The organism is Pseudomonas nitroreducens NBRC 12694 (genome assembly GCF_002091755.1).
GTDB classification, from domain to species: domain Bacteria; phylum Pseudomonadota; class Gammaproteobacteria; order Pseudomonadales; family Pseudomonadaceae; genus Pseudomonas; species Pseudomonas nitroreducens.
This window is the reverse complement of record NZ_BDAI01000008.1, coordinates 56,648-114,318: the sequence shown is the minus strand read 5'-3', so window position 1 is coordinate 114,318 and position 57,671 is coordinate 56,648. Positions and strand designations below refer to the sequence as shown.

Genomic DNA, 57,671 nt, shown 5'->3' with positions numbered 1-57,671 from the left:
GATGTCCATCATGTTCAGGGGAGCCTGTTCAGAAAAGGGAAACGCCAAAAATGCGTGGATCACGCATCTGATGGAGCGTCTCCGCTTGGGGTCACGGCGGCCAGGCGCTTTTCCAGCTGCTGCAGACGACGGGCCATGTCATCCAGCTGACGAATGCGCGCGGCACTCTTCTTCCATTCAGCCGCAGGCTGCATGGCGGTACCGGAGGAATAGGAGCCCGGCTCGGTGATCGAGCGGGTCACCATGGTCATGCCGGTGACGAAGACGTTGTCGCAGATCTCGATGTGGCCGACCAGGCCGACACCACCGGCGAGCATGCAGTGCTTGCCGATCTTGGCGCTGCCGGAAATCCCGCAGCAGCCGGCCATGGCGGTGTGGTCACCGATCTGCACGTTGTGGGCGATCATGATCTGGTTATCCAGCTTTACGCCATTGCCCACGATGGTATCGGACAGCGCACCACGGTCGATGGTGGTGTTGGCACCGATCTCGACGTCATCACCCAGGGTGACGCCGCCGATCTGCGCGATCTTCTGCCAGACACCCTGGTGGTTGGCGAAGCCGAAGCCCTCGCCACCCAGCACGGCACCCGACTGGATCACCACGCGCTTGCCGATGCGCACGTCGTGGTAGAGCGTTACGCGGGGCGCCAACCAGCCGCCCTCGCCGATCACGCTACGCGCGCCGACAAAGCAGTGCGCACCAATGGTCACGTTGGCGCCGATCTGCGCGCCTGCTTCGACCACGGCATACGGACCGACACTGGCGGAGGCGTCGACCTGCGCACCTTCATCGACCACGGCAGTGGGATGAATGCCAACCGCTGCCTTGGGCTTGCGGTCGAACTGGTGGGACAGGCCGGCATAGGCCAGGTAGGGATTGGCAACGACCAGTGCATTACCGCTGAAGCCTTCGGCATCGGCAGCAGTCAGCAGGACGGCACCGGCCTGGCTGTCGGGAAGGAACTTGCGGTACTGCGGATTGGCCAGGAAGCTGAGTTGATCAGCCCCTGCCTCTTGCAAGGTAGCCAACCCGCGAATAACCAAGGCGGGATCGCCGCGCAACTCGGCATCGAGCTGCGCGGCCAGTTCGGCGAGGGTAAAGGACAGCTCGGTCATCATCAGCGCAGTTGGTTCATGCGCTCGATGACTTGGCGGGTGATGTCGTACTGCGGCTTCACGTCGACCACGGCACCACGCTCGACCACGAGGTCAAAACCACCCTTCTTGATGGTTTCCTCCACAGCCTGGTCCAGCTTCGGCTTCAGCTTCTTCAGCATGTCGCGGTCGGCGACGGCCTTGGCTTCGTTCAGCTCCTTGGACTGGAACTGGAAGTCGCGGGCCTTCTGCTTGAAGTCGCCTTCGGCCTTTTCACGCTCGGCGTTGGACATCTTGCTGCCACCATTGACCAGCTTGTCCTGCAAGGCCTTGGCATCGGTTTCCAGGGCCTTGAGCTTGGTCAGTTGGGGGCCGAACTTCTTCTCGGCGTCCACGGCGTACTGCTTGGCCGCATCCGACTCGAGGAGTGCCATCTGATAGTTGAGCACCGCGATCTTCATGTCGGCGAACGCGGGGCTCGCTGCCAGGGCGGCGGTGATCAGGACGAACTGGGTCAACTTACGCACAATGCACTCCTGCACAAAGCATGGTTGTCATTACAACGATACGGCCAATTAGAAGGTCTGTCCCAGGGAGAACTGGAAGATCTGGGTTTCGGCGTTGTCCGGCTTCTTGATCGGGGTCGCCAGGCTGAAGCTGAGCGGGCCCAGTGCGGTAATCCAGGTCAGGCCCACACCCGCGGACATGGCCATGTCCTGGAACTTGACACCGTCACAACCCTGGGTAGTCGAGATCGGACAGTCGGTATCGAACACGTTACCGATGTCGTAGAACAGCACGGTACGCAGTTGGCGCTGATCCTTCACGAAGGGCAGCGGGAACAGCAGTTCGGCACCGCCGGTGATCATGATGTTACCACCGAAGGCTTGCGGATCCTGATCCGGGTCGGTGTAGCGGCCCTGGTCATCCGGCCCATCACCGTTATTACGAGCTTTACTGGGCGTACTGCGCGGACCGAGGGAGCTGTCCTTGAAGCCACGCACCGAGTTGAAGCCGCCGGCGTAGTAGTTCTCGTAGAACGGCAGACGATCGGTGTCGCCGTATGCGCCGCCGTAACCGAGCTCGGTGTGGAAGCGCATCGTGTAGTTTTCGGTCAGCGGCGCGAAGATCTGGCCACGGTAATCAAGCTTGTAGAACGACAGGTCGCTGCCTGGAATGGTGGTTTCCAGCACCAGGCTCTGCGAGTGACCACGGTTGGCCAGCACCCCCTTGTTCAGGGTCGATTCGGACCAGCCGATGGACGCCTTGAAGTTGGTGAAGCTGTCGCCTTCCTTCTCGATGAAGTCGAAGATCTCGTCGACGGTATAGGCGCCGGTATCGATGTCGTCGCGCTGCACGGTCAGGCCGTAGGTCAGACGCGAGGTCTCGCTGATCGGGTAGCCGATGCTGACGCCGGCACCCAGGCTGTTCACCGAGTAGCTGGAGACGTCTACGTCGAGCTGATCGTAATCGGTCTTGCGGTAGAAGGCGTTGTAGCCCAGGCTCACGCCGTCGACAGTCCAGTAGGGGTCGACGAAGCCGAAGTTGTAGCGGGTCTGGTAGTCGGACTTGGTCAAGCCGATGCTGACCTTGTTACCGGTACCCAGGAAGTTGTTCTGGCTGATCGAGCCGCCAAGGATCAGGCCGGCGCTCTGGGCGAAGCCCACGCTGGCGGTGATCGAGCCGGACGGCTGCTCTTCCACGCTGTAGTTGACGTCGACCTGGTCGTCGGTACCCGGTACGGCCGGAGTCTCGACGTTGACTTCCTTGAAGTAGCCCAGGCGCTCCAGGCGCTGCTTGGACTGGTCGATCAGGTAAGTCGACGCCCAGCCGCCTTCCATCTGGCGCATTTCGCGACGGAGTACTTCGTCCTCGGTCTTGGTATTGCCACGGAAGTTGATACGGTTGACGTAGGCGCGCTTGCCCGGATCGACCACGTAGGTGATCGAAACGGTCTTGTTCTCGTCGTTCGGCTCGGGTACGCCGTTGACGTTGGCGAAGGTGTAGCCCTCGTTACCCAGGCGGCGAGTGATCAGGTCGGAGGTAGTGGTCATCACCTTGCGGGAGAACACCTGGCCTTTCTTCACCAGCAGCAGCTTCTTCACTTCCTCTTCCGGCACCTTCAGGTCGCCGGAGAGCTTCACGTCGCTGACGGTGTACTTCTCGCCTTCGTTGACGTTGACGGTGATGTAGACGTGCTTCTTGTCCGGGGTGATGGAGACCTGGGTGGAGGCGATATCCATGTGGATGTAGCCACGGTCCAGGTAGTAGGAGCGCAGACGTTCCAGGTCGCCGGAAAGCTTCTCGCGGGAGTACTTGTCGTCGTTCTTGAAGAAGGACAGCCAGTTGGTGGTCTTGAGCTCGAACAGATCGGTCAGGTCTTCTTCGGAGAAGACGGTGTTGCCCACCACGTTGACATGGGCGATGGCCGCCACGGTGCCTTCGTTGATGTTGATCTTCAGCGCCACACGGTTGCGCGGCTGCGGCACCACTTCGGTCTCGATCTCGGCGGAGTAGCGGCCCTGGGCCACATACTGGCGCTGCAACTCGTTACGCACGCCTTCGAGGGTGGCGCGCTGGAAGATTTCGCCTTCGGAGAGGCCGGATTGCTTCAGCCCCTTCATCAGGTCTTCAGTGGTGATGGCCTTGTTGCCCTCGATCTCGATGCTGGAGATGGACGGGCGCTCCACCACGTTGACGATCAGCACATTGCCATCACGGCTGAGCTGGATGTCCTGGAAGAAACCGGTCTTGAACAGCGAGCGGGTCGCTTCGACCAGGCGGCGATCATCGATCTGCTCGCCGACGTTCAACGGCAATGCGGCGAACACGCTGCCGGCAGACACGCGCTGGAGGCCGTTGACCCGGATATCGGAAACAGTGAAGGACTCGGCGTGAACCTGGGCGATCATCAGCGCGGAAAGGGCCGCGGGAAGCAGAAAGCGTTTCATGGAGTCCTTTTATTCCAACTGACAAATAGAGAATCTGCCGCAAAAGGCGGCAGATCCGAAAATCCAATGGCGGTTACAGTCGACTCAGATCGTTGACCAGGGCCAACAACATGACCCCGACTACCAGGCTGATGCCAATCTGCATCCCCCAAGCCTGGACCCGCTCCGACAATGGGCGACCTCGCACCCACTCGACCATGTAGAACAGCAGATGCCCGCCATCGAGAACAGGAATCGGCAACAGGTTGAGAACCCCCAAGCTGATGCTCAGATAGGCGAGGAAATGCAGAAAATCCCCTACGCCGGACTGGGCTGAAGCGCCCGCCACTTTAGCAATGGTTATCGGCCCGCTCAAGTTTTTTACCGAGAGCTGCCCGAGCACCATTTTCTTTAGAGAATCCAGAGTTAGCAGGCTCATGGACCAGGTTCGGGAGAGCGCCTGCCCCACCGCGGCCACCGGTCCATAGCTCACTTCACGGAGCATTTCGGGCGGCCATTGACCACCGGCGACACCCGCGCCCAGGTAGCCGGTGCGGGCCTTGCCCTCGCCTTTGGCCGCCAGGGTCAAGGCAAGCTCCTGGTTCCGGCCGGCGCGCTCGACCTCCAGGATCACCTTGCCCTCTGGCATGGCGCGTACACGCGAGACCACTTCTTGCCAATCCGTGACCTGCCGACCGTCAAGAGTGACGATCCGATCACCGATCTGCAGGCCGGCAGCCTTGGCAGGGCCCTTTTCGTCCAGCTCGGCAATCAGCGGTGCGACAGAGGGTCGCCAGGGCTGGATCCCCAGCCCACCGATGGGATCGGGATTGTCTTCGTTCTTCAGCCAGGAACTGATTCGTACCTGGTGCACCGCGGGAACGCTCGAACCCTTCTCCAGCACCGTGACGCTCAGCTCGCCCGTTTCACCGAGGCGGCGTACCAGTTGCAGGTTTACGCTGCTCCAGCCATCGACGGCTTCGCCGTCCACGGCAACGACTTCCTGGCCGGACGCCAACCCAGCGATGGCCGCCGGGCTATCCGCCACCACAGAGCCGATGACCGGCTTGATCTGCTGGCTGCCAAGCATGGCCAGCACCCAGAAGAACAGGATGGCGAGCAGGAAGTTGGCCACCGGACCGGCCGCCACGATAGCGATGCGCTGGAACACGGTCTTGCGATTGAAGGCACGGTCGAGCAGTTCGGCAGGGACATCACCCTCACGCTCGTCCAGCATCTTCACGTAGCCGCCCAAGGGAATGGCGGCTACGACGAACTCGGTGCCATGGCGGTCATGCCAGCGCACCAGCGGCGTGCCGAAGCCCACGGAGAAACGCAGGACTTTGACCCCGCAGCGGCGGGCAACCCAGAAGTGTCCGAACTCGTGGAAGGTGACCAGTACGCCCAGGGCGACAATCAGTCCCACCACCATATAAAGGGCGCTCATCGCTACCTCCTCGGGCTCAATGCCCGCGCTCCTGCAACCACGCCTGCGCTGCACCGCGCGCACGTCGGTCAGCCATCAGCACCGCATCGAGCGATTCGACCGGCGTGCGCACCTCGCGGTTCAGCACTTCATCGATGATAACCGGGATATCCGTGAAGCGGATGCGCCGCTCGAGGAAAGCGGCAACGGCCACTTCGTTTGCCGCATTGAGCATCGCCGGCACACTGCCGCCAGCCTCAGCAGCCTGACGCGCCAGGCGCAGACAGGGAAAACGCTGTTCGTCGGGCGCACTGAAGTCCAGGCGAGCAATGGAGAACAGATCCAGCGGCGAAACCCCGGAATCGATCCGCTGCGGCCAGGCCAGAGCATGGGCGATGGGGGTGCGCATGTCCGGGTTGCCTAGCTGGGCCAGCACCGAGCCGTCAACATAGTCCACCAGCGAATGAATCACGCTCTGCGGATGGATCACCACCTCGACCTTCGATGGCGCAGCGTCGAACAGCCAGCAGGCCTCGATCAGCTCCAGGCCCTTGTTCATCATGCTGGCCGAGTCGACGGAAATCTTCCGCCCCATCGACCAATTGGGGTGGGCGCAAGCCTGCTCAGGGGAAACCTCGAGCAATTGCTTCAGCGGCGTCTCGCGGAAGGGCCCACCCGAGGCGGTCAGCAGGATACGCCGAACGCCGACCTGTCCCAGTCCGCGAGCATAATCCGCCGGCATGCACTGGAAGATCGCGTTGTGTTCGCTGTCGATGGGCAGCAGCACCGCACCACTGGCGCGCACGGCGTCCATGAACAGGGCGCCGGACATCACCAACGCCTCTTTGTTGGCCAGCAATACCCGCTTGCCCGCCTCGACGGCGGCCAGAGTGGGCTTGAGGCCGGCAGCACCGACGATGGCGGCCATCACCGCATCCACTTCAGGATGCGCGGAAACCTCGCAAAGCCCGGCCTCCCCCACCAGCACGCGAGCCTGCAAGCCAGCGGAATTCAGGCGATTCTGAAGGGCCTGCGCCTGCTCCTTCTCCGGCACCACGACAAAGCGCGGACGATGGCACACACACAGCGCTTCGAGCTCTGCCAGACGGGAAAAGCCGCTGAGGGCGAAGACGCGGTAACGATCAGGATGACGTCCGATGACGTCGAGGGTGCTGAGACCGATCGAGCCCGTCGCCCCCAGCACGGTAATCCACAGAGGATGACTCACGGAGCACCCCAGCCCACGGCCCACAACAGCGCGGTGAACACCGGAATCGCAGCGGTCAGGCTGTCGATGCGGTCCAGCACGCCGCCATGGCCAGGCAGCAGGTTGCTACTGTCCTTGAGGCCTGACTGGCGCTTGAACATGCTCTCGGTTAGATCGCCGATGACCGACAGGGCTACCACGATGGCCGCGCACGGCAGCGCCAGCAGCAGCTCACGGACGGTCCAATCGCGGTAGATGGCGACGACGACGGTGATTACCAGGCAAAGCGCCATGCCACCGAAGAAACCTTCCCAGCTCTTCCCCGGGCTGACGCGCGGAGCGAGCTTGCGCTTGCCGAAAGCCTTGCCGGAGAAGTAAGCACCGATGTCGGCGGCCCAGACCAGCACCATCACCGCAACGATCAGCCAGTTGGACAGCGGCCACTGCTTGAGCAGCACCAGGCCCTGCCAGGCCGGCAGCAGGATCAGCAGGCCGATCAGCAGGCGGCGCCAGCGGCCGCCCCAACTCGAGGCGCTGTCCGGGTAAGTCAGCACCATCACGATCGCCAGCGCCCACCACAGCAGCGCCAGAACCAGTACGGCGCCCGCCAGCTGCGGCAGCCAGGCCAGCACGAGCATCAACCCGGCAACCACCGCGGCATAGCCGACGCGGGCGGACTGCTCGTTGTAACCCGCCAGGCGCGCCCATTCCCAGGCTCCCAGGCTGACCACCAGACCAATGAACAGCGAGAACGCCGCACCGTCGAGCAGGAAGAAACCACCCAGCGCGATCGGCAACAGGACCAGCGCCGTGATGATTCGTTGTTTCAACATGAGGGAGGTGCCTCGGCCTCGACCTGCTCACTGGTCTTGCCGAAGCGGCGCTGACGAGAGGCGAAGTCCTGCAACGCAGCCTGCATGGCTTCGTGCTTGAAGTCGGGCCAGTAGAGATCGGAGAAATACAGCTCGGCGTAAGCCAGCTGCCAGAGAAGGAAGTTGCTGATGCGGTGCTCGCCACCCGTACGGATGCACAGGTCGGGCAACGGCTGGTCGCCGGTGGTCAGGCAACCCTGGATCAATTCCGGGGAAATATCGTCCGGCGCCAGATGACCCGCCTGCACTTCGCGAGCGAGGCGTTGGGCGGCCTGGGTGATGTCCCACTGGCCACCATAGTTGGCCGCCACCTGCAGCAACATGCTGGCGCCATTGGCCGTCAGCGCCTCGGCTTCGCGCATCGCCGCCTGCAATTCAGGGGCGAAGCGGCTGCGATCGCCAATGATGCGCAGGCGGATGCCATTGGCGCTGAGCTTGCGAACCTCGCGGCGGAGGGCCATGAGGAACAGCTCCATCAGCGCGCCGACCTCTTCGGCCGGGCGCTGCCAGTTCTCGCTGGAGAAGGCGAACAGCGTCAACACCTCAACGCCGGCCTCGGCGCAGGTCTTGATCACCGCACGGACGGCATCCACCCCAGCCTTGTGCCCGGCCACGCCAGGCATCAGGCGTTTCTTCGCCCAGCGGTTGTTGCCGTCCATGATGATCGCCACGTGCCGGGGCACGGGCGTCACCTGCTTGGTCTTTTCCATGACGAGAGCCCGGCCGTCAGACGGCCATCAGATCCGCTTCCTTGGCCTCGAGGGCCTTTTCGATCTCGGCGACGAACTTGTCGGTGATCTTCTGCACGTCGTCGCCGGCGCGGCGCTCTTCGTCCTCGCTGATTTCCTTCTCTTTCTGCAGGTCCTTGAGCTGTGCCAGCGCATCACGACGGATGTTGCGTACGGAAACACGGGCCTGCTCCGCCTCGGCGCGAGCCTGCTTGGTGAAGCCTTTGCGGGTCTCCTCGGTCAGGGCCGGCATCGGGACGCGAATGGTGGTGCCGGCGGTGGCCGGATTCAGGCCCAGGTCGGAGGTCATGATGGCCTTCTCGACCGCCTGGATCATGGTCTTGTCAAAGACGCTGAGGGCCAGGGTGCGGGAATCTTCCACGGTGACGTTGGCCACCTGGCGCAGCGGAGTGTCGGAACCGTAGTAGGACACCATCACGCTATCCAGGATGCTCGGGTGCGCACGGCCGGTACGAATCTTGGCGAAGGCATGTCCCAGGGCTTCCAGGGTCTTGCCCATACGATCCTGTGCTTCCTTCTTGATCTCGTTGATCATCTCAATCCTCCTCGATCAGGGTGCCTTCAGCACCACCTACAACAATATTCAGCAGCGCGCCGGGCTTGTTCATGTTGAACACGCGCAGCGGCATTTTCTGGTCCCGGCACAGGCAGATGGCAGTGAGGTCCATCACACCCAGCTTGCGATCGAGCACTTCATCGTACGTCAGACGCTCGAACTTCTCGGCATTCGGGTCCTTGAACGGATCGGCAGTGTACACGCCGTCCACCTTGGTCGCCTTGAGTACTACGTCAGCATCTATTTCGATGGCGCGCAGGCAGGCGGCGGAGTCAGTGGTAAAGAACGGGTTGCCGGTACCGGCAGAGAAAATCACCACTTCGCCGCTCTTCAGGTGGCGCATGGCCTTGCGGCGGTCGTAGTGGTCGGTCACGCCGACCATGGAAATGGCGGACATGACGATGGCGGTGATATTGGAACGCTCCAGGGCGTCGCGCATGGCCAGGCCGTTCATCACGGTGGCGAGCATGCCCATATGGTCGCCGGTGACGCGATCCATGCCCGCTGCGGACAGCGCCGCGCCGCGGAAGAGGTTGCCGCCACCGATCACCAGGCCGACCTGCACGCCGATACCGACGAGCTGGCCGATCTCCAGCGCCATGCGGTCCAGCACCTTGGGATCGATGCCGAACTCCTCCGAGCCCATCAGGGCTTCGCCGCTCAATTTTAGAAGAATGCGTTTATAGCGAGGTTGACGAGCGCTCAGCTGCTGAGCCATGACCTTTTTCTCCTGCGGCGATTGAATGCTGTGCGCCTTGTGGGCGCCTTGCGGAAAGCTTGGACCAGCCAGCCTTACGGCGCCTTTGAGCCCGCCTGGCGGGCCTGCGCCGTGGAAGCCAGCCCTTTTGGCTTCCCCAGTTTGGCAAAGAGGCCGCGCGCGTTAGCGGGCAGCCTCTTGCGGGGCGACAGTCGTGAGACTGTCTATTACTGCTTGGAAGCGGCTACTTGAGCAGCAACCTCGGCAGCAAAGTCGGCTTCGACCTTCTCGATGCCCTCGCCTACTTCGAAGCGAACGAAGGAAACGATTTCAGCGCCGGCTTTCTTGGCCAGGTCACCGACCTTGACTTCCGGGTCCTTGACGAACGCCTGCTCGACCAGGCTGGCTTCGGCCAGGAACTTCGAGATACGGCCCTTGACCATGTTCTCGACGATGTTTTCCGGCTTGCCGGCGATCTTGTCGGCGTTCAGAGCGAGGAAGATTTCCTTCTCTTTGGCAACGGCTTCTTCGGAAACCTGCGACGGATCCAGGAACTGCGGGTTGCTGGCAGCGATGTGCATGGCGATGTCGCGAGCCAGTTCAGCGTTGCCGCCCTTCAGGGTGACCAGAACGCCGATGCGGTGGCCGTGCAGGTAGGCGCCAACCACGTCACCTTCGGCGCGAGCCAGACGACGGATGTTGACGTTCTCGCCGCACTTGGCAACCAGGGCTTCACGAGCGGACTCTTGCTCGGCGATCAGCGGAGCAGCGTCGGTCAGCTTCTGAGCAACGGCCTTGTCCAGGCTGGCAGCCACGAAGTTCTTGAAGTCGTCCTGCAGGGCCAGGAAGTCGGTCTGCGAGTTGACTTCGATGATGGTAGCGGACTTGGCATCATCAGCCACTTTGGCGGCGATGGCGCCTTCGGCGGCGATGTTGCCAGCCTTCTTGGCAGCCTTGATGGCGCCGGAAGCACGCATGTCGTCGATGGCTTTTTCGATATCGCCTTCGGCGGCGACCAGTGCCTTCTTGCACTCCATCATGCCCTGGCCGGTACGCTCACGCAGTTCCTTGACCAGTGCTGCAGTAATTTCTGCCATTTCGAAATCCTCTTGAGTTGCTCTCAAAACCAGATCGCCCGGCTGCCCGGGCGGAATTTACAGGGTGGCAAAAAGGGGGCCTAGCCCCCTTTCCGCGCACCGCAGGACGTCTGGACGTCCTGGAATCAGCCTTCGGCGGATTCGGCCGGCGCTTCTTCTACGAACTCGTCAGCAGTCACGCCACCGGCGCTCTTGCCACGCAGTACGGCTTCGGCCATGGAGCCCAGGTACAGCTGTACGGCGCGAATGGCGTCGTCGTTACCCGGGATAACATAGTCAACGCCTTCCGGGCTGCTGTTGGTATCGACGACGCCAATGACCGGGATACCCAGCTTGTTGGCTTCGGTGATAGCAATGCGCTCATGGTCAACGTCGATCACGAACAGAGCGTCCGGCAGGCCGCCCATGTCCTTGATGCCGCCCAGGCTGCGATCCAGTTTTTCCAGATCACGGCTGCGCATCAGGGCTTCTTTCTTGGTCAGCTTGGCGAAAGTACCGTCCTGGGACTGAACTTCCAGCTCGCGCAGACGCTTGATCGACTGACGGATGGTCTTGTAGTTGGTGAGCATGCCGCCCAGCCAACGATGGTCGACGTACGGCATGCCGCAACGGGCAGCTTCTTCGCGAACGATCTTGCCAGCGGAACGCTTGGTGCCGACGAACAGGATCTTGTTCTTGCCCTGGGCCAGGCGCTCAACGAAGGTCAGGGCCTCGTTGAACATCGGCAGGGTTTTTTCGAGGTTGATGATGTGGATCTTGTTGCGCGCACCGAAAATGAACTTGCCCATTTTCGGGTTCCAGTAACGGGTCTGGTGGCCGAAGTGCACACCGGCCTTCAGCATATCGCGCATATTGACTTGGGACATGATAGTTCCTCGATAAGTCGGGTTAGGCCTCCATGCATCCCAACGGCCAACCCTTCGACTGTGTCGCAGGGCACCCAGGCCATCGTGTCGATGCATGTGTGGGTTAATGCCCCGGAATGGCCGTAGCCTCCGGAGCGGGGCGCTTTATACCACAACCTCGGCCAGAACAAAACCCGGAGGGACGCCCGGCATCTCCCCACCGCCTCGTCCGAACAGCCCGGTCGGCCGCCCGCCCCTAATAGAAAGGCACCGAATCTGATAGACTTGCGTATTCCTCTTATTTACCCGCGCGTACGCAGCGCCTGATAGAGAAGTCGCATGACCGTCACCATCAAGACGCCCGAAGACATCGAGAAAATGCGCGTCGCCGGCCGCCTGGCCGCCGAAGTGCTGGAAATGATCGGCGAACACGTCAAGCCCGGCGTCACCACCGATGAGCTGGACCGTCTCTGCCACGACTACATCGTCAACGTGCAGAAGGCCATTCCCGCGCCGCTGAACTACAAGGGCTTTCCCAAGTCGATCTGCACCTCGATCAACCACGTGGTGTGCCACGGCATTCCCAACGAGAAGCCGCTCAAGGAAGGCGACATCGTCAACATCGATGTCACCGTCATCAAGGACGGCTACCACGGCGACACCAGCAAGATGTTCTCGGTGGGCAAGACCCCGGAATGGGCTGACCGCCTCTGCCAGATCACCCAGGAATGCCTGTACAAGGGCATTGCGCTGGTCAAACCGGGCGCACGCCTGGGCGACATCGGCGAAGTGATCCAGAAATACGCCGAGAAGAACGGCTTCTCCGTGGTACGCGAGTATTGCGGCCACGGCATCGGCAAGGTGTTCCACGAAGAGCCGCAAGTGCTGCACTACGGCCGCGCCGGCACCGGCCTGGAACTCAAGGAAGGCATGATCTTCACCATCGAGCCGATGATCAACCAGGGCCGCGCGGAAACCCGCCTGCTCGGCGACGGCTGGACCGCCATCACCAAGGACCGCAAGCTGTCCGCGCAGTGGGAGCACACCGTGCTGGTCACCGCCGACGGCTACGAGATCCTGACCCTGCGCAACGACGAAAGCTTCCCGCGCACGCCGGCCTGACCGGAAGCGGTTTGCAATCTCGCCGACGGCTGGGTAGAACATAGAAATCCCGGCCCGGCACAGCTGCCGGGCCTGGCGCCAAGCGCCCAGGCCCGACCGCCCTCTTGCCCCTGCCCTCCCCTAAGCCATTGATCAGGAAGGCCGCCATGCCGCAGGTGGATCCCGAGTTGTTCGACCGCGGGCAGTTCCAGGCGGAACTGGCCCTCAAATCCAGCCCCATCGCCGCCTTCAAGAAGGCCATTCGTCAGGCCAACGAAGTGCTGGATAGCCGCTTCAACGGCGGCCGCGATATCCGTCGGCTGATCGAGGACCGCGCCTGGTTCGTCGACCAGATCCTGCAGCAGGCCTGGAATCGCTTTGACTGGGGCGACGACGCCGACATCGCGCTGGTCGCCGTGGGCGGCTATGGCCGCGGCGAATTGCACCCGCACTCGGACATCGACCTGCTGATCCTGCTGGACAGCGAAGACCAGGAAATCTTCCGCGAGCCCATCGAAGGCTTCCTCACCCTGCTCTGGGACATCGGCCTGGAAGTCGGCCAGAGCGTACGCTCGGTGGCCGAGTGCGCCGAGGAAGCGCGCGCGGACCTCACCGTGGTCACCAACCTGATGGAGTGCCGGACCATTTCCGGCCCGGACAGCCTGCGCCAGCGCATGCTCGAAGCCACCAGCGCCAAGCAGATGTGGCCCAGCGGCCAGTTCTACCTGGCCAAGCGCAAGGAGCAGATTCACCGCCACACCAAATACAACGACACCGAATACAACCTCGAACCCAACGTGAAGGGCTCGCCCGGCGGCCTGCGCGACATCCAGACGCTACTCTGGGTCGCCCGCCGGCATTTCGGCAGCCTCAACCTGCACGCCCTGGTGCGCGAGGGGTTCCTGGTCGAGAGCGAGTGCGCGGTGCTGGCCTCCAGCCAGGAATTCCTCTGGAAGGTCCGCTACGCCCTGCACATGCTCGCCGGCCGCGCCGAGGACCGGCTGCTGTTCGACCATCAGCGGCGCATTGCCGGGATGCTCGGTTATGAAGGCAACGACGCCAAGCTGGCCGTCGAGCGCTTCATGCAGAAGTACTACCGCGTGGTGATGGCGGTGTCCGAGCTGAACGACCTGATCATGCAGCACTTCGAGGAAGTGATACTGCGGGCCGGCGAGAACGGCCAGATCCTGCCGCTCAACAGTCGCTTCCAGCTGCGCGACGGCTACCTGGAAGTCACCCACGCCAACGTTTTCAAGCGCACCCCGTTCGCCCTGCTGGAAATCTTCGTGCTGCTCGCCCAGCACCCCGAGATCAAGGGCGTGCGCGCCGATACGATCCGTCTGCTGCGCGACAGCCGCCACCTGATCGACGACGACTTCCGCCACGACATTCGCAACACCAGCCTGTTCATCGAGCTGTTCAAGTGCAAGGAAGGCATCCACCGCAACCTGCGGCGGATGAACCGCTACGGCATCCTCGGCCGCTACCTGCCGGAGTTCGGCCTGATCGTCGGGCAGATGCAGCACGACCTGTTCCACATCTATACGGTGGATGCGCACACCCTCAACCTGATCAAGCACCTGCGCAAGCTGCGCCGCCCGGACATGGCGGAGAAGTACCCGCTGGCCAGCAAGATCATGGAGCGCCTGCCCAAGCCCGAGCTGATCTACATCGCCGGCCTCTACCATGACATCGCCAAGGGCCGCGGCGGCGACCACTCGGAACTGGGCGCGGTGGACGCCGAGCACTTCTGCCAGCGCCATCAGTTGCCGCCGTGGGACACCAACCTGGTGTCCTGGCTGGTGCAGAACCATCTGATCATGTCCACCACCGCCCAGCGCAAGGACCTGTCCGACCCGCAGGTGATCTACGACTTCGCCCAGCTGATGGGCAACCAGACCTACCTGGACTACCTCTACGTACTCACCGTGGCCGACATCAACGCCACCAACCCGACCTTGTGGAACTCCTGGCGCGCCAGCCTGCTGCGCCAGCTCTACACCGAGACCAAGCGCGCCCTGCGACGCGGCCTGGAGAACCCGGTCGACCGCGAGGAGCAGATTCGCCAGACACAGAGCGCAGCCATCGACATCCTGGTGCGCGGCGGTATCGACCAGGACGACGCCGAGCAGCTCTGGAGCCAACTGGGCGACGACTATTTCCTGCGCCACAGCGCAGCCGACGTGGCCTGGCACACCGAAGCCATCCTCCAGCATCCGGACGACGGCACCCCGCTGGTGCTGATCAAGGAAACCGCCCAGCGCGAATTCGAGGGTGGCACGCAGATCTTCATCTATGCCGGCGACCAGCATGACTTCTTCGCCGTGACCGTGGCCGCGATGGACCAGCTCAACCTGAACATTCAGGACGCGCGGATCATCACCTCCACCAGCCTGTTCACCCTCGATACCTACATAGTGCTCGACGCCGATGGCGGATCGATCGGCAACAATCCCAGCCGAGTCGAGGAAATTCGCGAAGGTTTGGTCAACGCGCTGAAGGACCCGGACGAGTACCCGACCATCATCCAGCGCCGCGTGCCGCGCCAGCTCAAGCACTTCGCCTTCAATCCGCAGGTGACCATTTCCACCGACGCGGCGCGTCAGGTCAGCGTGCTCGAAGTGATAGCACCGGACCGCCCCGGCCTGCTCGCGCGGATCGGCGGGCTGTTCCTGGACTTCGACCTGTCGGTGCAGAACGCCAAGATCGCCACACTGGGCGAACGCGTGGAAGACGTGTTCTTCGTCACCGATGCGCACAACCAGCCGCTCTCCGACCCCGAGCTGTGCAAGCGCATCCAGACCGCCCTGGTCGATATCCTTTCCGACGGCGGCCAGCAGAGCATGCCGGTACGCATCAGCATTTAGTCAGACTTTAGAAAGAAAGAGCCTTGCCCATGAATCCTGCCCTCGACTCGCTCCAGCCCTACCCCTTCGAGAAGCTCCGCGCCCTGCTGGCCGGCGCCCAGCCGCCGGCGGAGCTGAAGCCGATCGCGCTGTCCATCGGCGAACCCAAGCACCGCTCGCCGGAGTTCGTCGCCAAGGCCCTGGCCGACAGCCTCGACCAGTTGGCCGTCTATCCGACCACCTTGGGCATCCCCGCCCTGCGCGAAGCCATTGCCGCCTGGTGCGAGCGCCGCTTCAAGGTACCGGCCGGCTGGCTGGACGCTGCGCGCCACGTGCTGCCGGTGAACGGCACCCGCGAAGCGCTGTTCGCCTTCACCCAGACCGTGGTCGACCGCAACGCCAAGGGTCTGGTGATCAGCCCGAACCCGTTCTACCAGATCTACGAAGGCGCGGCCCTGCTGGCCGGCGCCGAGCCGCACTACCTGCCGTGCCTGGAAGACAACGGCTTCAACCCGGACTTCGACGCCGTGCCGGCCGACATCTGGGCGCGCTGCCAGATCCTCTTCCTCTGCTCGCCGGGCAACCCCACCGGTGCGCTGGTGCCGCTGGAAACCCTGAAGAAGCTGATCGCCCTGGCCGACGAGCACGACTTTGTGATCGCCGCCGACGAGTGCTACAGCGAGCTGTACTTCGACGAGCAGAACCCGCCGGCCGGCCTGCTGAGCGCCTGCGCCGAACTGGGCCGCAACGACTTCAAGCGCTGCGTGGTATTCCACAGCCTGTCCAAGCGCTCCAACCTGCCGGGCCTGCGCTCGGGCTTCGTCGCCGGCGATGCCGAGGTTCTGAAGAAATTCCTCCTGTACCGCACCTACCACGGCTGCGCGATGCCGGTTCAGACCCAACTGGCCAGCGTCGCTGCCTGGAAGGACGAGGACCACGTGCGCGCCAACCGCGACCTGTACCGCGAGAAGTTTGACGCCGTGCTGGACATCCTCGGCGGCGTGCTCGACGTGCAGCGCCCGGACGGCAGCTTCTACCTGTGGGCGAAAACACCGGTTGCCGACACCGAGTTCTGCCGCGGCCTGTTCGATGCGCAACACGTCACCGTGGTGCCGGGCTCCTACCTGTCGCGCGAAGTGAACGGCGAGAACCCCGGCGCCAACCGCGTGCGCATGGCGCTGGTGGCACCACTGGCGGAGTGCGTGGAAGCGGCCGAGCGGATCAAGCAGTACGTACAGAGCCTCTGAGGTTGCACACCCTGTAGGACCGAGGGGGCACGCCCAGTCCTTGCTCGCGAACAGAACTATCCGGCAGTTCCAGAGCCAAGCGGTTCGCGAGCAAGCTCGCTCCTACAAGAGCACCACTACACCCAGCGCCCCGCCTTGCTGGTCACCCAGGCTTCCTGGCTGTCCAGCTCGCCCAGCACCTCGCGCATGGTCTCGTCGTCGATCTCATGCTCACGACGCATGCGGTACAGCTCAAGGCGCTGCGCCCGCAGCGCCTTGATGCGCAGCGCCTGATCGGCCAGTTCCAGGCTGCGAGCGCGCTCGCGGGCTTCCTGGGAGTCCGGCGCCGGGTCCAGTTCGTGGCGATACTCGGCCATCAGCCGCGCCTTCACCTCTGCCAGGCGCGCCGCTTCGTCGGCATCCGCACCGTCGCGAGTGGGCATTTCCTCGCCTTCCAGCATGTGGATGGCCGCCACCGCGGTCTTGCGCCACACCGACTGCACTTCGCGCTCGCGCTGGTCATTGCTGGCTGCCGGCAGACCGCGCAGAAGGATCGGCAGGCCGATGGTGGCGGCGATCAGCGACACCAGGATCACCCCGGTGGCGATGAAGATGATCAGGTCGCGCTGCGGGAAGGCCGAACCATCGAGCAACAGCAGCGGTACCGAGAGCACGCCGGCCAGCGTCACCGCCCCGCGCACCCCGCCCAGCGCCGAGATTGCCGACAACCGCAGTACCGGCTCGCCCGAACGACCGCCCAGCTCTATCCCCCACCACTGCTCGAAGCGCACCGACACCTTCCAGTAACACCAGACCCAGCCGAAACGCAGCAGGATCAGCACGGCGAACACCGCCAGCACGTAGAACAGCAGCAGCGACGAGCGCCACATCACGTCATCGGCATGGTGGGAGACCGATTTCAGGATGTCCGGCAACTGCAGGCCCAGCAGCAGGAACACCACGCCGTTGAAGGCGAACTCGAGCATCGACCAGACGCTGCGGTTGAGCAGGCGCGTGTTGGTCTGCCGCGGCAGCAGGTCGGCCCAGCTCTGCATCATGCCGGCCGCCACCGCCGCCAGGATGCCGGACACCCCCAGCTCCTCGGCGATCATGTAGCAGGCGAAGGGCAACAGCAGCATCAGCACCACGTGCGTCGCCGGATCATCCCAGCCGCGACGGATCATCCAGGCGCGAATGCGCCCCAGCAGCCAGCTGATGAACACCCCGCAGGCCAGCCCGCCAACCGCCACCAGCAGGAAACTCAGGCTGGCGTCCATCAGCGAGAAGGTACCGGTCATGGCAGCGGCGATGGCGAACTTGAAGGCGACCAGGCCGGAGGCGTCGTTCATCAACGCCTCGCCCTGCAACACGTGCATCAGGCGCCTGGGAAGGCGGTCCTGGGCGATGGCCGAGACCGCCAGCGCATCGGTCGGCGACAGCACCGCCGCCAGGGCGAAGGCGGCAGCCCAGGGTATCTCGGGAATCAGCAGGTGGATGAAGACGCCACCGCCGAGCACGGTGAACAGCACCAGGGCGAAAGCCAGGGTGAGGATCGGCCAGCGCATCTTCCAGAACTCACCCTTGGGCATGCGCCAGCCATCGGCGAACAGCAGCGGCGGGATGAACAGGAACATGAACAGCTCGGGATCGAGCGCCACGTGCAGCCCCAGGCTCGGCCAGGCGAGCATGGCGCCGGCAACGATCTGGATCAGCGGCAGGGGCAGCGGGATCAGTTGAGCGGCGAGCCGGGTTCCCCCCACGACCAGCAACAGGATCAACACGGTGTAAACGGTTTGCATCGTCGAACTCCAACACAGCCATCCATTGAAGCACCCATCGCGGCGCGGATCAGCCACGCTTCGGGCAAAAAACTGTTGCAATACGCCGGCCTCCCGGCGGCGTCCCGCAAGGCGCTGGGAAATGGCATAATCCCGCGCCTGAAAAAAGCATCGAAAAGGAGTAGCGCCCCGTGAGCGAGCGGACGCTGTATGGAATCAAAGCCTGCGACACCATGAAGAAGGCCCGTACCTGGCTGGAAGAACATGGCGTCGACTACGCCTTCCACGACTACAAGACTAGCGGAATAGACCGCGCGCACCTGGAGCAATGGTGCAACGAGCATGGCTGGGAGACTGTGCTGAACCGTGCCGGCACCACGTTCCGCAAGCTCGACGACGCGCAGAAGGCCGATATCGACCAGGCCAAGGCCATCGAACTGATGGTGGCGCAGCCGTCGATGATCAAGCGCCCAGTGCTGGACCTGGGTGATCGCACCCTGGTCGGCTTCAAGCCCGATCTCTACGCCGCCGCCCTGGCCTGAGTCGCAGGACGATGAGCATCGCCTGGGCCCTGTTCCTCCCCGCCTGCTTCGCCCTGAACCTGGCACCGGGACCGAACAACCTGCTCTCGCTGAACAATGCCGCGCGCTTCGGCCTGCTGCGCGCCACCCTCGCCGGTGGCGGACGGCTGGTCGCCTTCGCCGGCATGCTGGCCCTGGCCGCCTCCGGCCTGGCGCTGGTACTGCAGGCCTCGGCCTGGCTGTTCCTGGCGATCAAGTTGGTGGGCGCCGGTTACCTGCTGTGGCTGGCCGTGCAACTGTGGCGCGCGCCGACAGCGAACCTGTCCGTCGATGGCGCCCCGGCTACCGCCACCAGCCTGTGGCGCCTGGCCCGCCAGGAGTTCTGGGTGGCCGCCGGCAACCCCAAGGCGATCCTCATCTTCACCGCTTTCCTGCCGCAGTTCGTCGATCCGCGTCAGGCCGTGGGCGCCCAGTTCGCCCAACTCGGCGCGGCCTTCCTGCTGCTGGAATGGCTGGCCATCGCCCTTTACGGGCTCGCCGGGGTCCGCCTCGGCAAGCTGCTCGCCGGTGCACGCGCCCGGCGCCTGTTCAACCGTGGTTGTGCCGCGCTGCTGGGCAGCGCCGGGCTGGGCCTGCTGCTCAGTCGCCGTCCGGCCTGACCGAATTCATTCTTCGAGAATCTCTTTCAAGGAATCCCCCTCATGTCGAAATCCCTGTTCAGCATCGCTTTCGGTGTCGGCACCCAGAACCGCCAGGGCAACTGGCTGGAAGTCTTCTACGCGCAGCCGCTGCTCAACCCCAGCGCCGAACTGGTCGCAGCCATCAGCCCGCTGCTGAATTATGAAGGCGGCAACCAGGCGATTGCCTTCACCGCCCACCAGGCCTACCAGCTGGCCGACGCCGTCGAGAGCGTCGACGCTGCCCAGGCCGCGCTGCTCAACCGCCTGGCCGAAAGCCAGAAGCCGCTGGTCGCCACCCTGCTGGCCGAAGACGCCGCCCCCAGCTCCACCCCCGAGGCGTACCTCAAGCTGCACCTGCTGTCCCATCGCCTGGTCAAGCCGCACGGCCTGAACCTGACCGGCATCTTCCCGCTGCTGCCAAACGTGGCCTGGACCAACCAGGGCGCCGTCGACCTGGCCGAACTGGCCGAGCTGCAACTGGAAGCGCGCCTGAAGGGCAAGCTGCTGGAAGTCTTCTCCGTCGACAAATTCCCGAAGATGACCGACTACGTGGTCCCGACCGGCGTGCGCATCGCCGACACCGCCCGCGTACGCCTGGGCGCCTACATCGGTGAAGGCACCACCGTGATGCACGAAGGCTTCGTCAACTTCAATGCCGGCACCCAAGGTCCGGGCATGATCGAAGGCCGCGTCTCCGCGGGCGTGTTCGTCGGCAAGGGCTCGGACCTGGGCGGCGGCTGCTCCACCATGGGCACCCTGTCCGGCGGCGGCAACATCGTCATCAGCGTCGGCGAAGGCTGCCTGATCGGCGCCAACGCCGGCATCGGCATCCCGCTGGGCGACCGCAACATCGTCGAAGCCGGCCTGTACGTCACCGCCGGCACCAAGATCGCTGTGCTGGACGACCAGAACGCCCTGGTGAAAGTGGTCAAGGGTCGCGACCTGGCCGGCCAGGCCGACCTGCTGTTCCGCCGCAACTCCCAGACCGGCGCAGTCGAGTGCAAGACCAACAAGACCGCGATCGAGCTGAATGAAGCGCTGCACGCACACAACTAAGCTGGGCGCCCCGCTGATGCGGGGTACGCACTAAGCTTGGAGAAGCGGGGGCTGCGGCCCCCGTTTTACTTTTTCCGCAACCGGCCGCACGCCCATGCCCATTCCCTCCCCCTGGCGCTCCGACTTCCCGGCCCTCGCCGCCTTCGAGGCTGAAGGCCAGACCTACCTCGACAGCGCCGCCACCGCGCAGAAGCCGCGCGCCATGATCGACGCCCTCGCCGGCTACTACGCCAGTGGCGCCGCCAACGTACACCGTGCCCAGCACCTGCCCGGCGAGCGCGCCACCCGCGCCTTCGAAGCGACCCGCAGCCTGGCCGCCAGCTGGCTCAATGGCGGCAGCCCCGCGCAGATCATCTTCACCCGTGGCGCCACCGAAGCCCTGAACCTGCTGGCCTACGGACTGGAGGCGGACTTCCACAGCGGCGACGAGATCGTCGTCAGCGCCCTGGAGCACCACGCCAACCTGCTGCCCTGGCAGCAACTGGCCAAGCGTCGCGGCTTGAAACTGGTGATCCTGCCGCTGGACAGTGACGGCCGCACCGACCTGAACCGCGCCGCCAGCCTGATCGGCCCGCGCACGCGCCTGCTTGCCGTCAGCCAGCTGTCCAACGTGCTTGGCACCTGGCAACCGCTGCCGGAGCTGTTGCAGATGGCTCGGCAGCACGGCGCGTTGACCGTGGTGGATGGCGCCCAGGGCGTTGTCCACGGCCGGCACAACCTGTCGGCACTCGGCTGTGATTTCTATGTCTGCTCCAGCCACAAACTTTACGGCCCGGAAGGCCTCGGCCTGCTCTGGGGCCGCCCGGAGTCGCTCGAGCGACTGGCGCACTGGCAATTCGGCGGCGAGATGGTGCGCGTTGCGAACTACTTCGACGCACAGTTCCATAGCGCCCCGATGGGCTTCGAGGCCGGCACCCCGCCCATCGGCCCGGTGATCGCCCTGGGCGCCACGCTGCAGTGGCTGGCCGCCCAGGACAGGGCCGAAGTCAGCGCCCACGAGGATTTCCTCCACGCCCGCCTGCTCGCCGGCCTGCGCGCCCGTGATGGCGTGCGCGTGCTGGGCGAACCGGAAGTGGCGCTGGCCAGTTTCGTGGTCGAGGGCGTACATGTGGCCGACCTCGGCCATCTGCTCACCGAACAGGGCATTGCCGTGCGCGCCGGGCACCACTGCGCCATGCCGCTGATGAAGACCCTCGACGTGGCCGGTGCCCTGCGGGTCTCCCTTGGCCTCTACAACGACAGTGCCGACCTGGAACGTTTCTTCATCGCTCTGGACAGCGCCCTGGAGTTGCTGCGATGAGCCTGCCCGCCGCAGCCGCCGAGGCGCTGCAGGCCTTCACTGCCTTGCAGGGCTGGGAGCAACGGGCACGCCTGCTGATGCAATGGGGCGAACGCCTGGAGCCGTTGAGCGAAACCGAGCGCAGCGACGGGCACCGCGTGCAGGGCTGCGAGAGCAACGTCTGGCTGCTGGCTGACTCGCGGGATGGCCGCTGGTATTTCCGCGCCTACAGCGATGCGCGCCTGCTGCGCGGGTTGCTGGCGTTGCTGCTGGTACGGGTGGAAGGCTTGCCGGTGGACGAGCTGTCTGCCATCGACCTGCCCGACTGGTTCAATCGGCTGGGCCTGGGCCGGCAACTCTCGCCGTCGCGCAGCAACGGCCTGAATGCAGTCCTGAAGCGCATGCAGGAACTGGTCAGCGACTGAGCACCTGCTTTTTCGTAGGAGCGAGCTTGCTCGCGAACCCGCCCGACACCAAGGCATCCAGCCGAAGCGTTCGCGAGCAAGGGCTAGGCGCCCCTCAGTCCTACAAAAGCGCCTAGCCCGCGGAACGTTCCGAAGGCCGCCGCGCCCCGGCGACGATCTTGTCCACCGCCCGCGCCGCCGCGACCATGCCGAAGGTCGCCGTGACCATCATCACCGCGCCGAAACCGCCGGCGCAGTCCAGCTTCACGCCCTCGCCGACGAAACTCTTCGACTGGCACACCGTGCCGTCCGGCTTGGGATAGCGCAGCTGCTCGGTGGAAAACACGCACTGCACGCTGTAGTGCCGGCCCGGCGTGCGTGAGAAGTTGTAGTCGCGGCGCAGCATGGAACGGACCTTGGCGGCCAGCGGGTCGTTGAACGTCTTGTTCAGGTCGGCGACCTGGATCTGCGTCGGATCGACCTGCCCGCCCGCGCCCCCGGTGGTGATGATCTGCAGCTTGCGGCGCTTGCACCAGGCGATCAGCGCAGCCTTGGCGGCGACGCTGTCGATGCAGTCGATCACGCAATCCAGCTCCGGGGGGATGTAGTCCGCCATGGTTTCACGAGTAACGAAATCGGCTACAGCGTGTACGACGATGCCGGGATTGATTGCCTTCAGGCGCTCGGCCATGACCTCGACCTTGGGCTTGCCCACGGCGCCGGCCAGCGCATGCACTTGGCGATTGGTGTTGGTGACGCAGACGTCATCGAGATCGAACAGGGAAATCTCGCCCACGCCGCTACGCGCCAGGGCCTCGGCCGCCCAGGAGCCCACGCCGCCGATCCCGACTACCGCCACATGGCTGGCCGCCAGACGCTCCAGGCCCTCACGGCCGTAAAGCCGCGCGATTCCGCCGAAACGCTGTTCATCCAGTTGCATCGCCCACACCTCATCTCGAAACGGCCGGCATTCTATAACGACCGGTCACCCATAACGACCGGTCTTGGCAGGCTTGCAACAAAGCCGGATTGCCGCAGTCTCAGCCACGCGCCTGCCACACATTCTAAACTGTCGGAAAATACCCACGCTCGCCGTCTCGGCGGACGGTGCCGGCAACCTGTACAGCCCCCGGAGTGCGGGGTAGGATGCGCCCCGACCGAAGAGTCTCCCGCGGAGACTGTCCCGGCCCCTCCCCGTTCCACCCTTTGGAACCCGATCGCACCATGTCTTCACGCAAGTTCGGCCTCAACCTGGTGGTTTTCGTCGCCCTCACGGCACTCTTCACCGGCTTCTGGGCTCTCTACAACCGCCCGGTCAGCGTTCCCGACTGGCCGGAAAGCATTTCCGGATTCTCCTTCTCGCCCTTCCGCCTGAACCAGAATCCGCAGAAGGACCAGTTCCCCAGCGACGATGAGATCCGCTCGGACCTGGAACTGGTCTCCAGGAACACCGACAACATCCGCACCTACTCGGTGAAGGGCTCACTGGCCGACATCCCGCGCCTGGCGGAAGAGCTCGGCATGCGTGTCAGCCTCGGTATCTGGATCGGCCCGGACGAAGCCGAGAACGAGGCCGAAATCGAGCGCGGCATCGAGATCGCCAACAACTCGCGCAGTGTCGTGCGGGTCATCGTCGGCAACGAGGCGCTGTTCCGCCGCGAGGTCACCGTCGAGCAACTCACCGCCTACCTGGACCGCGTGCGCAAGGCGGTGAAGGTACCAGTGACGACCGCCGAGCAATGGCACATCTACGAGAAATACCCGGAGATGGCCAAGCACGTCGACCTGATCGCCGCCCACGTGCTGCCGTACTGGGAATACACGCCGATGGACAACGCCGTGCCGTTCGTCCTCGAGCGCGCCAAGGAGCTGCGCGCCAAGTTCCCGCGCAAGCCGCTGCTGCTGGCCGAAGTCGGCTGGCCGAGCAACGGCCGCATGCGCGGCGGCGCCGACGCCACCCAGGCGGATCAGGCCATCTACCTGCGCACGCTGACCAATGCGCTGAACAAGCGGGGCTACAACTACTTCGTCGTCGAGGCCTTCGACCAACCCTGGAAAGTCGGCGACGAAGGCTCGGTGGGTGCCTACTGGGGCGTGTATAACGCCCAGCGCCAACCCAAGTTCAACTTCACCGGGCCGGTGGTGAACATCCCGCAATGGCGCGCCCTGGCGGTCGCCTCGGTGGTGATGGCGCTGCTTGCCCTGACCCTGCTGATGATCGACGGCAGCGCCCTGCGCCAGCGCGGGCGGACCTTCCTCACCGTGGTCGCCTTTGCTGGCGGCTCGGTGCTGGTGTGGATCGCCTACGACTACAGCCAGCAATACAGTACCTGGTTCAGCCTGACCGTCGGCGGCCTGCTGGGCATCGGCGCGCTGGGCGTATTCATCGTCCTGCTCACCGAGGCCCATGAACTGGCCGAGACCGTGTGGGTGCGCAAGCGCCGCCGGCCGTTCGACCCAGTGCTGACCGATACCGGCTATCGGCCCAAGGTCTCGGTGCACGTGCCCTGCTACAACGAACCGCCGGAGATGATGAAGAAGACCCTGGATGCGCTCTCCAGGCTCGACTATCCGGATTTCGAAGTCCTGATCATCGACAACAACACCAAGGACCCGGCGGTCTGGGAACCGGTGCGCGACTACTGCGAAGTCCTCGGCCCGCGCTTCCGCTTCTTCCACGTCGCGCCCCTGGCCGGCTTCAAGGGCGGCGCGCTGAACTACATCCTGCCGCATACCGCGCCGGACGTCGAAGTCGTCGCGGTGATCGACGCCGACTACTGCGTCGAGCCGAACTGGCTCAAGCAGATGGTGCCGCATTTCAGCGATCCGAAGATCGCCGTGGTGCAGTCCCCACAGGACTACCACGACGGCGAGGAAAACGTCTTCAAGAAGCTCTGCTACGCCGAGTACAAGGGCTTCTTCCACATTGGCATGGTCACCCGCAACGACCGCGACGCGATCATCCAGCACGGCACCATGACCATGATCCGCCGGACCGTGATGGACGAACTCAAGTGGGCCGACTGGACCATCTGCGAGGACGCCGAGCTGGGCCTGCGGGTGTTCGAGAAGGGCTATTCGGCCGCCTACTCGCACCAGAGCTTCGGCAAGGGCGTGATGCCCGACACCTTCATCGACTACAAGAAGCAGCGCTTCCGCTGGGCCTATGGCGCGATCCAGATCATGAAGGGCCACGCCCGCGCGCTGTTCCAGGGCAAGGACAGCAAGCTGACCCTCGGCCAGCGCTACCACTTCATCGCCGGCTGGCTGCCGTGGATAGCCGACGGCATGAACATCTTCTTCACCGTCGGCGCGCTGCTCTGGTCCTCGGCGATGATCATCGTGCCCAAGCGGGTCGATCCGCCGCTGCTGATCTTCGCCATCCCGCCGCTGGCGCTGTTCTTCTTCAAGTTCGGCAAGATCATGTTCCTCTACCGCCGCGCCGTGGGCGTCAACCTCCTGCGTTCGTTCCAGGCGGCGGTGGCAGGCCTTGCGCTGTCGCACACCATCGCCAAGGCGGTGCTCTACGGGGCGTTCACCAAGACCATCCCGTTCTTCCGCACGCCGAAGATGGCCTCCAACCACGGCCTGCTGGTGGCACTGGCAGAGGCGCGCGAGGAGGTCTTCATCATGCTGCTGCTGTGGGGCGCCGCACTGGGCATCGTGCTGGTGCAGGGCGTACCGAGCCGCGACATGATGTTCTGGGTGGCCATGCTGCTGGTGCAGTCGCTGCCCTACCTCGCCGCACTGGTGATGGCGCTGCTGTCGGCCGCGCCCAAGGCTCAGGAGGCGCCGGCAGCGGATGTCGCGCCGGCCAACTGATGCAAAGCCTGCGGGAGCGAGCCTGCTCGCTCCCGCTGGGTGAACCGTACCGCTGATCCGCTCCCGAGAACGCCGGCCAAACGCCGGCGTTTTTGCTTTAAGATGGGCGCCTTTTTCCGTTCCACCCCCAGGATGCCCTCAATGTCCCTCTCGCCGACCCTGGCCCTCGCCTGCGAGCTGATTCGCCGTCCCTCCGTCACACCGGTCGATGCCGACTGCCAGCAGCTGATGATGCAGCGCCTGGACGCCTGCGGCTTCGCCCTGGAGCCCATGCGCATCGAGGATGTGGATAACTTCTGGGCCCTGCGCCAGGGCCGCGACGGCGCCAATGGCCCGGTGCTGTGCTTCGCCGGCCACACCGACGTCGTCCCCACCGGCCCCGAGCAGGCCTGGCAGCACCAGCCGTTCGACGCTCTGATCGACGCAGACGGCATGCTCTGCGGCCGTGGCGCGGCGGACATGAAAGGCAGCCTGGCGTCGATGATCATCGCCACCGAGCGCTTCGTCGCCGACCACCCCGACCACCGCGGCAGCATCGCCTACCTGATCACCAGCGACGAGGAAGGCCCCGCCCATCACGGCACCAAGGCCGTAGTCGAGCGCCTCAAGGCCCGCAATGAGCGCCTGGACTGGTGCATCGTCGGCGAGCCGTCGAGCACCACCCTCGTGGGCGACATCGTCAAGAACGGTCGCCGCGGCTCCCTCGGCGCCACCCTGACCGTGCGCGGCAAGCAGGGCCACGTGGCCTACCCGCACCTGGCGAAGAACCCGATCCACCTCGCCGCCCCGGCCCTGGCCGAACTCGCCGCCGAGCACTGGGACAACGGCAACGACTACTTCCCGCCGACCAGCTTCCAGATCTCCAACATCAATGGCGGCACCGGCGCGACCAACGTGATTCCGGGCGACCTGAAGGTGATCTTCAACTTCCGCTTCTCCACCGAATCCACCGTGGAGGGCCTGCAGCAACGCGTCGCGGCGATCCTCGACAAGCACGGCCTGGAGTGGCACATCGACTGGGCGCTGTCCGGCCTGCCCTTCCTCACCCAGCCCGGCGAGCTGCTCAATGGCGTGGCGGCGGCGATCCGCGCAGTCACCGGCCGCGAGACCACGCCGTCGACCTCCGGCGGCACCTCCGATGGCCGCTTCATCGCCACCATGGGCACCCAGGTGGTCGAACTCGGCCCTGTCAACGCCACCATTCACCAGGTGGACGAACGTGTACTGGCCAGCGACCTCGATGTGCTGACCGAAATCTATTACCAGACCCTGGTGCGACTGCTGGCATGACTGGACCGAACAAAGGCTTCTGCCTGGGCGCCATCCAGCCCGACACCCCGCCGCCCGCGCCAGCCGCCGAGCGCCGCTATTCCTTGCGCGTGTACCAGATTGCCCAGCGCCGCCGCTCGCTGCCCACCGTGCTGCGCAACGACCTGCCGCAGCCGCTGGGACCGGGGAAGAAGTGATGCTGATCTGTCCGCTGTGCCGCGAGGCACTCACCGAAGCCGACAACGGCGTGGCCTGCCCTGCCGGGCACCGCTTCGACCGCGCACGCCAGGGCTACCTGAACCTGCTGCCGGTACAGCACAAGAAGAGCCTCGATCCAGGCGATAACGCCGCCATGGTCGAGGCGCGCCGCTACTTCCTCGGCGCCGGCCACTACGCCCCGCTGGCCGGGCGCCTGGCCGAACTGGCTGCCGAGCGGGCTCCCAGTCACTGGCTGGATATCGGCTGCGGCGAGGGTTACTACACCGCGCAGCTGGGCGAAGCCCTGCCCCAGGCCGACGGCTATGCCCTGGACATCTCCCGCGAAGCCGTCAAACGCGCCTGCAAGCGCGCCCCGCAACTGACCTGGATGGTCGCCAGCATGGCCCGCGTGCCGCTGGCCGATGCTTCCTGCCAGTTGCTGGCCAGCGTGTTCAGCCCGATCGACTGGAGGGAAGCCACACGCCTGCTGACTCCCGGAGGCGGCGTGCTGCGCCTGGGCCCGGCACGCGACCATCTGCTGGAACTGCGCGAACGCCTGTACGACGAAGTGCGCGAATACGTCGAAGACAAGCACCTCGTCGATCTGCCTGAAGAACTGAAGCTGGCGCACACCGAACAACTGAGCTTCAAGCTGCCGCTGGAAACCCGCGAAGCCCGCGAGCACCTGCTGGCGATGACGCCCCACGGCTGGCGGGTCAACGCCGAGCGACGCGAACGCATCCTCGCCGAGCCCTTCGAGGTGACGGTCGCGGTACGCTACGATTGGCTGCAACGCCAAGAACCCTGACGAGGACGCCATGCGCCAACCGGATATCGAGATCTACATCAAGGATGCCGACCAGGCCGCCGTCAGCGCCTGGCTGGAGAAGGCACTTGGCCCTTGCAGCGAATGGCGCAAACAGGGCGAAACCCTCAAGTGCACCGCCGGTGGCATCCCTGCGACCTGGCTGCCAAAAGCCGTGGGCAAGTGGAACAGCCTGTTCCTCGAAAGTGACCGTACGCCATGGGACGACGACGCCGCCTGTGCCCGCGATGCCTGCGCCGCGCTGGACGTGGAAGTGCGCTGTGCACCAGGCAGTTGGAGCGAGGATCAGGGCGAGGAAGACGCGGACCGCTGGCTGAAAGTGACCGCCGCGGGCGTCGAGGAAATCACCTGGCGCACAGGCTGACCCCTCGCTTGCACAAGGCTTAAAAAACAAAGGCCCGTCCAATGGACGGGCCTTTGCTTTTTCGGGGGCTCAGACCTTGGCGACGTCTTCCGCCTGGAGGCCTTTCTGACCCTGGATCACCGAGAACTCCACTTTCTGGCCTTCGACCAGGGAGCGGTGACCATCGCCACGAATGGCACGGTAGTGAACGAAAACGTCCGGACCGCTATCGCGTTGAATGAATCCATAACCTTTGGCGTCATTGAACCACTTGACGGTTCCGACCTCACGATCAGCCATTACCACACTCTCCAACTTGCCTATTATTTTTGGATGGCCCCCGGGAATGAGGACTTCGGCAGTCGCCGGCTGAACGCTTTCCTTATCATCCAACCCGCACCGAATGGCACGTAGGAAGGTAATTCGAATAACGCCGACGGGCGACAGCGCTCCCGAGTATATAAATCAAAAGTTACAGCTGAAAAGCACTTTTTCATCCCCTCCGCGCCCCTATGACCAAAGAGGACAAAGTGCCATTTTTCGGGGCCTGCAGAGCCATTTTGGTGCTCGTTACCACGCGTAACGAAAGTGTTTCGAACGTGGACCTTTTCGCACTTTCACGCATTTGCGGCGGGTAGTTTCGTTCCCGCTCGTCCGCTTGAGCGAGCTTCCGAAAAATCTTTCAGACAACGGATCAGGCGACGCTCCAGTTGCCTCTGCGACGATATACCCGACTATCCCGCCGCTGAATTGGCGATCCGTTCTTCATCCAAGTCGATGGAGATATCCCGCAGAACTCTCCTTCGCACATCAAACTGCGGACAGGCCGTGCACCATCGCGGTTCTTTATGTCACGGCTACCCACCGCCGCAATTCAGGGACTGACCTGATAACCCCGGCCCTGCATACAACCGCCATAGGCGCTGGCACTTGCCGAACTCTGGGTACGCCGATCCTGCCGACGCTCCTGGCGCTGCCGCATGCCACCGACCGCCGCACCGGCAGCCGCCACTTCGCCGGCACGGTTCTGCCGGTACTGCTGTTTGGCATCGTCGCTGGCGCGGTCGTAGAGTTCGTCGTGCTGCTGCCCGCGCACTTCTGCGCCGACGGCTCCGGCCGCCGCGCCCTTCGCCGCACCGCGAACCCGTCCGCCGACATGCGGATCGGAACTGGAACTGCTGGCCGCCGCCGCGTTGCAATCGGCCATATCCTGCTGCATCTGCTGGCTGCTCTGCCCTTTGAGCGGAACCACTGTCTGGGCCTGGGCAGGCAGCGCGGCGCAAAACGCCAGCAGGCATCCCAAGGTAAGCGCACGCATCGCGGAACCTCCCTAGAAGTTCATCCCTCAAAGGGCAGGATAGCCGCTACCCACGGGGCATCCGCGCAACTCCGACCAAGCGCTCGCGGCTTTGCTGGCGGGGGCCTAATCCGGCAAACTAGCCGGTCTGAGCAATCGCTCGTTTTATTTCTGCCAGCCATAGGGCCTGTATGCCTCGTTACCCGTTCCGCCGCTTCGGTTTCGGTGCCCTGCGCCGCCTGCTTTACCTCTGGGTGCGCTCGGAAACCATCAACCAGTCGTCCTTCAGCCTGAAGATCGACCGCAGCAAACCGGTCCTGTACGTCCTGCAGCAGCCCTCGGTGAGCGACCTCGCCGTGGTGGATACCGAATGCCGCAAGGCCGGCCTGCCGCGCCCGGTCATGCCGGTGGCAGTGGGTGAATCCATCGAACCCGCCGCCTTCTTCTACCTGACCCCCGAGCCCGACTGGCTGGGTCGCCAGGACAAACGCGGCGCTCCGCCAGCGTTGGTGCGCATGCTCGGCGCCATCGGCCAGAACGGCATCGACGATGCGCAGATCGTCCCGGTCAGCGTGTTCTGGGGCCAATCGCCGGACAGCGAAAAGAGCGCCTGGAAGCTGCTGTTCGCCGACAACTGGGCCGTCACCGGCCGACTGCGCAAGCTGGCGCGCATCCTCATCCTCGGCCGCAAGACCCGCGTGCAGTTCTCCGCCCCCATCCATCTGCGCGAACTGGTGGAGCAGAACAAGGGCCACGAACGCACCCTACGCATGGTCCAGCGCATCCTGCGCGTGCACTTCCGCAACCAGAAAACCGCAGTGATCGGCCCTGACCTCTCCCACCGCCGAAACCTGGTCAAGGGCCTGTTGCGTGCGCCGCTGGTGCGCCAGGCGATCCAGGAAGAATGCGAAACCCAGAAGATTTCCCAGGAAAAGGCTGAAGCCGCCGCGCTGCGTTATGCCAACGAGATCGCCGCCGATGTCTCCTACCCGGTGATCCGCTTCCTCGAAGTGACCCTGACCTGGTTCTGGAACAAGCTCTACGAGGGCGTGAAGGTCAACCACATCGAGCGCGTCCAGGAAGTCGCCCAGGGTCACGAGATCGTCTACGTGCCCTGCCATCGCAGCCACATCGACTACCTGCTGCTGTCCTACCTGCTGTTCCGCAACGGCCTGACCCCGCCGCACATCGCCGCCGGCATCAACCTCAACATGCCGGTGGTGGGCTCTATCCTGCGTCGCGGCGGGGCCTTCTTCATGCGCCGCAGCTTCAAGGGCAACCAGCTTTACACCGCGGTGTTCAACGAATACCTGCACACCCTGTTCAGCCGTGGGTTCTCCACCGAGTACTTCGTCGAAGGCGGCCGCTCCCGCACCGGGCGCATGCTGCATCCACGCACCGGCATGCTGGCGATCACCCTGCGCAGCTTCCTCCGCGACTCGCGCCGTCCCATCGTCTTCGTCCCCGTGTACATCGGCTACGAGCGCGTGCTCGAAGGCCGCACCTACCTGGGTGAACTGCGAGGAGCGGCGAAAAAGAAGGAGTCGATATTCGATATCTTCAAGGTCATCGGCGCACTCAAGCAGCGCTTCGGCCAGGTGTGGGTGAACTTCGGCGAACCGATCCACCTCGACGACTTCCTCGACCAGCAGCAACCTGATTGGCGCGAGCAGGAACTGGGGCCGGAATACCGCCCAGCCTGGCTCTCGGAGACCACCAACCACCTGGCCCGCGACGTCGCCCGCCATCTCAACGATGCTGCCGCGATCAACCCGGTAAACCTGGTGGCACTGGCACTGCTATCCACCACCCGGCTGGCACTGGACGAAACCGCCCTGGCGCGGGTGATCGACCTCTACCTCGACCTGCTGCACAAGGTGCCCTACTCGCCCAGCGCCACACTGCCCGAGGGCGACGGGCAGCAGTTGATCGAGTATGTGAAGAGCATGAACCTGCTCAGCGAGCAGAAGGACGCCCTCGGCCGCATCTGCTACCTCGATGAACAAAACGCGGTACTGATGACCTACTACCGCAACAACGTCCTGCACATCTTTGCCCTGCCGGCGCTGATCGCCAGCTTCTTCCAGAACAGCGGCCGAATCAGTCGGGAACAGCTCCTGCGCTACACCCGCGCGCTGTACCCGTACCTGCAGGCCGAGCTGTTCATCCGCTGGAGCCTGGACGAGCTGGACGCGGTGGTCGACCAGTGGCTGCAGGCCATGGTCGCCAGCGAACTGCTCAAACAGGAAAACGACACCTTCATCCGTCCGGCGCCCAGCTCGCGACAGTATGTGCTGCTGACCCTGCTGGCTCGCGCCATCACCCAGACCCTGCAGCGCTTCTACATGTCCATATCGCTGGTGCTCAACGCCGGACAGAAGCAGCTCACCGCCGAGGAACTGGAAAACCTCTGCACCGTGATGGCCCAGCGCCTGTCGGTCCTCCATGGCCTCAATGCCCCGGAGTTCTTCGACAAGAGCCTGTTCCGTCACTTCATCCAGACCCTGCTGGACGAAGGCGTGCTGCGCAGGGACGAGAACGGCAAGCTGAGCTACCACGAACTGCTCGGCGAACTGGCCGAGGGAGCCGCCAAGCGCGTGCTGCCAGCGGAGATTCGCCTATCCATCCGCCAGGTCGCCCTGGAGCGCCCGCCCCAGGAAGAAACCGCTCCCGCCGAGCAGCCGCCCGCCAGCCAGAGCTGAGCCCTGCTGCCCTCTGACGGCGGCTTGACGCCCCTGCACCACGACCGATAGATTTCTGACGATTATCGGTCGCGGTCAGGGACGCTCAACGTGTTCAACAGGATTCTGATCGTCTGCGTCGGCAATATCTGCCGAAGCCCAATCGCCGAACACCTGCTGCGCGAATCCCTGCAGGGCACCGATATCGCCGTGGCCTCCGCCGGGCTCAGCGCGCTGGTCGGCCACCCCATCGACAACACCGCCCTCGCCATCCTCCGCCGCCACGGTCACCACCCCCAACCTCACCGAGCCCGCCAGCTCAACGCCGAGATGATCCATGAGGCCAATCTCATCCTGGTCATGGAGCAATCGCAGATCGACAGCGTGATTCGCCTGGCACCTGAGGCCCGCGGCAAGACCTTCCTATTGGGCAAATGGCAGACCGATCAGGAGATCCCGGACCCTTACCGCAAAGGCCCGGAAGCCTTCGAACGCGCGTACTCGCTGATCGAATCGGCGGTCGCCCCGTGGATCGGTCGCGTGCGAGCTCGCCGGTAATTTGGCGGCTTATTCGCCATCCGAAAAAAGCGTCAGAAATCCTTACATTGCACTGTTGAAAAAGGCTACGCTCTAGCCCAGCAAGACCATATCCAGCTGTTTGGTCTCCCAGTTACGACAAGTAATTTTCCAGGGGCCTACATCGCTTTATGAAGATCCTGCACATCACCGAGTCCTTTGGCGGCGGCGTCACCTCGGCCATCAACTCCTACATCCTCAACTCCCAGCAGCATGAGCACTACCTGCTGGCCTCGGTGCGCAAGGGCGATACCACCGGTGAGGAAAGTCAGGGCCTGTTCAAGCACATGGAACTGGTGCCGCGCCGGCTTTCCAGCCTGGCGCGGGTGAAGCCCTACATCGATCGCATACAGCCGGACGTCATCCACCTGCACAGCACCTACGCCGGCGCGCTGATCCGCGCCTTGCCGTTCATCCCGGCGCAGAAGATCGTCTACACCCCGCACGGTTTCGCCTTCCTGCGTGGCGATCATCCCTTGATGCTGAAGGCCTACCGCGCCATCGAGTCGCTGCTGGCACGGCGCACCGCAGTGATCGCCGGCTGCGGCATGGATGAACAACGCGTTGCCGGGGAACTGATCGAACCGGGGCATACCCTGGGGCTGGTCAATGTCTGCGACGAACTGCCGGAGGTGCCGACAGTTCGCAGCCTCACCAGCAAGCCTGTGGTAGGCATGGTCGGGCGTATCAGCCGGCAGAAGGGCCATGAATACTTCCGCGCCATGGCCGAAAGCTGCGCAGAAGTTGCACACTTCAAGTGGATCGGCGGTGGCGATGCCCAGGTTATGGCGGACATGGTCCAAGCCGGTATCGAGGTGACCGGGTGGCGTCCTCGCGGCGAAGTCATCGCACACATGAAAGGGCTCGACCTGTACTTCCACACCGCCGCCTGGGACGGCTTCCCCATCTCGGTGCTGGAGGCTGCGAAGCTCAACGTGCCTATCGCCCTCCGCTGCATCGGCCCCTTCGTCGCCGAAGGATTGTCTACCGCGCGAGACCTGACGGAGGCAGAGCAGCAAGTCTTCGCCTTCGCCAAAGGCGATCCCGCCGTCCTGGCTGACCTGACCCGCAATAGCCACAACATCCAGATCCTGCACTCCGGCGAACAACTGCAATCTTCGCTGGAACACCTCTACGCCCGCTTTACCCCGCAACACGCAGCCAAGCAGCTCGCCACCGACTGACATCCTGGCCTGCCCGGACGGGCGGGCCAAATCCTCGTGCTTACCCGCCCCTCGCGCTAGAGAGCCCACCTCTCAATGGAGCGCGCACGCTTCTCCTCTGCCCCTTCCTCTCCCTGCTCTTCAAGCTGCCGAAGCTGACCAATCAGCCAGCAACTTCAGGCGGCATTGCGCCACCAGAATTGTCTGCCACTACACGCCTTTTGAAGGGATTCCCTTTATCCCTCCTCAGAGAATTCCTAAACCCGCAAAACGGCAGGAAAGCGCATTGAATAGCCTGACTACGAAGCTTAATTTTCGCCGCCCATAGATAGCGATCAATTAACGCAGCGGTGGTCAGCGTGTTCAAGAACGTACTGGTTGTCTGCGCAGGAAACATCTGCCGCAGCCCCACAGGAGAGCATCTGCTCCAGCGGAATCTGACCGGCACCGAAATCCGGGTCAGTTCAGCCGGACTCACCGCCGTGGTCGGTCACCCATTTGAGGGCCATGCCCTCGCTACGCTACAGCGCCATGGCCAGCAACCGCATGAGCATCATGCCCGCCAGCTGACGCCGCAGATCCTGCAGGCCTCCGACCTGGTCCTGGTCATGGAGCGGCGCCACCTGCAGGACGTGATCAAACTGTCGCCGCTAGCACGCGGCAAGACCTTTCTCCTCGGCAAATGGCAGAACGAACGCGAGATACCCGATCCCTATCGCCAAGGAACGGCAGCCTTCGAACACGCCTACGCCCTGATCAAGGATGGCGCTGATGCCTGGTCCCGACGCCTTCAACCTCAACGCTGAACTTTTCAAGAAGCTACCTATGCAATACCCGCAAATTCCCGCCACGCCACCGGCCGTCAGTGATGACGATGAGATCGACCTGCTCGCGCTGTTCGGCACCCTGCTCGATCACAAATGGTTGATCGCAGGCATCACCGCCGGATTCATGGTGGTGGGAGCCGCCTACGCACTTCTGGCCGCGCCAGTCTATCGCGCGACCGCCACCATCCAGGTTGAGCAGAAAAAGCCCGGCATTCCCGGCCTGTCGGACATGAGCGACCTGCTGGGCGCGCAATCGCAAGCAGTCACCGAGATCCAGTTGTTGACCTCGCGCAGTGTGATCGGCAAGGCCGTGGACGCGCTCAAGCTGGATATCGATATCCAGCCATCGCTCTTCCCCCTGCTCGGCAATTTCCTTCATCGCCATTACGCACCGGATCATGAGGGAGACTTAGCCCCCCCCCAGCTGGGCATGAGCCGTTTCGCCTGGGGCGGCGAATCGCTAAAGATCTTCCAGCTTGAGGTTCCCAACGCACTACTCGAGAAGAAGTTGAATCTCATCGCCGGTGAAAAGGGCCATTTCACCCTGTTCGATGATGACGAAAACATTCTGGTGGAAGGCCAGGTAGGCCTGCCCGCCGAGAAGAACGGCGTGAAAGTGCAGGTCGAAGCACTGAGCGCCAATCCCGGCACACGGTTCACGGTCGCACGCGAGCGTCGACTGAGCGCCATTCTTGATTACCAGCAGGCGCTCAACGTCAGCGAAACCGGCAAGGAGTCCGGCATCATCACGCTGTCACTGGATGACGAACAACCCGACCAGGCGCTCGCGGTCCTCAATGCCATCAGCCAGCAGTACGTGCTGCAGAACGTCGAGCGCGCGTCTGCCGAAGCCGCTTCAAGCCTCGACTTCCTGCGGGGCCAACTGCCCGAAGTACGACACGACCTGGAGCAGTCGGAGAATGCCCTGAGTGGCTATCAGTCCCGCGCCAAGTCGGCGGACATCAGCCTGGAAACCAAGGCGCTACTGGACCAGATCGTCGCGCTGGACACCAACATCTCGCAGCTCAAACTCCAGCAAGCAGAAATGGACCACAAGTTCACCCGCCAGCACCCGGCCTACCAGGCGCTGATGCGGCAGATCGGTGAGCTCACCAGCAAGCAGGCGGGCCTGTCCAAACGCGTCGAAGCCCTGCCGGAAACCCAGCAGGACCTGCTGCGCCTGACTCGCGATGTGCAGGTCAGCACCGCCATCTATACACAAATGCTGAACAAGACCCAGGAGCTCGATGTCATGCGTGCCGGGGCCGTCGGAAACGTACGCATCATCGACCCGGCCGACGTCGACATCACCAACCCCGTCAAACCCAAGAAGCCACTGATCGTTGCCATCGCTACCCTGCTCGGCCTGTTCCTCGCCATCGCTCTGGTGCTGCTGCGCAAGGCACTGAATCGCGGCATCGAGAATCCCGAGACAATAGAGCAGCTCGGCCTGCCGGTCTATGCCTCCATTCCCTACAGCGAGTTGCAGAAATCGGAAGAAGACCAACGCAACAAGCACAACAGAAAGGGCAAAGTCGCTCTCCACCCAGCTCCTCTACTGGCAACCAGTCATCCCACCGACCTTGCCATCGAATCCCTGCGTAGCCTGCGCACCAGCCTGCACTTCGCCATGCTCGAATCTGGCGACAACCGTCTGATGATCTCCGGCCCCAGCCCAGCAGTCGGCAAATCCTTCGTCAGCGCCAACCTGGCCGCGGTGATCGCCAAAGCGGGGCAGCGAGTGCTCCTGATCGACGTGGACATGCGCAAGGGGTATCTGCACAAGGTGCTGGACACTGATGACAAGTATGGTCTTTCCGACCTGCTAATTCAGCGTTGCACCTTTCAACAGGCGTTGCAGCAAACGGAGGTAGAGAACCTCCACTTCATCCCCCGCGGTCAGATTCCGCCCAATCCCTCCGAACTGCTGATGCATCACAACTTCACCAACTTACTGGAGAAAGCAAGCGGCGAGTTCGACCTGGTCATACTCGATACCCCTCCCCTGCTCGCCGTCACCGATGCCGCCATCGTTGGCCGACAGGCCGGTACGAGCCTGATCGTCACCCGCTTCGGCAAGAACGCCCCAAGGGAAATCGAACTGACGATTCGCCGCTTCGAACAGAACGGCATCGAACTCAAGGGCGCGATCTTCAACGGCGTTGAGCGACGAGCCTCGGACTACTACGGCAATGGCGCTTATGCCAATTACCAGTATGAGTACCTATCAGACAAGCGCTGACGGACGCGTCTGGAATCTTGTCCACAGGGAGGAAGCCATGAGCACAACAACGGAAAAACGCTGGTATCTGGTGCAGTGCAAACCCAAACAGGACATGCGCGCGCTCGAAAATCTGCAGCGGCAAGGTTATGAGTGCCTATTACCACTGCATAAGCTTGAACGATTGCAGAAAGGGCAATGGAAAACCCATGAAGAGCCATTATTTCCCGGCTATCTGTTCATCGAACTAGACACCCTGCTGGACAACTGGATGCCTATTCGATCCACACGCGGCGTTAGTCAGATAGTCCGATTCGGAACTCATCCTCTGTCAGTCCCACCCAATATTATCGAGCGACTCCGCAATAACACACCGGCTGTCGAGCCCGCATTCCTACCAGGCGATAAAGTCACAGTCGAATGGGGTGAATTTCACGGCCTCGAGGCAATATTCATCACCAAGGACGGGAACGAAAGAGTCCATATATTACTGAAAATACTACAGCGCGAAGTAAAAGTAACAGTGCCAGTCAATCGCTTAGTAAGAGCAGACTGAACTCCCGCTTCCACTACCCTATTTTCTAACGCACGCCTCTTTCGCAACCTATTTATATATTACGTCTCAGGAGTCAACGAATAATCCTGGGGCGGTAGCGTGCTCAATTAAACACAAAGCCAGTAAAACCGAAAAATTCATGTCACGCTGAACCTGCAGCTCATAGCAAATATTCCGACCATTTTTCATAAATAAAATTTCATCCCAGGGCCGCAAAACAAAACTTCACTATATCTAGTTTCATGCAAGGAATTACATGACTATCAAAACCCTTTGCGTTTTCGGCACACGCCCTGAAGCCATTAAAATGGCTCCACTTGCTTTGGCTCTTGCTGCTGATGGAGACTTTGATGCGAAGGTCTGTGTTACGGGACAACATCGTGAAATGCTGGATCAAGTTCTGAGCCTTTTCGAAATAATGCCGGACTTTGACCTCAACATCATGAAGCCCGGCCAGGACCTGACTGATATAACGACTGCGATTCTCCAAGGCATGAAGCACATCTTCAGCTCCTACAAGCCGGATTTCGTACTCGTGCACGGCGACACCGCCACGACTTTTGCAGCCAGCCTGGCCTGCTACTACCAACAGATTCCGGTAGCCCACGTCGAAGCCGGATTGCGTACCGGAAATCTCTACTCACCCTGGCCGGAAGAGGCCAACCGGAAACTGACAGGAGCCTTGGCTAATCTGCACTTTGCTCCAACCACTACCTCAAGAAGCAACCTTGTACAGGAAGGGATTGACCCGGCATCCATTACTGTCACCGGGAATACCGTTATCGACTCCTTGCTCGATGTAGTTGCCAGGCTCGACAGAGACCCCACTCTCCAGGAGCAGGCAGCCAGACCGTTCGCTCACCTCAACCTTAACCGCAAGTTCATTCTCGTAACCGGTCACCGTCGCGAAAGCTTCGGCGGAGGATTCGAGCGCATCTGCCAAGCCCTGATGGAAGTAGCACAACAGCACCCCGAGGTAGACATTATCTACCCCGTCCACCTCAATCCCAACGTACGCGAGCCTGTCAACCGGCTACTGTCAGGCATATCCAACATTCACCTGATCGAACCGTTGGACTACCTACCATTCATTTATCTGATGAACCGATCACACATCATTCTGACGGACTCGGGCGGCATCCAGGAAGAAGCCCCCTCCCTTGGCAAACCCGTTCTGGTGATGCGCGACACCACCGAACGACCTGAGGCAGTGGCGGCCGGCACGGTCAAATTGGTAGGGACCGATACCGCAAACATCGTCCGGGCATTGAACTCTCTGCTGACTGATTCCAATACCTATCGTGTCATGAGTTTTGCGCACAACCCTTACGGGGACGGAAAATCCTGCAGCCGAATTCTCGACACCCTGCGCAGGCAGCAACAAGCAGTCACCCGGCGATAGTTAATAGCACCAATTTTCTACCTCTGCCCCATAAATAGGATACAACCATGCATTACCAGACAATCTCGGTAGTAGGTCTAGGCTACATCGGCCTACCGACCGCCGCTGTATTTGCCTCTCGGAGAGTTAAGGTTATCGGTATCGATGTGAATAAACGTGCCGTAGAAACTATCAATCGCGGCGAGATCCACATTGTGGAGCCGGATCTGGACAAAGTGGTGCAGGCAGCAGTTAGCGGAGGTTACTTGCGCGCCAGTATTACTCCCGAGCCAGCGGATGCATTCTTAATCGCAGTGCCTACCCCCTTCAAAGGAGACCACGAACCTGATCTGAGTTACATCGAGTCAGCCAGCAAAACCATTGCGCCGGTTCTGAAAAAAGGCGATCTGGTCGTACTCGAATCGACCTCCCCAGTGGGCGCCACCGAGCAAATGGCCGCTTGGCTCTCCGAAGCGCGTCCCGACCTAACCTTCCCGCAGAGCCACGGCGAGGCATCGGACATTCGCATTGCCCATTGCCCCGAGCGCGTCCTTCCTGGCCAAGTACTTCGAGAATTGGTGGAGAACGACCGTGTCATTGGTGGCATGACCCCCAGATGCTCGAATGCGGCAGTCGAACTGTACAAAATATTCGTCGAAGGCGAATGCGTTGTTACCAATTCGCGCACCGCAGAGATGTGCAAGCTGACAGAAAACAGCTTTCGCGACGTGAATATCGCGTTTGCAAATGAACTGTCGATTATCTGCGACACACTAGATATCAACGTGTGGGAGCTGATCCAACTTGCTAACCGACATCCTCGTGTCAATATTCTCCAACCCGGCCCAGGTGTAGGGGGACATTGCATTGCTGTTGATCCTTGGTTCATAGTAAAGAAAACACCTGAACAAGCTAAGCTAATTCATTGCGCCCGCAATGTTAACGACCTAAAGCCAACTTGGGTTATCGACAGAGTTCGCATAGAAATATCAGAGCATCTAAAGCAGAACCCACAAAAGAAGGATCGCGAGGTAAAAATTGCCTGCTTTGGTCTTGCCTTCAAAGCAAACATTGATGACCTCCGAGAAAGCCCTGCTTTAGCAATTGCCTGCCAACTAGTAAAAATCCACACAGGCCCAATACTAGCTGTAGAACCGAATATAGATCATATTCCAGCCTCAACATCTAGCAATATAATACTTTGCGACGAAAAAACTGCAATTTCCGAGGCAGATATATTACTTCTACTAGTAGATCATCATCAATTCAGAAATTTAAACATTAACGGGAAACGCTTTATCGACACTCGTGGAATCTGGCAATCATAGAAAGACCACAACAGCAACGGTTACATCTGCAAATATGAATCTCAACATCCACTCAATAAAAAACAATCTCTTCGCGCTCACGGCCAGAGCGCTAGAAGGGTCAAAAGTCATCATTGCAAGCATAATCGTTGCACGCGTCTTCAGCCCTGACGACTTCGGAAGATATTCCTATATAATAGGAATATCTTCCGTGATAGCAGTAATCGCCGAATTCAGATTACAGAGCGTCATGATGAAGAAAATCTTGCAGAGCCCAAAAAACTCAGGAGAAATAATTGGCTCTGCAATATCTGCCAACATTGCATTCTCCGGAATTGGCATCCTGATCGCGAGCATATACATTCAGCTTGAAAGCGACAAAACAATAATAATCGGAACACTAATATATACCGCATCTTTCTTCTACAAAGCGCCCAGAGCTTTTCGAGCGTACTTCATATCAACAGAAAACAATCTAACCATCGCAAAATGCGAAATTGTCGCAGCAATAATATCGTTAGCCACAACACTTGCATTTATATATCTTAAACTTAGCTTATCCTGGATAATCTTTGCCCGCTCATTAGACTTCTTGACAAGCGGAATCCTTCTCACGACTGCCTTTAAGCTTGAAGTAAAAGGAAAAATAAAATTAAGCACGAAGTTTGCTGAAGCAAAATCTATGACATTTCTTTCCGCACCTCTGGTATTCTCAGGGGCAGCAATGATTCTACTTCAGCGCATGGACTTGATCTTGGTTCGCCAGATTCTTGGAGAGCATGCAGCCGGCCTATATAGCAGCGCAGCTACGGCCATGTCACTTTTCTCCATAATTCCACTAGTAATTTCTGAAACTCTGGCGCCTGCCATTTTCAGAAATCCCACTCCAAGCCAAACTCATCGAATTCAACAGAATTTCTCCGACACCGTTGTTTTTACTGGAATTGCAATGTCGGCTTGTATGGCAGCAGCCACCCCCCTATTCATTAAATTTCTATATGGCCCAAGTTATATAGAAGCGCAACATGCGATGTACATATTATCTGCTTGTCCCGTTTTGATTGCTCTGGGTGCAGCATCGGGGCAGATTATAGTTGCAGACGGAAACCAGAATCAATCATTTATTAAAAGCATAGTTGCCTGCATGATAAACCTCCTATTAAATATTGTGCTAATTCCTAAAATGGGGATAAATGGCGCAGCCACTTCAACTGTCATCGGTCTCCTGATAGCAAATTTCCTAAGCCATAGGCTGATCCCAATATATAGATACTTATTCAAGATACAGATAAGGAGCCTACTCCCGATACACCGCATGCGCATGACATACAGGGGCTAGCCCATGAAAACTGAAGAAAAAAACTTACGCCAACTTAATAAATTTGGATTAGATTGCACTACAAAGCACTACTTCAGATTCCATGAAATATCAGAAATAGAAAAATTAACAACAGAAATACCCATAATAAAAAATAACTTCTTTATCCTTGGCGGCGGGAGCAACATACTTCTCCCGGAGAACCTTGACAGAGTTGTCTTACACCCCTGCAATGAAAAAATAGAAACCATATCAGACAACAAAAATAGAATAATTGTTCGAGCTCACGCTGGTCTTGAATGGGACAAATTCGTTGCACACTGTGTAGAAAAAAACTGGGCAGGATTGGAGAGTCTTTCTCTTATCCCTGGCAATGTCGGAGCGGCGCCGGTTCAAAACATAGGAGCCTATGGGAAGGAAGTTTGTGAATCGATTGAAAAAGTTAATTGCTATAACTTACTCACAAAACAGATAGTCGAATTAAAAAACATAGACTGCGATTTTAGTTACAGAGACAGCATATTCAAAAAGAGACCAGAACTTTTAGTACTATCTGTAGAATTCAAACTCTTCCACTCTCGCACCTCTTCCCTTAGAGACCCAAGGGGAAACAAGGTATCATATAGAGAAACACTTAGAGAATTAAATAGACTCGCCTTTTTTACACTGAACGCAGTAAAGATCGGCCCTAAAACAAGATGGAGGCTAAAGCTCTCATTAGACAATGTACGCCCCCTATTGCAAAGCAAAATCATATCCATATCGCTAAAGCGAAAAATAGTTTGTTTTGTCCGGAGAAGGACAATGCCCGATCCAATTAATATTGGAAACGTTGGGTGCTTCTTCAAAAGCCCTATCATAAATAGAATCGAAGCAGAATCGCTGAAATCCTTATACCCAAGAATTACAATTTATCCAAACGAGGCCGACACCTACAAAGTATCTGCTGGAGACTTGATTCGGGAGTGCGGCTGGGCCGGAAAGAGGATCGGCGAGGTCAGCATTAATGAGCGGCGTCCGTTAATAATATTGAATCATGGCAAAGCCACATCAAAAGAAATTCTAACATTCTCAAAAAATGTACAAAACTCCGTATTCACTAAATTCAATATAAATATCGACCCCGAAGTCGTGATAGTGAAATGAAAAAAATATACACACTAACATTCCAGAAAGCATTGAACTATGGAGCAACACTTCAAGCTTACGCGCTAGTAAAGTTCTTGAAGAACTCCAACCTAGACGCTCAAATTATAGACTACACCCCTAGCTATTTTCTCCTTCAACGTTACCGACCGGCCAAAGGGATAAAGAAGACATTTGAAAAACTTTCTAGACTAAAGAAATTTAACAAATTCTCAAAAACTTATCTGCCATTGACATCCAAAAGATATCTTACAAATAAATCACTTAATCAGATAAGAGACGCTCATGCAGTTATTTGTGGAAGTGATCAAATCTGGAACCCTGATCTCACTGGCGGGATGTCGGACACAGCATACTTTCTAGACTTTATCTCAAGCCCTACAAAAAAAATTGCATACGCAGCCAGTGCCGGAAGTCGCCGACTTCCAGACTTCATTGATCAAATAAAAGATCTATTGCTACAGTTTGACGCACTGGGTGTTAGGGAAGACACTCTAAATATTGACCTAGCCACTCACCTACCTGGCATAGAAAACCACGTCGTAGTTGACCCGACACTTCTTATTCGCGACTACCATGAGATTTTTGAAAATTCAAAAATCCCAAAGAAAGAGTATATAGCCACCTATGTAGTTGGATCTGGAGCCATGCTAACCAGATTCGAAGAATACATAAAAGAACTAAAGAAAAAGACGCAACTCCCAATATACCACCTTGGTTCTAAACCAATTCCAAGCGCTGATTTCAACCTCCTTGACATAGGACCAAGCGAATGGTTATCACTAATTCACTCAGCAAGCTTCATAGCAACGAACTCATTCCACGGGACAGCTTTTTCCATAAATTTCGAAAAAGATTTTTTCTTCTTCCCACATATAATTAAAAACCTAAACTCACGACAAACAACACTGCTTAGTAGGCTCGGACTTATGTGTCAGGTTGTAGAGTCACCAACAGATCTGATGACACGCAAACTCGAAAGAATCCCATACAATGATGTTCGCCCACGCCTGAACAGGCTCATAAAAGATTCTCAAAACTTCCTCTTAAAATCCATTGGGCAACAACTTTAACCGCCAAAGACAGCATGAGCATCAATATATCAACCTGGGTGGCATTAATATATATTAGTTTTGCCTTAGACTCGGCCCTAAAGCTAGGCGGAACCGTACAATTCCACTTAGGAATTATCTGCATAGCAATAACAAACGTAATAGCCACCCTTAGACGTCCGTCATCAATACTACATCCACTTAAAAAAGAAACCTCACTCATAATATTTATCCTTTATAGCCTGATCTCTGGAGCATTAATGTTCCAACCCGGATTTATAAACATAACAGTCTACCTATTGGTAACCATAAACATAATAATATTCGCAAGCACAACTTTCAGATTCACATCCAAGAAGATATTCTACTTATTCCAAATAACAATGATCCTCACGGGATTATTTCAATACGCTATTTTCAAAATAGGCGGAGTCCAATTAAGTTTCATTAACGAAGATCACTATGAAAAGGGATACTCTGTGTCCTTCAGGCTCAGGGGTTTTTTCATTGAGCCAAACTGGTTTGCCATTTCATTTTCCTTTAACACTCTCCTGCTTACTGGCAGCAACGTAATAAAATTCATAAAAAGAAACCCATGTACCGCCACGCTTACTGCTTTGGTTATGATTCTTAATGGCTCCCTGACAACAATTGGAGCACTAACTATAATATACTCAATACCGATAATAAAAAAGACCCCAATAAAAGGCACACTTTTTTCCGCCATGATTCTGTCGGTTTTAATTGGCGTAATTAGTTATAGAAGCACAATCAACCCAGACAAAGATAACGAAACACTTCTAAATTACGCTTCACGCTGGATCCCACTGACCAGAGTCATAGAATACCAGACCAATCAAAGCTTATTAACTATACTATTTGGCCACGGCCTTGGAAGTTGGGGCACGACAGCCGTAAACCATCGTCTTTCCGCTTTGGTAAATGAAGAAGATCCATCTGCGAGAGATGGCAGTGAGTTACCTGTTTTTATTTTCGAGCTCGGACTTTTCGGACTTGCCTTATTACTCTTAGACTTTCTTATAACCTACTCTCGAACACCTAGTCGGTATACGCACATCAGAGGGGGACTAGTACTATTCATTATCTGCTTAGTATTCTACCCAACCTTAAAATTCTGGATGTATATGCCCTACTATTTCTATTTACGAAGGGCAAGATATGAAACAGCCTCGATTCAGCACACTGATATTAGAAGACATAAAGACCATCTTATTCTACAAAGGGCGAAGTAGGAAATTTATAAGCATACTTTCAAGCTTGCTATCCCCGTCCTTCATTTGCACTACAATATATCGCGTATCTCATGTTCTCTATCTATTCAAAATTCCTCTACTCCCTAGACTCGTATGGTGGCTAAATTTTCTGATTTTCAAAGTAGATATTGACCAACGATGCGCGCTCTATGGTGGCATATATTTTCCTCACCCAATCGGGATCGTAGTTGGACAACACGTCCATCTCAGAGGACACATAAAAATAATGCAAGGTGTAACTATAGGAGGAAACCTAGGAAAAACATCAAGAAGAGGCGAAGCAGTTCAGCATCAACCATGGATTGATGGAAGAGCTTTTGTAGGACCTAATTCAATAGTAGCAGGCCCAATAACTCTCAGCGGGAGTATTTTCGTTTCGGCCAACACTATTTTATCGTGTGATGTGCATAACTCTTTCATCTGCGAATCAAACAAGATTAAGAATCTAAACGAAGACCATGAAAGGGAACTCTATAAAGATTAATGTCTGGCACCTTATAAACAACTCAAACCCAGAACGAGGTGGTGCCCAGAAGATCCTGGCGCAACTGACCAATCAAGATGAAAAAATTATCAGCATACAACCATCCCGTCATGCAATTATAAACACTCTGCCAGACAGCCTAACCACGCTTATATCTATAGCAATAAAAATAATAACAAATAAGCCTGACATTATATATATTCATAACCGTTGCTTTCTCCCGCTATCCTGGCTACTAAAAGCAATTGGAAAAAAATCAGTATTCTATGCACATGCCAATTACAGAAAACACCTTTGGCTCTATAAGGTATTCCCTTGCGACCATTACATCGCTGTATCAGAATCAGTAAGAAATAGTTTACTCGAGCAAGGCGTAGAAGAAAAAACTGTGACGACAATAACAAACCCCTACATAGGTGAGACGTATATCGGAACTCATCCAACCTTTAATAACAAAGTATTTAAAGCCGGATTCGTTGGATCACTTAACAACTGGAAGGGAATAATAGAATTAATAAAGGCAATATACGACATATCTTCAAACCTCAAAGGCAGCATATCCTTTAAAATAGTTGGTGATGGCCCGCTCATGGGTCACATCAAAAAGTTGAAAGAAACAGCTCCTAAGAACGTCGAAATTATAATATGTGGATTTCAAAAGACACCATTTGAATTCCTGAAAGACTCACACACTCTGCTAATTCCGTCCCTCGAAGAGGGCTTTGGCCTGGTAGCAATTGAGGGAATTTATCAAGGAAAGATTTTACTATACAACACAATTCCAGCCTTGCACGAAATTTGTAAGGACGACCCGCTCAGCTTTTCATTCGACATACACAGAGCATCTAGCCTTCTATCGGCGATTAATTCGGCAATTAACTCCATAAATCTCCTAGGTGATATGGAGCTCTCAAAAAATAGATCCGAATCAATAACAAACAAATACAACCTAGAGAAGTTTACACAGAAGCATCAACTCCTTAGATCAATTATACTTAACCAACATCATTAAACCAACACTAAACACTTCCATGAATAGAATCCATTTCCTGAACTGCCCTTTGGATGCAATGTCTATGGAGCAGGCAGTTAACGAACTAGAAAAACGGATAATCAAAAACCAATTCACTCAACACTCAGTGGTAAATGTTGCAAAATTAGTCAACATGCAGTCCGACAAAATTTTATCCCAATCTGTTAAGTCCTGTGACATCATTAACATCGATGGAATGGGATTAGTATGGGGAGCTCGCTTTTTGGGGCATAATGTTCCTGAGCGAGTTGCCGGTGTAGATCTATTTCATCAACTCCTGGCCATGAGTGCCCGTAACCATTTCACCGTCTATCTTCTTGGCGCCACGGAAGAGATTGTCGCCAAAACGGCCACAACTGTAGAAGCCCAGTATCCAGACCTAAGAGTAGCCGGCTACCACCATGGTTACTTCTGGGATAATGAAGAAAAGATGGTTGAAACGATCCGCAACTCCAATGCTCAGCTTCTATTTGTAGCCATTACATCCCCTAAGAAGGAAAATTTCATCAATCGCTGGAAAGATCAGCTAGGCGTCAATTTTGTCATGGGTGTCGGCGGCACTTTCGATGTAGTTGCCGGAAAGGTGAAGCGGGCACCGCTGTGGATGCAAAGATATGGTCTTGAATGGTTATATCGAGTCATTCAAGAGCCAGGCAGGATGTGGAAGCGCTATCTAACTACCAATGTTCAATTCGCCTGGTTGCTGGTGATTGAGAAATACAAGCAGCTGCGCTCCAAAAACTAAATAGCATCTTCTGCCCTCTATTAATTAGTGCAACGCAGTTCAAACCCTCGCCTCCACATAAATACCCCTCTAAAAGATCCTGCAAGCCAGAGATCGCAAAGGAATACTCCAATGAACACGAGGGACCGCGGAATCCTCCGCCCCCATCAAGCCACTATTTCCATTCTGCAAAAGCTGATTGACCTCACTGGCATCTGTCTCGGCATGAGTGTGGTTATTGCCGTCGATAGAGCGCAGTGGGATTACTCAGCCGTCATCGCAACGCTGTTTGCCTTGGTCATTTTCTATCTGCTCAGTGACTTCGGGCAACTCTATGTCTCATGGCGGGGTGAACGAATTTGCGAGGAGTTGCGGAAGGTCGGCGGCATTTGGACAATCAGCTTTGCCGGCGTTGCGGTTGCCGACTACCTCAGTCCAGAGATCACCGTGCTCAGTGGTACAGGGCAGATACAGTGGTTCTCACTGGTACTCGGCAGCTTGTGCGGTTACCGCGTTCTTTTGCGCTCAGGCCTGCATGCGCTTCGCCGTCGAGGCTTTAACACTCGCTCGGTTGCCATAGCCGGCGCAGGCACGTTGGGGCAGCGCCTGGCAACCAGCATTGCCAGCGCACCGTGGATGGGGCTGGAACTGGTCGGCTTCTTCGATGACAAGCTTCACGCGCCAGTCAGCCTGGGCACTGGCAGTGTGAAATTACCTATTTCCGGCACGCTGGAACACCTAGTGGAACAGGCCCGTGCAGGCAAACTAGATCGCGTCTACATCACGCTACCCATGCGCAGCGAAGCACGAATCAAGTGGCTGGTAGAGCAACTGAGCGACACCACGACCTCCGTCTACATCGTTCCCGATGTTTTTGTCTTCGACCTGCTTCACGCCCGCTCACAGAATATCGACGGCATTCCCACTATCAGCATCTTCGACAGCCCCATGGTGGGAGCCGGTGCATGGGTAAAGCGCCTGGAAGACATCGTGCTGTCTTCGTTGATTCTCTGCCTCATCGCCGTCCCGATGATGCTGATCTCCGTTGTGGTGAAACTCACGTCGCCCGGCCCCGTCTTCTTCAAGCAGAAACGCTACGGCATCGATGGCCGTTCGATAGAAGTGTGGAAGTTCCGCAGCATGCGGGTCATGGAGAACGGCGCGACAGTGGCCCAGGCGACCCGTAACGACAGCCGCATCACTCCGGTTGGTGCTCTCCTGCGTCGTACTTCGCTGGACGAGCTGCCCCAGTTCCTCAACGTATTCATGGGCGATATGTCCATCGTTGGGCCGCGCCCACACGCCATTGCACACAACGAAGAATACCGGGGGCAAATCAGCAGCTACATGCTGCGCCACAAGGTGAAGCCCGGCATTACCGGTTGGGCCCAGGTGAATGGTTGGCGTGGGGAGACGGACACGCTGGAAAAGATGCAGAAACGCGTCGAGTTTGACTTGGCTTACATCAACAACTGGTCGCTGTGGTGGGATCTGAAGATTGTCTTCCTGACGCTGTTCAAGGGATTTGTTCACCAGAACGCCTATTAATCTAACCCTCCTCCAGTTAAAGAATTACCTGTCACAGCCCACCATCCTTTTCCTACATCCGCCCGCAAGTCCCATTGCTAACCTGCGCAGCCTCCTGAGAAGCCTCCAAGCCTAGGAAAACCGGCGCCGAAAACCTCTGCGTCATCCTGATTACTCCTCCTGTGTAGCCATCCATGATCCGTCCATTGTCTGTTGCTGTCCTGTCCGCCCTCGTGCTTCAGGGGTGCATGTTTTCCCCTGGCCAGAATCTGGATACCGGGCGACTGATGCAGGAGGACTCGGCCGAGTCAAGCCGTGTCCAATTGGTGCAGATTACTCCAAAGCTGCTCACCATAGAGGCAACAACGCAACAGGACGATCTGACTTCACCTGAACTGCTCGGTTACCAGCCGGAAAGCTATCGAATCGGTGCCGGCGACCTGCTCTACATCACGGTATGGGACCACCCAGAGCTGACTTCGCCAGCCGGCCAACAACAGCAGATCGATGCCAATGGGCGGCTGGTGAGACCCGATGGAAGCCTTTTCTACCCCTATGTTGGACAGATCAAAGTAGGCGGCCGAACGATCGAGGAAGTTCGCCATCACATCAGCGAAGCGCTGGCCGACTATATCGAGCAACCGCAGGTGGACATTGCCGTCATGCGCTACGCCAGCCAGCGCGTGGTGCTCAATGGCGCCTTTGTGAAAGCCGGCCAGCAAGCCATTACCGCCACGCCTCTGACACTGATGGAAGCACTCGGCACAGCTGAACCGGACACGGCCAATGCAGACCTTTCCGGCCTGACCCTTCAACGGGGCAAACAGGTATATCGCTTGAATCTGGACGCTCTCAATACCGAACAGGGATCGGACCTGTACAGCCTGTACCTGAAAGACGGTGATCGCATCTATCTGCCCTACAACGACCGCAAGAAGGTCTACCTGATGGGCGAGGTCAACGCACCGCGCGCCCTGACTTTCAAGACCCGCGAAATGAACCTGGCCGACGCGCTGGGCAGTGTCGGCGGCCTCAACCAGACCACCGCCAACGGTAAGGCCGTCTATGTCATTCGCGGCGTGGAGAACCTGGAAACCGAGCGCGCCACGGTCTTCCAACTCGACGCGAATTCGCCGACCGCCTTCATCCTTGCCCAGCAGTTCCAGTTGCGGCCTCAGGACGTGGTCTACGTCGGCCCGGCAGGCGTCACCCGCTGGAACCGCCTCATCAGCCAGTTGGTGCCTTCCGCGGGAATCGTGGGCACCGGCTCGTCCGTCCAGCGCAACCTCACCAACAACAACTAATTCCCCCTATGACTGCCCTCCGTCTAATCGCGCTGGCCGCATTGGCCGCATCACTGATTGGTTGCAATCCATTGATGCAAGGCTCCCTCAATACGCTGGGCGCTAGCCTTCACGGCCCTGCGAAGCTGGAAGTCACGCAAGTCCAGGTCGATGCTCTGCCCTATTACCAGATCCAGGTGTCGACCGAATACGGCTCGGCGGTGATGGCGCTGGTGCGTGTGCAGGGCAAGCTGCAGTACTGGCGGGCCAACTCCAACCAGTTGTTGTTGCTTGAGGATGGTGTGATCGTGCGCACCCTGGGCTTCCCGGAGGATCTTCTGGGGACACGGCTGGCAGCAGATTCTCCCTTCTCTCGTGGGTTGCAGCATGTTGCCGACGGGCAGCCAAGCCAGCGCTGGATCGATCTCGGCTCGAATACCCAGTTCGACATTTCCCTCAGAGGCACATTCCACCCTGCCGGCATCGAGACTGTGCGCATTCTCGACCGCGACCACTCCTTGCTACGCGTCGACGAATCACTTGCCTCCCCGGTTGCGGGCATGTCTTCAACCAACCACTACTGGGTCGATCCTAAGGATGGATTCATCCTGCAAAGCCGCCAGCAGGTCACGCCGAGCCTCAGCGTCACCCTCACTCAACTGCGGCCACTGCGGAGGCAGCCATGAGGCTTGCGCGGATCGGCTGTCTGATGCTGGGGCTCGCTCTTGGCAACACGCTGTTTGCCAATACCCGCATCGAGGTGCTGGGGGCTGTCCCCGCTCCAGGGGAGAAGGAAATTGTCGAAGGCCTGCGCCTGGGCGACCTGCTCGGGCAGTTGCGAATTGATCCGCTAGGCTACTGGCTCGGTGCGTCATGGCAACGCGAAAGCCTGAAGCAGGAACAGCAACGCCTGAAAGCAGGCATCTTGTTCGACCTGATCCAGCTCCAACGTCTCGCAATGCTTCAGAACGAGCCGGGGATGGCCAATGCAGCCCGGCAACTGAACGAGCAGGTGGCCCAACTTCCGGTCACCGGGCGGCGCCTTTACCGGCTCGACCCATTGGCCGTCGAACTGAGCGCCGCCCACTCGCCCAAGCTTCAGGGCGGAGACCGACTGATCTTCCCGCCGAGGCCCGACAGTATTCGCGTCACCGGTGCGGTCTCGAACGACTGCAAGCTGCCGTTTGAGTCTCTGCAACAGGCCTACCGGTATGCGCAGCAGTGCCCCGCCCTGGCGGAGGCGGACCCGGATTACCTCTACCTGATTCAGCCTGACGGGCAAGTTTCCCGGCTGGGTATTGCCCTGTGGAATCGCGAGGAATCCGCTCCTCCTGCGCCCGGAGCAGTCGTACTGGTACCTCTGGATGCCACGCAAGTGGGCGCGATCGTCCCGGACCTGAACCGTGAACTCGCCAGGTTCATCGCCACCCAGCCGCTACCTATGGAATCGCCATGAATTGCCGCCACGGCCTTTACCTGCTGCTGGTCGGCACCCAACTGTCTTTCGCCGAACCACGCTATTCCCAGAACGATTTCGGTGGCGTCGGTCTGCTTCAAACGCCAACCGCACGTATGGCGCCGGCCGGTGAGATCAGCATCAACGCCAACCGGACCGATCCCTACTCGCGCTACAGCTTTTCACTGCAGCCCTTCGACTGGATGGAGGGTACCTTCCGCTATACGTCCATCAGCAACCGGAAGTATGGCGCCGAGGACTTCAGCGGTGATCAGAGCTACAAGGACAAGGCCTTCGACGTCAAATTCCACCTCCTGCAGGAGAGCCGCTGGGCTCCCGAGATCGCTCTGGGCGGCCGCGATATCGGCGGCACCGGCCTGTTTTCCAGCGAATACTTCGTAGCCAACAAGCGCGTCGGCGATTCTGACTTCAGCCTGGGTTTGGCATGGGGCTACATCGGTAATCGCAGTGAGCTGGACAACCCGTTGGGGGGGATCGACGATCGATTCAAAACCCGTCCTGCACCAACCGGAACCGTCGATGCTGCAGGCTCGGTCAACTCCAATGAGTACTTCCGCGGCCGCCCTTCCTTCTTCGGCGGCATCAACTGGCAGACGCCCTGGAAGCCCCTGTCCTTCAAGCTCGAATACGACGGCAACGACTACCAGCACGAACCACTCGACAACCCACAGAAGCAGGACTCGCCGTTCAACATCGGCCTGGTCTTCAAGGCCAGCGATTCGATCGACCTGACGGCCGCCTTCGAGCGCGGCAACACCGCCATGCTCGGCATCACCCTGCACACCAACTTCGCTACCCGCAAGGCACCAGCGAAAGTGAGCGACCCCGCTTCCGAAACCCTGGCACAGCGAGTGGAGCAGAAACCAGACGGCACAACCGACTGGGCTGAGGTCTCCCATCGCCTGGAAGCAAACGCCGGCTACAAGGTCGAGCGCATTACGCAGAAGGACCACGAAGTCGTGGTGTACGGCGAGCAGACCCGCTATCTCTATCCACCCGAAGCGGTGGGGCGTACGGCACGCATCCTGGATAACAGCACCGACCAGGAAGCCCAGTGGTTTACCGTCATCGACACGCGCTATGGCCAGCCAATCGTCGAAACCAGCGTGCCGCGTCGACTGTTCGAGGACGTGGTCAATCAGGAACGGCCGTTGGAAGACCTGCGCCGTGCGACCGAACAGAACGTGCCGCTGCCGCAGCAGGAACAGGTGCTGTACCAACAGAAATCCAATCCGTTCAGCTACAACATCGGCCTGGGCTACAACCAGAGCATCGGCGGGCCGGATAACTTCCTGCTTTACCAGTTCACCGCCGACCTCGACAGCGAATACCGCTTTACCCCGAGCCTGTGGGCGAACGGCCTGCTCAGCGCCAACCTGATCAACAACTACGACAACTTCAAGTACGACGCCCCCAGCGGCCTGCCGCGGGTCCGTACGGACATCCGCCAGTACATGACCACCTCCGGCGTCGTGCTACCGACTTTCCAGTTGAACAAGACCGCACGGCTCGACCAAGACCTCTACGGCATGGTCTACGGTGGTTACCTGGAGAGCATGTACGCCGGCATCGGCGGCGAGCTGCTGTATCGCCCTATGAACCAGGACTGGGCCGTAGGTGCCAATCTGGACCTGGTCCGCCAACGCGATTTTGATCAGCACTTCGGCTTGCGCGATTACCAGACTGCGACGGGCTTCGTCACGCTCTACTGGCAAACCGGCTTCGAAGACATCCTCGCCCAGGTCAGCGCTGGTCGTTACCTGGCTCGCGACTGGGGCAGCACGCTCGATCTCTCTCGGCAGTTCCGCAACGGCGTGCGTTTTGGCGCCTGGGTCACCCTCACCACGGCCAACAAGGAAGCCTACGGCGAAGGCAGTTTCGACAAGGGCATCTACGTATCGATTCCGTTCGACGAACTGATGAGCAGCTCCACCATGCGCCGGGCCAATCTTTCCTGGGATCCGCTGACTCGCGACGGTGGCGCCCGCCTTAACCACTACTACTCGCTCTACGACCTAACCGAAGGCCGCGACCCGGTGATGTTCCAGAACCTGTTCGGACGCATCGTGAAATAACTCGAAGCTCTCCCGGATCATGGCGCGGAAACCAAAGTCACCCACAATGGTCAGAGGCGCCCTGGATCCAAGGAGAGTTACCTTATGAAAACCCTACCCCTGCTACTGATGACCGGCCTGCTCGCCGCCTGCAGCTCCACTCCCTCCGGTGACAAGGCGTCGCTGGACGGCGAAGTTTTCTACCTGCAGCGCATTGCTCTACCGCCAACTGCCCAGGTCACCGTCAGTCTGCAGGACGTTTCTTTGGCCGACGCGCCCGTCACCGAGCTGGCCCGGCAGCAACTGGACTCCGGGCGGCAGGTGCCACTGGCGTTCCACCTCGACTACGAGCGCAACCAGGTCAAGCCGGGCCACAGCTACGCCGTCAGTGCGCGCATCGAGGACAACGGCCGCCTGCTGTTCATCACCACCGAGCGACACAGCGTCAAACTCGACGGTAGCGACCCGCAACCACTACGAATCCGCGTTGACCCTGTGCGCTGATTCACCGCGCCGCCGGATTTTCCCCGGCGGCCTTCCTCCGTTAATCTCCCTCCTCCATTCTCCACCGCGGGGCCGCCCGGCCGCCGTGTTTCGCCCAAGGAAGTATCGATGCTGCGATTCCCCGTTCTGCTGGCCGGCGCCCTGCTGTCCTTCAATGCCTTCGCCCTGTCCCTTTCCGACCTCAGCCAAAGCGACGCCACCGGCGGCCTGAAGGATGCGCTGACCCAGGGTGCGCAGGTGGCCGTGAAACAGCTCAGCCAACCCGGCGGCTTCAGCAACGACCCGGCCGTGCGCATCGAGCTGCCCGGCAAACTGGGCAAGGCCGCCAAGACCATGAAGCAGTTCGGCATGGGCGCCCAGGTTGACCAGCTCGAAGCGAGCATGAACAAGGCCGCCGAGGCCGCCATGCCGCAGGCCCAGGCGCTGCTGGTGGATGCGGTGAAGAAAATGAGCGTGACCGATGCCAAGGGCATTCTTCAGGGTGGCGAGCACTCGGCGACGGACTACCTGAACCGCAGCAGCCGCGAGCAACTGCGCGCCAAGTTCCTGCCGATCATCAAGCAGGCCACCGACCAGGTCGGCGTCGCCAAGCAGTACAACGCCTTCGCCAGCCAGGCCGCCGCCTTCGGCGTAGTCGACGCGAAGAGCGCGAACATCGAGAACTACGTGACCGAGGAAGCACTGGACGGCCTGTTCAAGCTCATCGCCGAGCAGGAGAAGACCATTCGCCAGAACCCGACAGCCGCCGCCACTGGTCTGGCGAAGAAGGTGTTCGGGGTACTCTGAGCCACGCCTGAAAGGCACACGAAAAAGCCCGGAAATGTTCCGGGCTTTTTCTTTTCTGCTCATGCCACCCAGGCACGGGTTAATTGCCTCTCGGGGCGCTCACCCCTGGTGAGGAATGGCGGAAGCCTTCCACTCAGCAATGGCCTGCAGCGCAAGCGGGTCATCATCGAACCAACCGGTCTGCGAAAGACGCAGCTTCTCCTCCAGCAATACACAGATTGCCAAAGCCGCATTGGCGCGGTCTTCACGCGACTCCCTGATGGTGTTTTCAATTTCTTTTCGCAGTTTCATGCTGTGCTACCTTGGGCTTGGCCACTGTCGTATGGATGGCGCTCGACGCACCACACGCTGGTTGGGCGTTGGATTTGTCGACCTCGTCCGCCTCTGCTGGGCTCTTTATATTCTTATTTACACGGAGGATCTTTCTGATTCTGAACTCAGAATGCTTGAGACGCACAGCTGTGCACAAAGTCTCGCAAGAGGGTTCCTACTCCAATTTAAGCCAGAGGTATGCTGGACAATCGCCCATTCATACGAAAATGCGTTCGCAAAAGCCCTGCATGCTTAGGGCGGATAATCCGCTCCCAGTCATTCGCCCTACGAGCTGAGGCTCGATGAAATGACCACAAAAAAGCCCGGCATCTGCCGGGCTTTTTTATGTCCGCTGCGCATTCACCTGCGCGGGCTAAGCCTCTTTCTTCACCCTGAACCACGCCGCATAGAGCGCCGGCAGGAACAGCAGCGTCAGCGCCGTGGCGACGATCAGGCCGCCCATGATCGCCACCGCCATCGGCCCGAAGAACACGCTGCGCGACAGCGGGATCATTGCCAGTACGGCGGCCAGGGCGGTCAGCACGATGGGGCGGAACCGCCGTACCGTGGCTTCGATGATCGCGTGCCAGGTATCCATGCCATGGGCGCGATCCTGCTCGATCTGGTCCACGAGGATCACCGAGTTGCGCATGATCATCCCCGCCAGGGCGATGGTACCGAGCATGGCGACGAAGCCGAAGGGCTTCTGGAACGCCAGCAGGAACAGGGTCACGCCGATCAGGCCCAGCGGCGCGGTGAGGAACACCATGATCATCCGCGAGAAGCTGCGCAGCTGGATCATCAGCAGGCTGAGGACCACCACGATGAACAGCGGTACGCCAGCGTTCACCGAGTTTTGGCCCTTGGCCGAATCTTCCACGGTACCGCCGACTTCCAGCAGGAAGCCGTCGGGCAGCTCGGCGCGGATCGGGTCCAGCGTCGGCGAGATCTGCTTCACCAGCGTTGCCGGCAGCGAGTCGTCGTAGATGTCGGCACGCACGGTCACAGTCGGTAGGCGGTTGCGCCGCCAGATGATGCCTTCCTCGAAGCCGTATTCCAGGGTCGCGACCTGCGACAGTGCCACGCTGCGGCCGCTGCTGGTCTGCATCGACAGGCTGGGCAATTGCGAGAGGTCATGCCGGCCGCGCTCGTCGCCGCGCAGGAGGATCTCGATCAGCTCGTTGTCCTCGCGGTAGTAGCTGACGGTGGAGCCGGTCAGCGAGCTCTGCAGGAACTGCGAGATGTCCGAAGTACTCACGCCCAGGGCACGGGCGCGCTCCTGGTCGATGTCGAGGAAGATCGCCTTGCTCGGTTCTTCCCAGTCCAGGTGCACGTTCACCACATGGGGGTTCTCGCGCATCTTCTCGGCGACCTTGCGTGCCAGCTCGCGGACTTCCGGGATGTGCTCGCCGGAGACGCGGAACTGCACCGGGTAGCCGACCGGCGGGCCGTTCTCCAGGCGGCTGATACGAGTACGCAGGGTCGGGAAGTCCTCGTTCATGTGCTTGATCAGCCACTGGCGGATTTCCTCGCGCGACTCCAGGCTCTTCGCCAGGACCACGAACTGCGCGAAGCTCGCCGCCGGCAGTTGCTGGTCCAGCGGCAGGTAGAAGCGCGGCGAGCCGGTGCCAACGTAAGCCACGTAATTGTCGATGCCCGGGTGCTCGGCGAGCATCTTCTCCAGGCGATTGACCTGCTCGGTGGTGGCGGTGAGCGAATCGCCCTCGGCCAGCTTGAGGTCCACCAGCAACTCCAGGCGCGCCGATGGCGGGAAGAACTGCTGCGGCACCAGGCGGAACAGCATGATCGAGCCGATGAAGGCCGCCACGGTCAGCAGGATCACCGTCTTGCGGTAGCGCACGC

At 59.7% G+C, this 57,671-nt stretch carries 52 protein-coding genes (2 of these 52 running past the window's edge); 34 read left to right on the top strand and 18 right to left on the bottom strand.

Going from position 1 to position 57,671, the window contains the following annotated elements; all coding sequences use genetic code 11:
* The 12 genes from fabZ to rpsB form a co-directional block, all read right to left on the bottom strand.
* Nucleotides 1–12, bottom strand: the beginning of a protein-coding gene (fabZ, locus tag PNI01S_RS20045) for a 3-hydroxyacyl-ACP dehydratase FabZ (protein WP_024766076.1). The gene continues 429 nt to the left of window position 1, outside the view; the window shows 12 of its 441 coding nt (coding positions 1–12); its start codon is at nucleotides 10–12; its stop codon lies off the left edge, out of view.
* Nucleotides 13–59: 47 nt separating this feature from the next.
* Nucleotides 60–1,121: a UDP-3-O-(3-hydroxymyristoyl)glucosamine N-acyltransferase gene (lpxD, locus tag PNI01S_RS20040; protein WP_037009538.1), complete on the bottom strand. Its 1,062-nt coding sequence runs from the start codon at nucleotides 1,119–1,121 to the stop codon at nucleotides 60–62.
* The gene (locus PNI01S_RS20035) at nucleotides 1,121–1,624 is read right to left on the bottom strand and encodes an OmpH family outer membrane protein (RefSeq protein WP_024766077.1); all 504 of its coding nucleotides are present in this window, start codon (nucleotides 1,622–1,624) and stop codon (nucleotides 1,121–1,123) included. The genes lpxD and PNI01S_RS20035 overlap by 1 nt, the downstream gene beginning before the upstream one ends.
* Before the next feature lie 48 nt (nucleotides 1,625–1,672).
* Nucleotides 1,673–4,048 carry an outer membrane protein assembly factor BamA gene (gene bamA, locus PNI01S_RS20030; RefSeq protein WP_024766078.1) on the bottom strand — a complete coding sequence of 792 codons (2,376 nt, stop codon included), beginning with the start codon at nucleotides 4,046–4,048 and terminating at the stop codon, nucleotides 1,673–1,675.
* Nucleotides 4,049–4,121: 73 nt separating this feature from the next.
* Nucleotides 4,122–5,474, bottom strand: a complete 1,353-nt coding sequence (rseP, locus tag PNI01S_RS20025) for a sigma E protease regulator RseP (protein WP_024766079.1) — start codon at nucleotides 5,472–5,474, stop codon at nucleotides 4,122–4,124.
* A 16-nt stretch (nucleotides 5,475–5,490) separates the two neighbouring features.
* On the bottom strand, nucleotides 5,491–6,681 hold the full coding sequence (gene ispC, locus PNI01S_RS20020; protein ID WP_024766080.1) for a 1-deoxy-D-xylulose-5-phosphate reductoisomerase: 1,191 nt from the start codon (nucleotides 6,679–6,681) through the stop codon (nucleotides 5,491–5,493).
* Nucleotides 6,678–7,493: a phosphatidate cytidylyltransferase gene (locus PNI01S_RS20015; protein ID WP_024766081.1), complete on the bottom strand. Its 816-nt coding sequence runs from the start codon at nucleotides 7,491–7,493 to the stop codon at nucleotides 6,678–6,680. Before PNI01S_RS20015 ends, ispC begins: the two co-directional genes overlap by 4 nt.
* Nucleotides 7,487–8,242 carry a polyprenyl diphosphate synthase gene (gene uppS, locus PNI01S_RS20010; protein WP_024766082.1) on the bottom strand — a complete coding sequence of 252 codons (756 nt, stop codon included), beginning with the start codon at nucleotides 8,240–8,242 and terminating at the stop codon, nucleotides 7,487–7,489. Before uppS ends, PNI01S_RS20015 begins: the two co-directional genes overlap by 7 nt.
* A 16-nt stretch (nucleotides 8,243–8,258) precedes the next feature.
* Nucleotides 8,259–8,816: a ribosome recycling factor gene (gene frr / locus PNI01S_RS20005; RefSeq protein ID WP_024766083.1), complete on the bottom strand. Its 558-nt coding sequence runs from the start codon at nucleotides 8,814–8,816 to the stop codon at nucleotides 8,259–8,261.
* A 1-nt stretch (nucleotide 8,817) separates the two neighbouring features.
* Nucleotides 8,818–9,555, bottom strand: coding sequence for a UMP kinase (gene pyrH, locus PNI01S_RS20000; RefSeq protein WP_017521181.1), 738 nt, complete (start codon nucleotides 9,553–9,555; stop codon nucleotides 8,818–8,820).
* Between the two features lie 206 nt (nucleotides 9,556–9,761).
* Entirely contained in the window at nucleotides 9,762–10,631 is an 870-nt protein-coding gene (tsf, locus tag PNI01S_RS19995) for a translation elongation factor Ts (RefSeq protein ID WP_024766084.1), read from the bottom strand.
* A gap of 125 nt (nucleotides 10,632–10,756) precedes the next feature.
* Nucleotides 10,757–11,497 carry a 30S ribosomal protein S2 gene (gene rpsB / locus PNI01S_RS19990; protein ID WP_024766085.1) on the bottom strand — a complete coding sequence of 247 codons (741 nt, stop codon included), beginning with the start codon at nucleotides 11,495–11,497 and terminating at the stop codon, nucleotides 10,757–10,759.
* A gap of 318 nt (nucleotides 11,498–11,815) precedes the next feature.
* Between rpsB and map the strand changes: the two genes are divergently transcribed.
* From map to dapC, 3 genes are all read left to right on the top strand, one after another.
* On the top strand, nucleotides 11,816–12,598 hold the full coding sequence (gene map, locus PNI01S_RS19985; protein ID WP_024766086.1) for a type I methionyl aminopeptidase: 783 nt from the start codon (nucleotides 11,816–11,818) through the stop codon (nucleotides 12,596–12,598).
* A 146-nt stretch (nucleotides 12,599–12,744) separates the two neighbouring features.
* Nucleotides 12,745–15,444: a [protein-PII] uridylyltransferase gene (locus PNI01S_RS19980; protein WP_065084286.1), complete on the top strand. Its 2,700-nt coding sequence runs from the start codon at nucleotides 12,745–12,747 to the stop codon at nucleotides 15,442–15,444.
* 29 nt (nucleotides 15,445–15,473) lie between these two features.
* Entirely contained in the window at nucleotides 15,474–16,670 is a 1,197-nt protein-coding gene (dapC, locus tag PNI01S_RS19975) for a succinyldiaminopimelate transaminase (RefSeq protein ID WP_024766088.1), read from the top strand.
* 116 nt (nucleotides 16,671–16,786) lie between these two features.
* On the opposite strand, the gene PNI01S_RS19970 is transcribed toward dapC, so the two are convergent.
* Nucleotides 16,787–18,448 carry a Na+/H+ antiporter gene (locus PNI01S_RS19970; protein WP_038803398.1) on the bottom strand — a complete coding sequence of 554 codons (1,662 nt, stop codon included), beginning with the start codon at nucleotides 18,446–18,448 and terminating at the stop codon, nucleotides 16,787–16,789.
* A 170-nt stretch (nucleotides 18,449–18,618) separates the two neighbouring features.
* On the opposite strand from PNI01S_RS19970, the gene PNI01S_RS19965 reads away from it, so the two are divergent.
* From PNI01S_RS19965 to PNI01S_RS19945, 5 genes are all read left to right on the top strand, one after another.
* Nucleotides 18,619–18,969, top strand: a complete 351-nt coding sequence (locus PNI01S_RS19965) for an ArsC family reductase (protein ID WP_024766089.1) — start codon at nucleotides 18,619–18,621, stop codon at nucleotides 18,967–18,969.
* Between the two features lie 11 nt (nucleotides 18,970–18,980).
* A complete protein-coding gene (locus PNI01S_RS19960) occupies nucleotides 18,981–19,607 on the top strand; it encodes a LysE family translocator (RefSeq protein WP_084358875.1) in 627 nt (208 codons plus the stop codon).
* A gap of 42 nt (nucleotides 19,608–19,649) precedes the next feature.
* Nucleotides 19,650–20,684: a 2,3,4,5-tetrahydropyridine-2,6-dicarboxylate N-succinyltransferase gene (dapD, locus tag PNI01S_RS19955; protein WP_024766090.1), complete on the top strand. Its 1,035-nt coding sequence runs from the start codon at nucleotides 19,650–19,652 to the stop codon at nucleotides 20,682–20,684.
* A 94-nt stretch (nucleotides 20,685–20,778) separates the two neighbouring features.
* Complete coding sequence (locus PNI01S_RS19950; RefSeq protein ID WP_084358874.1) at nucleotides 20,779–21,984, top strand: aminotransferase class V-fold PLP-dependent enzyme; 1,206 nt, start codon at nucleotides 20,779–20,781, stop codon at nucleotides 21,982–21,984.
* Entirely contained in the window at nucleotides 21,981–22,388 is a 408-nt protein-coding gene (locus PNI01S_RS19945) for a SufE family protein (RefSeq protein ID WP_024766091.1), read from the top strand. Before PNI01S_RS19950 ends, PNI01S_RS19945 begins: the two co-directional genes overlap by 4 nt.
* 112 nt (nucleotides 22,389–22,500) lie before the next feature.
* On the opposite strand, the gene tcdA is transcribed toward PNI01S_RS19945, so the two are convergent.
* Nucleotides 22,501–23,307 (bottom strand): tRNA cyclic N6-threonylcarbamoyladenosine(37) synthase TcdA, encoded by an 807-nt coding sequence (tcdA, locus tag PNI01S_RS19940; RefSeq protein WP_084358873.1) that lies wholly within the window; start codon nucleotides 23,305–23,307, stop codon nucleotides 22,501–22,503.
* A gap of 284 nt (nucleotides 23,308–23,591) precedes the next feature.
* Here tcdA and PNI01S_RS19935 point away from each other — a divergent pair, with 284 nt between their 5' ends.
* From PNI01S_RS19935 to PNI01S_RS19915, 5 genes are all read left to right on the top strand, one after another.
* On the top strand, nucleotides 23,592–26,189 hold the full coding sequence (locus tag PNI01S_RS19935; protein ID WP_084358872.1) for a glycosyltransferase: 2,598 nt from the start codon (nucleotides 23,592–23,594) through the stop codon (nucleotides 26,187–26,189).
* A 132-nt stretch (nucleotides 26,190–26,321) separates the two neighbouring features.
* Complete coding sequence (gene dapE, locus PNI01S_RS19930) at nucleotides 26,322–27,479, top strand: succinyl-diaminopimelate desuccinylase (RefSeq protein WP_169891289.1); 1,158 nt, start codon at nucleotides 26,322–26,324, stop codon at nucleotides 27,477–27,479.
* The gene (locus PNI01S_RS19925; RefSeq protein WP_024766714.1) at nucleotides 27,476–27,655 is read left to right on the top strand and encodes a hypothetical protein; all 180 of its coding nucleotides are present in this window, start codon (nucleotides 27,476–27,478) and stop codon (nucleotides 27,653–27,655) included. Before dapE ends, PNI01S_RS19925 begins: the two co-directional genes overlap by 4 nt.
* Nucleotides 27,655–28,464, top strand: coding sequence for a putative RNA methyltransferase (locus PNI01S_RS19920; protein WP_084358870.1), 810 nt, complete (start codon nucleotides 27,655–27,657; stop codon nucleotides 28,462–28,464). The genes PNI01S_RS19925 and PNI01S_RS19920 overlap by 1 nt, the downstream gene beginning before the upstream one ends.
* Nucleotides 28,465–28,474: 10 nt before the next feature.
* The gene (locus PNI01S_RS19915; protein ID WP_024766716.1) at nucleotides 28,475–28,846 is read left to right on the top strand and encodes a hypothetical protein; all 372 of its coding nucleotides are present in this window, start codon (nucleotides 28,475–28,477) and stop codon (nucleotides 28,844–28,846) included.
* A 69-nt stretch (nucleotides 28,847–28,915) separates the two neighbouring features.
* Here the strand turns inward: PNI01S_RS19915 and PNI01S_RS19910 are convergent, their stop codons facing one another.
* Nucleotides 28,916–29,125 carry a cold-shock protein gene (locus PNI01S_RS19910; protein WP_015476243.1) on the bottom strand — a complete coding sequence of 70 codons (210 nt, stop codon included), beginning with the start codon at nucleotides 29,123–29,125 and terminating at the stop codon, nucleotides 28,916–28,918.
* Between the two features lie 574 nt (nucleotides 29,126–29,699).
* On the bottom strand, nucleotides 29,700–30,143 hold the full coding sequence (locus tag PNI01S_RS19905) for a YMGG-like glycine zipper-containing protein (RefSeq protein WP_024766717.1): 444 nt from the start codon (nucleotides 30,141–30,143) through the stop codon (nucleotides 29,700–29,702).
* 170 nt (nucleotides 30,144–30,313) lie between these two features.
* Here PNI01S_RS19905 and plsB point away from each other — a divergent pair, with 170 nt between their 5' ends.
* From plsB to PNI01S_RS19805, 21 genes are all read left to right on the top strand, one after another.
* Nucleotides 30,314–32,824 (top strand): glycerol-3-phosphate 1-O-acyltransferase PlsB, encoded by a 2,511-nt coding sequence (plsB, locus tag PNI01S_RS19900; RefSeq protein ID WP_024766718.1) that lies wholly within the window; start codon nucleotides 30,314–30,316, stop codon nucleotides 32,822–32,824.
* A 90-nt stretch (nucleotides 32,825–32,914) separates the two neighbouring features.
* A complete protein-coding gene (locus tag PNI01S_RS19895; protein WP_084358869.1) occupies nucleotides 32,915–33,361 on the top strand; it encodes a low molecular weight protein-tyrosine-phosphatase in 447 nt (148 codons plus the stop codon).
* Nucleotides 33,362–33,510: 149 nt separating this feature from the next.
* Nucleotides 33,511–34,563 carry a glycosyltransferase family 4 protein gene (locus PNI01S_RS19890; RefSeq protein ID WP_084358868.1) on the top strand — a complete coding sequence of 351 codons (1,053 nt, stop codon included), beginning with the start codon at nucleotides 33,511–33,513 and terminating at the stop codon, nucleotides 34,561–34,563.
* 338 nt (nucleotides 34,564–34,901) lie between these two features.
* Nucleotides 34,902–35,348: a low molecular weight protein-tyrosine-phosphatase gene (locus PNI01S_RS19885; protein WP_037009595.1), complete on the top strand. Its 447-nt coding sequence runs from the start codon at nucleotides 34,902–34,904 to the stop codon at nucleotides 35,346–35,348.
* Nucleotides 35,349–35,367: 19 nt separating this feature from the next.
* Nucleotides 35,368–37,611: a polysaccharide biosynthesis tyrosine autokinase gene (locus PNI01S_RS19880; RefSeq protein WP_084358903.1), complete on the top strand. Its 2,244-nt coding sequence runs from the start codon at nucleotides 35,368–35,370 to the stop codon at nucleotides 37,609–37,611.
* A gap of 37 nt (nucleotides 37,612–37,648) precedes the next feature.
* Nucleotides 37,649–38,146 carry a transcription/translation regulatory transformer protein RfaH gene (gene rfaH, locus PNI01S_RS19875; RefSeq protein ID WP_084358867.1) on the top strand — a complete coding sequence of 166 codons (498 nt, stop codon included), beginning with the start codon at nucleotides 37,649–37,651 and terminating at the stop codon, nucleotides 38,144–38,146.
* A 256-nt stretch (nucleotides 38,147–38,402) separates the two neighbouring features.
* Entirely contained in the window at nucleotides 38,403–39,548 is a 1,146-nt protein-coding gene (gene wecB / locus PNI01S_RS19870; protein WP_084358866.1) for a non-hydrolyzing UDP-N-acetylglucosamine 2-epimerase, read from the top strand.
* A 47-nt stretch (nucleotides 39,549–39,595) separates the two neighbouring features.
* Complete coding sequence (wecC, locus tag PNI01S_RS19865) at nucleotides 39,596–40,855, top strand: UDP-N-acetyl-D-mannosamine dehydrogenase (protein ID WP_084358865.1); 1,260 nt, start codon at nucleotides 39,596–39,598, stop codon at nucleotides 40,853–40,855.
* 34 nt (nucleotides 40,856–40,889) lie between these two features.
* Complete coding sequence (locus PNI01S_RS19860; RefSeq protein WP_084358864.1) at nucleotides 40,890–42,173, top strand: oligosaccharide flippase family protein; 1,284 nt, start codon at nucleotides 40,890–40,892, stop codon at nucleotides 42,171–42,173.
* A gap of 3 nt (nucleotides 42,174–42,176) precedes the next feature.
* Nucleotides 42,177–43,298 carry an FAD-binding protein gene (locus PNI01S_RS19855; protein WP_084358863.1) on the top strand — a complete coding sequence of 374 codons (1,122 nt, stop codon included), beginning with the start codon at nucleotides 42,177–42,179 and terminating at the stop codon, nucleotides 43,296–43,298.
* Nucleotides 43,295–44,371 carry a polysaccharide pyruvyl transferase family protein gene (locus tag PNI01S_RS19850; RefSeq protein WP_037009573.1) on the top strand — a complete coding sequence of 359 codons (1,077 nt, stop codon included), beginning with the start codon at nucleotides 43,295–43,297 and terminating at the stop codon, nucleotides 44,369–44,371. Before PNI01S_RS19855 ends, PNI01S_RS19850 begins: the two co-directional genes overlap by 4 nt.
* Before the next feature lie 14 nt (nucleotides 44,372–44,385).
* A complete protein-coding gene (locus PNI01S_RS28385) occupies nucleotides 44,386–45,603 on the top strand; it encodes a hypothetical protein (RefSeq protein ID WP_143514260.1) in 1,218 nt (405 codons plus the stop codon).
* A 479-nt stretch (nucleotides 45,604–46,082) separates the two neighbouring features.
* A complete protein-coding gene (locus PNI01S_RS19845) occupies nucleotides 46,083–47,120 on the top strand; it encodes a glycosyltransferase family 4 protein (protein ID WP_084358862.1) in 1,038 nt (345 codons plus the stop codon).
* Nucleotides 47,121–47,139: 19 nt separating this feature from the next.
* On the top strand, nucleotides 47,140–47,886 hold the full coding sequence (locus tag PNI01S_RS19840; RefSeq protein ID WP_084358861.1) for a WecB/TagA/CpsF family glycosyltransferase: 747 nt from the start codon (nucleotides 47,140–47,142) through the stop codon (nucleotides 47,884–47,886).
* 111 nt (nucleotides 47,887–47,997) lie between these two features.
* Nucleotides 47,998–49,413, top strand: a complete 1,416-nt coding sequence (locus tag PNI01S_RS19835; RefSeq protein WP_084358860.1) for an undecaprenyl-phosphate glucose phosphotransferase — start codon at nucleotides 47,998–48,000, stop codon at nucleotides 49,411–49,413.
* Nucleotides 49,414–49,586: 173 nt separating this feature from the next.
* On the top strand, nucleotides 49,587–50,696 hold the full coding sequence (locus PNI01S_RS19830) for a polysaccharide biosynthesis/export family protein (RefSeq protein WP_084358859.1): 1,110 nt from the start codon (nucleotides 49,587–49,589) through the stop codon (nucleotides 50,694–50,696).
* Nucleotides 50,697–50,704: 8 nt separating this feature from the next.
* Nucleotides 50,705–51,361, top strand: coding sequence for a YjbF family lipoprotein (locus PNI01S_RS19825; RefSeq protein ID WP_084358858.1), 657 nt, complete (start codon nucleotides 50,705–50,707; stop codon nucleotides 51,359–51,361).
* Nucleotides 51,358–52,131, top strand: coding sequence for a capsule biosynthesis GfcC family protein (locus PNI01S_RS19820; RefSeq protein ID WP_084358857.1), 774 nt, complete (start codon nucleotides 51,358–51,360; stop codon nucleotides 52,129–52,131). Before PNI01S_RS19825 ends, PNI01S_RS19820 begins: the two co-directional genes overlap by 4 nt.
* Complete coding sequence (locus tag PNI01S_RS19815; protein ID WP_084358856.1) at nucleotides 52,128–54,227, top strand: YjbH domain-containing protein; 2,100 nt, start codon at nucleotides 52,128–52,130, stop codon at nucleotides 54,225–54,227. The genes PNI01S_RS19820 and PNI01S_RS19815 overlap by 4 nt, the downstream gene beginning before the upstream one ends.
* 84 nt (nucleotides 54,228–54,311) lie before the next feature.
* On the top strand, nucleotides 54,312–54,710 hold the full coding sequence (locus PNI01S_RS19810; RefSeq protein WP_084358855.1) for a YbaY family lipoprotein: 399 nt from the start codon (nucleotides 54,312–54,314) through the stop codon (nucleotides 54,708–54,710).
* 108 nt (nucleotides 54,711–54,818) lie between these two features.
* Entirely contained in the window at nucleotides 54,819–55,496 is a 678-nt protein-coding gene (locus PNI01S_RS19805) for a DUF4197 domain-containing protein (RefSeq protein ID WP_037009581.1), read from the top strand.
* A gap of 99 nt (nucleotides 55,497–55,595) precedes the next feature.
* Here the strand turns inward: PNI01S_RS19805 and PNI01S_RS19800 are convergent, their stop codons facing one another.
* Together PNI01S_RS19800 and PNI01S_RS19795 are read right to left on the bottom strand one after the other, a co-directional pair.
* A complete protein-coding gene (locus PNI01S_RS19800) occupies nucleotides 55,596–55,787 on the bottom strand; it encodes a hypothetical protein (protein WP_084358854.1) in 192 nt (63 codons plus the stop codon).
* Between the two features lie 394 nt (nucleotides 55,788–56,181).
* Nucleotides 56,182–57,671: the end of an efflux RND transporter permease subunit gene (locus PNI01S_RS19795; protein WP_084358853.1), read on the bottom strand. 1,579 nt of this gene lie beyond the right edge of the window; the window shows 1,490 of its 3,069 coding nt (coding positions 1,580–3,069); the start codon falls outside the window, past its right edge; the stop codon is at nucleotides 56,182–56,184.

Coding starts and splice junctions, on each gene's coding strand:
- lpxD (WP_037009538.1), bottom strand. CDS start 1,121: ATGATGACCGAGCTGTCCTTTACCCTCGCCGAACTGGCCGCGCAGCTC.
- bamA (WP_024766078.1), bottom strand. CDS start 4,048: ATGAAACGCTTTCTGCTTCCCGCGGCCCTTTCCGCGCTGATGATCGCC.
- rseP (WP_024766079.1), bottom strand. CDS start 5,474: ATGAGCGCCCTTTATATGGTGGTGGGACTGATTGTCGCCCTGGGCGTA.
- PNI01S_RS20015 (WP_024766081.1), bottom strand. CDS start 7,493: ATGTTGAAACAACGAATCATCACGGCGCTGGTCCTGTTGCCGATCGCG.
- uppS (WP_024766082.1), bottom strand. CDS start 8,242: ATGGAAAAGACCAAGCAGGTGACGCCCGTGCCCCGGCACGTGGCGATC.
- frr (WP_024766083.1), bottom strand. CDS start 8,816: ATGATCAACGAGATCAAGAAGGAAGCACAGGATCGTATGGGCAAGACC.
- pyrH (WP_017521181.1), bottom strand. CDS start 9,555: ATGGCTCAGCAGCTGAGCGCTCGTCAACCTCGCTATAAACGCATTCTT.
- tsf (WP_024766084.1), bottom strand. CDS start 10,631: ATGGCAGAAATTACTGCAGCACTGGTCAAGGAACTGCGTGAGCGTACC.
- rpsB (WP_024766085.1), bottom strand. CDS start 11,497: ATGTCCCAAGTCAATATGCGCGATATGCTGAAGGCCGGTGTGCACTTC.
- map (WP_024766086.1), top strand. CDS start 11,816: ATGACCGTCACCATCAAGACGCCCGAAGACATCGAGAAAATGCGCGTC.
- PNI01S_RS19980 (WP_065084286.1), top strand. CDS start 12,745: ATGCCGCAGGTGGATCCCGAGTTGTTCGACCGCGGGCAGTTCCAGGCG.
- dapC (WP_024766088.1), top strand. CDS start 15,474: ATGAATCCTGCCCTCGACTCGCTCCAGCCCTACCCCTTCGAGAAGCTC.
- PNI01S_RS19970 (WP_038803398.1), bottom strand. CDS start 18,448: ATGCAAACCGTTTACACCGTGTTGATCCTGTTGCTGGTCGTGGGGGGA.
- PNI01S_RS19960 (WP_084358875.1), top strand. CDS start 18,981: ATGAGCATCGCCTGGGCCCTGTTCCTCCCCGCCTGCTTCGCCCTGAAC.
- dapD (WP_024766090.1), top strand. CDS start 19,650: ATGTCGAAATCCCTGTTCAGCATCGCTTTCGGTGTCGGCACCCAGAAC.
- PNI01S_RS19950 (WP_084358874.1), top strand. CDS start 20,779: ATGCCCATTCCCTCCCCCTGGCGCTCCGACTTCCCGGCCCTCGCCGCC.
- PNI01S_RS19945 (WP_024766091.1), top strand. CDS start 21,981: ATGAGCCTGCCCGCCGCAGCCGCCGAGGCGCTGCAGGCCTTCACTGCC.
- tcdA (WP_084358873.1), bottom strand. CDS start 23,307: ATGCAACTGGATGAACAGCGTTTCGGCGGAATCGCGCGGCTTTACGGC.
- PNI01S_RS19935 (WP_084358872.1), top strand. CDS start 23,592: ATGTCTTCACGCAAGTTCGGCCTCAACCTGGTGGTTTTCGTCGCCCTC.
- dapE (WP_169891289.1), top strand. CDS start 26,322: ATGCCCTCAATGTCCCTCTCGCCGACCCTGGCCCTCGCCTGCGAGCTG.
- PNI01S_RS19925 (WP_024766714.1), top strand. CDS start 27,476: ATGACTGGACCGAACAAAGGCTTCTGCCTGGGCGCCATCCAGCCCGAC.
- PNI01S_RS19920 (WP_084358870.1), top strand. CDS start 27,655: ATGCTGATCTGTCCGCTGTGCCGCGAGGCACTCACCGAAGCCGACAAC.
- PNI01S_RS19915 (WP_024766716.1), top strand. CDS start 28,475: ATGCGCCAACCGGATATCGAGATCTACATCAAGGATGCCGACCAGGCC.
- PNI01S_RS19910 (WP_015476243.1), bottom strand. CDS start 29,125: ATGGCTGATCGTGAGGTCGGAACCGTCAAGTGGTTCAATGACGCCAAA.
- PNI01S_RS19905 (WP_024766717.1), bottom strand. CDS start 30,143: ATGCGTGCGCTTACCTTGGGATGCCTGCTGGCGTTTTGCGCCGCGCTG.
- plsB (WP_024766718.1), top strand. CDS start 30,314: ATGCCTCGTTACCCGTTCCGCCGCTTCGGTTTCGGTGCCCTGCGCCGC.
- PNI01S_RS19890 (WP_084358868.1), top strand. CDS start 33,511: ATGAAGATCCTGCACATCACCGAGTCCTTTGGCGGCGGCGTCACCTCG.
- PNI01S_RS19880 (WP_084358903.1), top strand. CDS start 35,368: ATGCAATACCCGCAAATTCCCGCCACGCCACCGGCCGTCAGTGATGAC.
- rfaH (WP_084358867.1), top strand. CDS start 37,649: ATGAGCACAACAACGGAAAAACGCTGGTATCTGGTGCAGTGCAAACCC.
- wecB (WP_084358866.1), top strand. CDS start 38,403: ATGACTATCAAAACCCTTTGCGTTTTCGGCACACGCCCTGAAGCCATT.
- wecC (WP_084358865.1), top strand. CDS start 39,596: ATGCATTACCAGACAATCTCGGTAGTAGGTCTAGGCTACATCGGCCTA.
- PNI01S_RS19860 (WP_084358864.1), top strand. CDS start 40,890: ATGAATCTCAACATCCACTCAATAAAAAACAATCTCTTCGCGCTCACG.
- PNI01S_RS19855 (WP_084358863.1), top strand. CDS start 42,177: ATGAAAACTGAAGAAAAAAACTTACGCCAACTTAATAAATTTGGATTA.
- PNI01S_RS19850 (WP_037009573.1), top strand. CDS start 43,295: ATGAAAAAAATATACACACTAACATTCCAGAAAGCATTGAACTATGGA.
- PNI01S_RS28385 (WP_143514260.1), top strand. CDS start 44,386: ATGAGCATCAATATATCAACCTGGGTGGCATTAATATATATTAGTTTT.
- PNI01S_RS19845 (WP_084358862.1), top strand. CDS start 46,083: ATGAAAGGGAACTCTATAAAGATTAATGTCTGGCACCTTATAAACAAC.
- PNI01S_RS19840 (WP_084358861.1), top strand. CDS start 47,140: ATGAATAGAATCCATTTCCTGAACTGCCCTTTGGATGCAATGTCTATG.
- PNI01S_RS19835 (WP_084358860.1), top strand. CDS start 47,998: ATGAACACGAGGGACCGCGGAATCCTCCGCCCCCATCAAGCCACTATT.
- PNI01S_RS19830 (WP_084358859.1), top strand. CDS start 49,587: ATGATCCGTCCATTGTCTGTTGCTGTCCTGTCCGCCCTCGTGCTTCAG.
- PNI01S_RS19825 (WP_084358858.1), top strand. CDS start 50,705: ATGACTGCCCTCCGTCTAATCGCGCTGGCCGCATTGGCCGCATCACTG.
- PNI01S_RS19820 (WP_084358857.1), top strand. CDS start 51,358: ATGAGGCTTGCGCGGATCGGCTGTCTGATGCTGGGGCTCGCTCTTGGC.
- PNI01S_RS19815 (WP_084358856.1), top strand. CDS start 52,128: ATGAATTGCCGCCACGGCCTTTACCTGCTGCTGGTCGGCACCCAACTG.
- PNI01S_RS19810 (WP_084358855.1), top strand. CDS start 54,312: ATGAAAACCCTACCCCTGCTACTGATGACCGGCCTGCTCGCCGCCTGC.
- PNI01S_RS19805 (WP_037009581.1), top strand. CDS start 54,819: ATGCTGCGATTCCCCGTTCTGCTGGCCGGCGCCCTGCTGTCCTTCAAT.
- PNI01S_RS19800 (WP_084358854.1), bottom strand. CDS start 55,787: ATGAAACTGCGAAAAGAAATTGAAAACACCATCAGGGAGTCGCGTGAA.